Source organism: Parabacteroides sp. AF39-10AC (assembly GCF_003635405.1).
GTDB lineage: Bacteria > Bacteroidota > Bacteroidia > Bacteroidales > Tannerellaceae > Parabacteroides > Parabacteroides distasonis.
The window spans coordinates 1,359-59,029 of sequence record NZ_QTLP01000013.1 but is presented as its reverse complement, the minus strand read 5'-3'; the positions used below and the strand labels follow the sequence as shown (position 1 = coordinate 59,029).

At 45.3% G+C, this 57,671-nt stretch carries 38 protein-coding genes, 1 pseudogene and 1 riboswitch (1 of these 40 only partly in view); of the genes and pseudogenes, 30 read left to right on the top strand and 9 right to left on the bottom strand.

What is annotated here, in order from left to right; translation table 11 throughout:
- The 3 genes and pseudogenes from DW033_RS13090 to DW033_RS13085 all read left to right on the top strand — a co-directional run.
- Window positions 1-534: the 3' portion of an ABC transporter permease gene (locus DW033_RS13090; protein WP_008774279.1), read on the top strand. It extends 1,824 nt beyond the left edge of the window; 534 of the gene's 2,358 nt are visible here — the last part of the coding sequence; the start codon falls outside the window, past its left edge; its stop codon occupies window positions 532-534.
- A 199-nt stretch (window positions 535-733) separates the two neighbouring features.
- A pseudogene (locus tag DW033_RS24670) lies at window positions 734-817 on the top strand (ABC transporter ATP-binding protein); the annotation flags it as partial.
- Between the two features lie 82 nt (window positions 818-899).
- A complete protein-coding gene (locus tag DW033_RS13085) occupies window positions 900-3,266 on the top strand; it encodes an ABC transporter permease (RefSeq protein ID WP_122382818.1) in 2,367 nt (788 codons plus the stop codon).
- Here DW033_RS13085 and DW033_RS13080 read toward each other — a convergent pair.
- Window positions 3,253-4,599 (bottom strand): sodium/glutamate symporter, encoded by a 1,347-nt coding sequence (locus DW033_RS13080; RefSeq protein WP_005858025.1) that lies wholly within the window; start codon window positions 4,597-4,599, stop codon window positions 3,253-3,255. The genes DW033_RS13085 and DW033_RS13080 overlap by 14 nt on opposite strands.
- A gap of 87 nt (window positions 4,600-4,686) precedes the next feature.
- Entirely contained in the window at window positions 4,687-5,577 is an 891-nt protein-coding gene (locus DW033_RS13075) for an AraC family transcriptional regulator (protein ID WP_005866402.1), read from the bottom strand.
- A 102-nt stretch (window positions 5,578-5,679) separates the two neighbouring features.
- On the opposite strand from DW033_RS13075, the gene DW033_RS13070 reads away from it, so the two are divergent.
- The 9 genes from DW033_RS13070 to DW033_RS13030 all read left to right on the top strand — a co-directional run bounded on the left by DW033_RS13070 (window position 5,680) and on the right by DW033_RS13030 (window position 22,403).
- Window positions 5,680-6,981 (top strand): hypothetical protein, encoded by a 1,302-nt coding sequence (locus DW033_RS13070; RefSeq protein ID WP_122145319.1) that lies wholly within the window; start codon window positions 5,680-5,682, stop codon window positions 6,979-6,981.
- Window positions 6,982-7,013: 32 nt separating this feature from the next.
- The gene (locus DW033_RS13065; RefSeq protein WP_122378983.1) at window positions 7,014-8,759 is read left to right on the top strand and encodes a class I mannose-6-phosphate isomerase; all 1,746 of its coding nucleotides are present in this window, start codon (window positions 7,014-7,016) and stop codon (window positions 8,757-8,759) included.
- 146 nt (window positions 8,760-8,905) lie between these two features.
- Complete coding sequence (locus DW033_RS13060) at window positions 8,906-10,009, top strand: ROK family protein (protein ID WP_022191913.1); 1,104 nt, start codon at window positions 8,906-8,908, stop codon at window positions 10,007-10,009.
- The gene (locus DW033_RS13055; RefSeq protein ID WP_122382817.1) at window positions 10,006-12,375 is read left to right on the top strand and encodes a GH92 family glycosyl hydrolase; all 2,370 of its coding nucleotides are present in this window, start codon (window positions 10,006-10,008) and stop codon (window positions 12,373-12,375) included. The genes DW033_RS13060 and DW033_RS13055 overlap by 4 nt, the downstream gene beginning before the upstream one ends.
- Window positions 12,365-13,507 (top strand): sugar MFS transporter, encoded by a 1,143-nt coding sequence (locus DW033_RS13050; RefSeq protein WP_122145321.1) that lies wholly within the window; start codon window positions 12,365-12,367, stop codon window positions 13,505-13,507. Before DW033_RS13055 ends, DW033_RS13050 begins: the two co-directional genes overlap by 11 nt.
- Window position 13,508: 1 nt before the next feature.
- Window positions 13,509-16,397, top strand: a complete 2,889-nt coding sequence (locus tag DW033_RS13045; protein ID WP_122382816.1) for a glycosyl hydrolase family 38 — start codon at window positions 13,509-13,511, stop codon at window positions 16,395-16,397.
- Between the two features lie 726 nt (window positions 16,398-17,123).
- Window positions 17,124-20,315 (top strand): TonB-dependent receptor, encoded by a 3,192-nt coding sequence (locus DW033_RS13040; RefSeq protein WP_048927828.1) that lies wholly within the window; start codon window positions 17,124-17,126, stop codon window positions 20,313-20,315.
- Window positions 20,316-20,342: 27 nt separating this feature from the next.
- Window positions 20,343-21,950: a RagB/SusD family nutrient uptake outer membrane protein gene (locus DW033_RS13035; protein ID WP_048927827.1), complete on the top strand. Its 1,608-nt coding sequence runs from the start codon at window positions 20,343-20,345 to the stop codon at window positions 21,948-21,950.
- A 102-nt stretch (window positions 21,951-22,052) separates the two neighbouring features.
- The gene (locus DW033_RS13030) at window positions 22,053-22,403 is read left to right on the top strand and encodes a hypothetical protein (RefSeq protein WP_121961057.1); all 351 of its coding nucleotides are present in this window, start codon (window positions 22,053-22,055) and stop codon (window positions 22,401-22,403) included.
- Window positions 22,404-22,643: 240 nt separating this feature from the next.
- On the opposite strand, the gene DW033_RS25335 is transcribed toward DW033_RS13030, so the two are convergent.
- The 4 genes from DW033_RS25335 to DW033_RS13010 all read right to left on the bottom strand — a co-directional run bounded on the left by DW033_RS25335 (window position 22,644) and on the right by DW033_RS13010 (window position 28,674).
- On the bottom strand, window positions 22,644-23,168 hold the full coding sequence (locus DW033_RS25335) for a hypothetical protein (protein WP_368314963.1): 525 nt from the start codon (window positions 23,166-23,168) through the stop codon (window positions 22,644-22,646).
- Complete coding sequence (locus DW033_RS25330; protein ID WP_370453717.1) at window positions 23,150-23,479, bottom strand: AAA family ATPase; 330 nt, start codon at window positions 23,477-23,479, stop codon at window positions 23,150-23,152. Before DW033_RS25330 ends, DW033_RS25335 begins: the two co-directional genes overlap by 19 nt.
- A 446-nt stretch (window positions 23,480-23,925) precedes the next feature.
- Entirely contained in the window at window positions 23,926-25,500 is a 1,575-nt protein-coding gene (locus DW033_RS13015; protein WP_005866428.1) for a RagB/SusD family nutrient uptake outer membrane protein, read from the bottom strand.
- Window positions 25,501-25,527: 27 nt separating this feature from the next.
- Complete coding sequence (locus DW033_RS13010; protein ID WP_048927820.1) at window positions 25,528-28,674, bottom strand: TonB-dependent receptor; 3,147 nt, start codon at window positions 28,672-28,674, stop codon at window positions 25,528-25,530.
- A gap of 358 nt (window positions 28,675-29,032) precedes the next feature.
- On the opposite strand from DW033_RS13010, the gene DW033_RS13005 reads away from it, so the two are divergent.
- From DW033_RS13005 to DW033_RS12995, 3 genes are all read left to right on the top strand, one after another.
- Window positions 29,033-31,387, top strand: coding sequence for a GH92 family glycosyl hydrolase (locus DW033_RS13005; RefSeq protein WP_008779639.1), 2,355 nt, complete (start codon window positions 29,033-29,035; stop codon window positions 31,385-31,387).
- A gap of 9 nt (window positions 31,388-31,396) precedes the next feature.
- The gene (locus DW033_RS13000) at window positions 31,397-33,667 is read left to right on the top strand and encodes a GH92 family glycosyl hydrolase (RefSeq protein WP_036613973.1); all 2,271 of its coding nucleotides are present in this window, start codon (window positions 31,397-31,399) and stop codon (window positions 33,665-33,667) included.
- A 118-nt stretch (window positions 33,668-33,785) separates the two neighbouring features.
- The gene (locus tag DW033_RS12995; RefSeq protein WP_122382815.1) at window positions 33,786-36,062 is read left to right on the top strand and encodes a GH92 family glycosyl hydrolase; all 2,277 of its coding nucleotides are present in this window, start codon (window positions 33,786-33,788) and stop codon (window positions 36,060-36,062) included.
- A gap of 38 nt (window positions 36,063-36,100) precedes the next feature.
- On the opposite strand, the gene DW033_RS12990 is transcribed toward DW033_RS12995, so the two are convergent.
- A complete protein-coding gene (locus DW033_RS12990) occupies window positions 36,101-38,641 on the bottom strand; it encodes an ATP-binding protein (RefSeq protein WP_005866438.1) in 2,541 nt (846 codons plus the stop codon).
- Between the two features lie 145 nt (window positions 38,642-38,786).
- Between DW033_RS12990 and DW033_RS12985 the strand changes: the two genes are divergently transcribed.
- The 7 genes from DW033_RS12985 (at window position 38,787) to DW033_RS12955 (ending at window position 43,971) form a co-directional block, all read left to right on the top strand.
- The gene (locus DW033_RS12985) at window positions 38,787-39,434 is read left to right on the top strand and encodes an AAA family ATPase (RefSeq protein ID WP_008772507.1); all 648 of its coding nucleotides are present in this window, start codon (window positions 38,787-38,789) and stop codon (window positions 39,432-39,434) included.
- A gap of 58 nt (window positions 39,435-39,492) precedes the next feature.
- Window positions 39,493-40,101, top strand: coding sequence for a hypothetical protein (locus tag DW033_RS24905; protein WP_233554201.1), 609 nt, complete (start codon window positions 39,493-39,495; stop codon window positions 40,099-40,101).
- Complete coding sequence (locus DW033_RS12975) at window positions 40,098-40,655, top strand: glycoside hydrolase family 3 C-terminal domain-containing protein (RefSeq protein ID WP_022192398.1); 558 nt, start codon at window positions 40,098-40,100, stop codon at window positions 40,653-40,655. Before DW033_RS24905 ends, DW033_RS12975 begins: the two co-directional genes overlap by 4 nt.
- Window positions 40,656-40,740: 85 nt before the next feature.
- A complete protein-coding gene (locus tag DW033_RS12970) occupies window positions 40,741-41,145 on the top strand; it encodes a hypothetical protein (protein WP_005857959.1) in 405 nt (134 codons plus the stop codon).
- Complete coding sequence (locus DW033_RS12965; protein WP_122382814.1) at window positions 41,142-42,443, top strand: DUF3440 domain-containing protein; 1,302 nt, start codon at window positions 41,142-41,144, stop codon at window positions 42,441-42,443. Before DW033_RS12970 ends, DW033_RS12965 begins: the two co-directional genes overlap by 4 nt.
- Entirely contained in the window at window positions 42,427-42,951 is a 525-nt protein-coding gene (locus DW033_RS12960; RefSeq protein WP_005857955.1) for a ParB/RepB/Spo0J family partition protein, read from the top strand. The genes DW033_RS12965 and DW033_RS12960 overlap by 17 nt, the downstream gene beginning before the upstream one ends.
- 90 nt (window positions 42,952-43,041) lie before the next feature.
- Window positions 43,042-43,138, top strand: a riboswitch (TPP riboswitch).
- 62 nt (window positions 43,139-43,200) lie between these two features.
- The gene (locus DW033_RS12955) at window positions 43,201-43,971 is read left to right on the top strand and encodes a sulfide-dependent adenosine diphosphate thiazole synthase (RefSeq protein ID WP_005857953.1); all 771 of its coding nucleotides are present in this window, start codon (window positions 43,201-43,203) and stop codon (window positions 43,969-43,971) included.
- A 56-nt stretch (window positions 43,972-44,027) separates the two neighbouring features.
- On the opposite strand, the gene DW033_RS12950 is transcribed toward DW033_RS12955, so the two are convergent.
- Window positions 44,028-44,447 (bottom strand): hypothetical protein, encoded by a 420-nt coding sequence (locus tag DW033_RS12950; protein WP_005866452.1) that lies wholly within the window; start codon window positions 44,445-44,447, stop codon window positions 44,028-44,030.
- A gap of 70 nt (window positions 44,448-44,517) precedes the next feature.
- Between DW033_RS12950 and DW033_RS12945 the strand changes: the two genes are divergently transcribed.
- The 4 genes from DW033_RS12945 (at window position 44,518) to DW033_RS12930 (ending at window position 50,525) form a co-directional block, all read left to right on the top strand.
- Window positions 44,518-44,922 (top strand): DUF6769 family protein, encoded by a 405-nt coding sequence (locus DW033_RS12945; protein ID WP_022192395.1) that lies wholly within the window; start codon window positions 44,518-44,520, stop codon window positions 44,920-44,922.
- A gap of 78 nt (window positions 44,923-45,000) precedes the next feature.
- On the top strand, window positions 45,001-46,236 hold the full coding sequence (locus DW033_RS12940) for an efflux RND transporter periplasmic adaptor subunit (RefSeq protein WP_122377599.1): 1,236 nt from the start codon (window positions 45,001-45,003) through the stop codon (window positions 46,234-46,236).
- A gap of 15 nt (window positions 46,237-46,251) precedes the next feature.
- Window positions 46,252-49,335 carry an efflux RND transporter permease subunit gene (locus DW033_RS12935; protein WP_122382813.1) on the top strand — a complete coding sequence of 1,028 codons (3,084 nt, stop codon included), beginning with the start codon at window positions 46,252-46,254 and terminating at the stop codon, window positions 49,333-49,335.
- A 5-nt stretch (window positions 49,336-49,340) separates the two neighbouring features.
- Window positions 49,341-50,525 carry a TolC family protein gene (locus DW033_RS12930; RefSeq protein ID WP_122382812.1) on the top strand — a complete coding sequence of 395 codons (1,185 nt, stop codon included), beginning with the start codon at window positions 49,341-49,343 and terminating at the stop codon, window positions 50,523-50,525.
- A 66-nt stretch (window positions 50,526-50,591) separates the two neighbouring features.
- On the opposite strand, the gene DW033_RS12925 is transcribed toward DW033_RS12930, so the two are convergent.
- Window positions 50,592-51,539: a nitronate monooxygenase family protein gene (locus DW033_RS12925; protein ID WP_005866461.1), complete on the bottom strand. Its 948-nt coding sequence runs from the start codon at window positions 51,537-51,539 to the stop codon at window positions 50,592-50,594.
- A gap of 108 nt (window positions 51,540-51,647) precedes the next feature.
- Here DW033_RS12925 and DW033_RS12920 point away from each other — a divergent pair, with 108 nt between their 5' ends.
- The 4 genes from DW033_RS12920 to DW033_RS12905 all read left to right on the top strand — a co-directional run bounded on the left by DW033_RS12920 (window position 51,648) and on the right by DW033_RS12905 (window position 57,363).
- Complete coding sequence (locus tag DW033_RS12920; protein ID WP_005857938.1) at window positions 51,648-51,827, top strand: hypothetical protein; 180 nt, start codon at window positions 51,648-51,650, stop codon at window positions 51,825-51,827.
- A gap of 164 nt (window positions 51,828-51,991) precedes the next feature.
- Window positions 51,992-54,112 carry a M3 family metallopeptidase gene (locus tag DW033_RS12915; protein ID WP_008779650.1) on the top strand — a complete coding sequence of 707 codons (2,121 nt, stop codon included), beginning with the start codon at window positions 51,992-51,994 and terminating at the stop codon, window positions 54,110-54,112.
- Between the two features lie 41 nt (window positions 54,113-54,153).
- Window positions 54,154-56,313 carry a M3 family metallopeptidase gene (locus tag DW033_RS12910; RefSeq protein WP_005866465.1) on the top strand — a complete coding sequence of 720 codons (2,160 nt, stop codon included), beginning with the start codon at window positions 54,154-54,156 and terminating at the stop codon, window positions 56,311-56,313.
- Between the two features lie 117 nt (window positions 56,314-56,430).
- Window positions 56,431-57,363: a site-specific integrase gene (locus DW033_RS12905; protein ID WP_005857932.1), complete on the top strand. Its 933-nt coding sequence runs from the start codon at window positions 56,431-56,433 to the stop codon at window positions 57,361-57,363.
- Window positions 57,364-57,671: the final 308 nt, after the last annotated feature.

Below are 57,671 nucleotides of genomic sequence, written 5' to 3'. Positions count from 1 at the left end.
TGGGCATATATCAAGGTAAAGGCGGGATCAGACTTGCGGGCAGCCATGGATCATGTGCGATCGGCCGTGCGAACATTCGATCCGGAGTATCCCTTCAATATCCGTTTTTTCAATCAGGTGTTGAATGATTTGTATAAGAAAGAGGGGAATCTGAGTTCCTTGATTACCTTGTTCGGGCTATGCGCTATTTTCATCTCTATCGTAGGAGTCTTTGGTTTGGTAGTATTCGATAGCGAGTATCGGAAGAAAGAAATTGGTGTTCGTAAGGTGCTGGGTTCTACCACGGGCGAGATTATCGTGATGTTCAACAAGACGTATATACGTATTTTATGTGTTTGTTTCGTATTGGGCGCTCCGGTTGCGGGTTATGCGGTGAGCCGCTGGTTGGAGAATTTCGCTTATAAGACACCGATGTATTGGTGGGTGTATTTGATCGCTTTTGCTATCATAGCGGTTATCACAATATTGACTGTCACTTTCCAAAACTGGCATGCGGCGAATGAGAATCCAGTACATAGTATTAAGAATGAGTAGAAGATTTTTGTAGAATCATATTGCTGTTTTCATAGAAAAGTATGTGTCCAATAATTGTACAATGGTGTCCAATTATTGGACACTTCTGTTTTATGAATTGAGAATTAATTTATTGAATATTAGTTTGATATGTAGTTTGGCACGTTATTTGAATATTATTAGATGGATTTGAGTATAATAAATTAAAACAAATACAGCCATGATTAAGATCAAAGGTTTAAGTAAGTTTTTCCGTACGGAAGAGGTTGAGACAATTGCGTTGAACAAGGTTTCTTTGAATATCTTGAAACGAATGAATATCAGCCATCTTATTTAAGGAATACTCTTTTTGGGTCGATTTTAGTATCAATAAAATAGAGCAAGTTATGAAAACAATCATACGCAATTTCATCAATGTATTAATACGTTTCAAGGTAGCTACCTTTTTGAATGTAGCGGGATTAGCGGTTGCTTTCGCCGCTTTTATCGTGATTTTGATACAGATTAATTTTGAGCGGACTTTTGACCGTTGCCATCCTACGTCCGGGCGGATTTTTAGGGTGGACTTGACCATTCCGGGTACTTTCGGGACAATATTACCCCGTGCCTTTGTGGAGGCTGTCATCCAATCTTCCCCGCATATAGAGGCGGGTACATTGTTGACTCCTTCTTTTGGCCAGAATGGTGTTTATCTCTCGGTGGATAGAAACGGGCAACCGTTTGGGTTTAAGGAAATCGTGACAACCTGCCACGCTAGTTTACCGAAGATATTCGCGTTCCCGATCGTGGAAGGCGATATCGATTGCTTGAAAGATCCCGAGAAAGTAATGGTACCCCGAAGCTTGGCTGACAAGTTGTTTGGGGAAGATATCTCTGCGGTTGGTAAGACGTTGCGAGCGGAAGAAAATATCTGGACTAAATCGGCTAAGCTCTTTACGATTGGCGCGGTTTATAAGGATTTCCCGGAGAACACGCAGCTTCGGAACGTGGTCTATACGGCGATCGATCCGGATTATAATATCAATAATTTTAGCTCAAGTAACTGGGTTTGTTATTTATTGCTTGATAATCCTGCCATGGCAGATGAGGTTGCCGATAATTTCAACCGTAATTTTGATTTCAAGAAGATTTACCATGAAGGAGAACAGATCCGGCTCGTTCCGCTGACTGATATTTATTATATGAATGAGACGCAAGACGGTGGTACATTCCGGAGCGGAAACAAGGAAGTCACGGCCTTATTGTTCGGTATAGCTCTTCTGATCGTCATTGTCGCGGCTATTAACTTCACGAACTTTAGCACTTCTCTGACTCCGTTGCGAATCAAAAGTATCAATACGCAGAAGGTATTGGGTAGTTCGGATACTTTGTTGCGCAGATCTTTATTGATAGAGGCAGCCCTTATTAGTTTTATAGCATGGCTGGTAAGTCTCGTTATCGTTTGGGGATTGGATTGGGCGGAAGCGCTACCTTTTATCGAGGCTGATTTGAGTTTGGTCTCAAATCTTCCGATCGTTTTCTTGTGTGGCATCGTAGCGTTGGTTATCGGTTGGCTGGCGGGTATTTATCCTGCTTATTATATAACTTCTTTTCCTCCGGCCTTGGTGCTGAAGGGCAGCTTCGGGTTATCTCCTTCCGGGCGTAAGTTACGTACGACATTGATTTGTGTCCAGTTCGTTGTTTCGATCGTGTTGATTATCGGGGCTTGCTTTGTACAAATCCAGAATAGTTATATGCGGAATTTCTCTTTAGGATTCGATAAGGATCAGGTAGCTATCGTGGAGCTGAATGAGACAATGTACAATAAGCATCACGATACATATGTGAATCGCTTAAAAGAGAATCCGGGGATCGAGGATGTAGCTTTCGCTATGGAGAAAGTGGGCTCTAAGGACGGGTATAACACGAATGGCGGTAATTATAAGGGTAAGGACTTTCAGTATTTCATAATTATAGCATCTTCCAATTTCTTGCGGGTGATGGGGATTCCGGTTATAGAAGGGAGAGATTTCTCAAAGGCGGACGAACTTTCGGATCATGTGTCTTATATATTCAATCGTACGGCGATGGAGGGGTTGGATATGCAAGTGGGTGACGCGTTCGATAGCTATTCTTCCGGTCATCTTATCGGTTTCTCCGACGATGTGAAATTCACCTCGCTTCGTGGTGGAGAGGATAATATCGCTTTCTTGGTCGGAAACTTTGGTTATTCTTTGCCAATCTCTTATATCCGCTTGAAAGCCGGATCGGACATTCATGCCGTAGTAGGACACATCCAGGAGACGATGAGAGAATTAGACCCTTCCTATCCGTTCAATATCGAGTTCTATGATGAGATCTTTAATCATCTTTACCGGAAAGAGGAGAACCTGCGCGATCTGGTTACGGTCTTTAGTTTACTGGCGATTATTATCTCTTTGGTCGGGGTATTTGGCTTAGTGGTGTTCGAGACTCAATACCGCCGTAAGGAAATAGGTATCCGCAAGGTACATGGAGCTACGGTAGGGGAGATCCTGCTGATGTTTAATAAGGCCTATCTGAGGATTGTAGGTATTTGCTTCGTGATAGCGGCGCCGATCGCTTGGCAGGGCGCGAAGATGTGGCTCGAGGGTTTCGCTTATAAGACTCCGCTTCATTGGTGGGTATTCTTAATCGCCTTATTGATCGTAACCGTAATCACGTTATTGACCGTGAGTTTCCAGAACTGGAAAGCGGCGAACGAGAACCCGGTAAATAGTATCAAGAGCGAGTAATCCACCATCCCATCTTCCACGCCAGCAGCAAGATAAGTAGGGAAAGGACCAAGCAGGCTAATAGCAACCAAACTCCCAATCCGTTTACGAAAAGGATGGGGACGAAGGTGATCAATAAGATCTCTATGGGAGCGATAGGCAGGTAAGCCATCGCATAATCATCCATCGCTTTGCTGGAAAGTTTCGGATCGACGATCCGCAGCAAGGCGATGCCCATGGCCATCGTGCCGGTCCACCATCCCCAAGCGAAAATCATGCGCTCGAACCAAAAGGTCTTGGCTAATCTTCTTCCTAAGAAGAATGTTATGCACCAGACGATCGCCACGCCCGCTATGATGAGTACGATAAGCGGCAAGGCATATTTTACGATCACCCCTAGCTTGATAGACGCTACACCGCAAGCTACCAGCATATCCGTGAAGGAACTGCTCAGCCTCTGGGTCGTCTGCGGACAGATATATCTGGATATGGTTGTTGCGTCGAAGAATTTCTTTAATACTAATCCAATGATAAAGGCACAACTGAAAACAGGTAACTCCAATACCGGATAATACACCTTTACGGTTTGGCTAACCATATATCCCAAAAAAGCCACGACAAACACCAAGGCCACATGGAAAGTCAGCGTATCGATGGATATGGAGGAAGTCGTAGCCTCTCCGATGGAATCCCGCTTATCCTCCGGCAGCAACCCGCTTCTCAACTCATCCGGGAGATCGTCGAAATCCGAGATAAAAGCGGTTTGTTTATGCTTGGCCGCCCATTTGACCATCAGTAAACCTCCGATGATCGAGCAAATAACCCCCACGGTAGCGGTTGTCATGCCTAAACTGCGAGCCTCGTCCCAGCCCAATCCCTCGAACGCAGACCCGATAGCAGCGGCCGTGCCGTGTCCGCCATAAAAGCCTGTCGGCAACATAATGCCGAAAGCGTCATTCAGGTCCGGCCAGATCAGTTTGATCACGTACAATCCGAAAAGGCCTACCAATGCCCATTGCAATAACATACCCACCTGAGCGTACGCCCACATCGGCCCGACTCGTTTCGCTACTTCTTTCATGGAGACGTTCGGGGAAGATAAAGGCAACGCGCCGAACACCAAGGCGATAAGGATAGCCGCATAAGTACCTAAGTCATTGGAAAGCGGAATCCACCCCAGTCCATTAGGTCCGAACGCCAGTCCTAGCAAGCCTGCGATCAAGCTGGGTGGGATGAATAATTGTTGTATCAGTTTTACCTTGACTCGTATGAATTTGCCAACCAATAGAAGTATCGAAATGAATCCAAGATCCGTAAAGAGAGTCCAAGGGGTGAACTGTGTTAGGTCTATCATAGTAACTACTTACTTTATGTTCGTTTAAATATCTATTGTACAAATATATTTTATTCTCATGAGAAATACTAGAAATCCAAACGAATTCTATATCTCCATCTCCTTTTTACGATAAACGGAAGGAGAGCAACCCATAACTTTCGTAAACGTACGCGAGAAGTAGGCGGCATCCTCGAATCCCAGATGCGTGGCGATCTCATTCAACTTCATATTCGTTAGCTCGATATATTCACAAGCCTTCTGTATTTTCAAGCGTATGAAGTAATTCATGGGCGAGACCCCGGTCTCGCCAAAGAAGAGAGCCGAGAAGTGAGAAGGGGAATATTTGAAATAAGACGCTAATTCCTTCAAGGTAAGATTCTGCTGGATGTTCTCACGCATATAATGAATAACCCGTGCCGTGAATGGATATTCTTTTTGCGAGGGAATCATGATATGGCGGAATTGCTCCAGATAGATGAAAGAGGCCAGAAAATTGTAAAGGCACATGGAGGAATAAATCATATATTCTTTAATATATCCCATGGAGAAACTGCTATATATCTCCTCAAACAGCCGTAACCGATCTTGTAAACGGGAATATTCATTCGGCGAAATAGTGACCGGAACCGGATGCGACGGCAGGAATTGATCGCGAAGCTTCCCTTGGAAGTGTAACCAGTAAATAGTCCATGGATCTCCCTCGTCTGCCCCGAATGAGTAGGGGATACCGGGAGGGATGATGATATATTGGTATTTCTCCACGGTATATTGTTTACCGAGGATACGATACCATCCTTTTCCCTCCGTACAATAAATAAGCATGGCGTAGTCACAGCCATGTTCTTTTTGGAGAAAATGATATTTAACACGTGGGAAGAAACCGATCTTGCGTACATATAAATTATTGATGAGCGGTTCCCTCCGGTAGCTTGCCAATAGTTCCTCGGGTAAAGAAACGAGCCGTTCTCCCTTAAATCCTTCTTTTATCTTGACCATGATCTATAAATCATAAGATTGTACAAGTAAATCGGAACAAATGTAGTATTCCTTTCTGGATTATTGAAATAATTTTGCCGACATAAATCATAACATAATGCCATGAATAAAATTCTAGTTGTAGTTTCTTTTGTATTTGTATCTTTTTTGTCTTGTACGGGATTAACCGATAGACAGCGATTGGCCAATCAGATATTGTCTGATACGAATTTGTTGAAGGTCGATAGTATGGCTCGTGCTACCATCCGCAATGGTTTTAACGCGGGCAGCGGTTATTCCCAGATATGGGCTCGTGATATGAATACGTTTATAGAGATCGCTTGCGAGGAGAGTGATCCACACGAACTGCGGGAAGCTATCTTATTGTTTTTCGCTCTTCAACAGCCGAATGATGAGATGATCGATGGTTATGTGCTGAAAGAAGATTTTACATGGTATGATGATACGCCTTATTATTCGAATGCCGCCCCGAAACATGTCGCTTTTAAGAATACGGTAGAGACGGACCAAGAGTCTTCCTTGATTCAGATCGTAGGTAAATACATTCGTAAGACGGGTGACCGGGGTATTCTGGATGAGGTGGTGGCCGGAAAGACCGTCTTGGAGCGAATGAACTTGATGGTAGATTACTTGATGCGAGAACGATATAATAAGGAATATGGATTGCTATACGGGGCGATGACGGCGGACTGGGGAGACGTGCAGCCGAACGATGATTTCGGATGTGACATGAATGAGCTATCCGATCCGGCCATTGACGTATATGATAACGCTATGTTTCTTATCGCTTTAGATTATTTATTGGAGATGGCTCCCGATTCCCCGCAAGCTCCCCGTTGGAGAAGTTTACGGGAGGGAATCGCCAAGAACGTACGGACTCATTTATGGGACGAGAAGCGCCAGAAGTTCATTCCTCATATTTATCCGGAGAAATCTCCGATTCCGGAAGGTTTTGATGAACTTGCCATTCATTATCATGGTGGGACGGCTATCGCTATAGAGGCCGGCTTGTTGTCGGAAGATGAGATACGTACCGTAAATGCCCAGATGCTTGAGAATGTTCGCCTGTCGGGTATGCCAAGCATTGGTCTTACCTTATATCCCGTGTATCCGGATGGTTTTTTCCATGGAGGAATGTCAAAGGCTTATCTGTATCAGAATGGCGGGGATTGGACTTGGTTTGGCGGTCGGATGATCCAGCAGCTTGTCGTTAATGGAATGGTTGAGGAGGCTTATGCGGAGATTCATCCGATGATCGAGCGTGTGATCCAAAATGACGGATTCTACGAATGGTATGGCAAAGGCGGTGTCCCCAGTGGCTCTGGTAATTTCAAGGGGTCGGCCGGAGTGCTATCTAAGGCGATTGAATTATTAAGGGATTGGGCAGAGAAAAATAAGAGTTAAATACAAGCGTGCAATATTAAATATCAAAAGAGATGAGAAAAAGTAATTATGATAAAATGCCGGCCACCGTTGTAGACGGTACCTTGTGGAAAGGCTGGGAATCGATACGGAAGCGATTGGCGGAGGTCCATGCGGAAACGAATGGATCACAAGTTTGGGTGGTGGAATGCTACCAAGGGGTTCATCACGAGGAGTTGATGCGTGAACTGCAAGCGCTCGCGCCCGATCGTTTTATCAATACGCGAGATTTATTTAAATCGGCAGAAGATATAGAGGCGATGACCTATCCTTATCTGACGGATGACCGGTTGTTTGGCCGCCGGGCTCATTTCTCTTATACGTATTTCTTGGATGAGGAGAAGGTGAACGCCTGCCGGGAGTCCTTGCGTGATGGAAAAGGCTGGACAATCGTTTATGGCCACGCCGCCGCCGAGATCGTTCCCGCTCCGGACAAATTGATCTACGCGGATATGGCTCGTTGGGAGATCCAGATGCGTTCCCGTAGAAAAGAGGTGAACGGGCTAGGTGTGGAAAACCGGGAGGAAGCCCCGTCGTACCATTATAAGCGAGGATATTTTATTGATTGGATTGTTTGCGATAATCTGAAGAAGAAAGTCCTTCCCAAGGTCGATTATTGGTTGGATACCCATATCGTCGGAACACCTAAGATGATTTCCGGGGAGATCTTGAAAGAAGGGTTGGAGAAAACGGCGCATACTCCGTTCCGGGTAGTACCTTTCTTCGATCCGGCTCCTTGGGGCGGCCAATGGATGAAAGAGGTCTGTGATCTGGATAAAAAGCAAGATAACTTCGGCTGGTGTTTTGATTGCGTGCCCGAGGAAAATAGTTTATACCTGAAAGTTGCCGGAGAGCTGTTTGAGATCCCTTCCAATGACTTGGTATTCTATAAGACGAGAGACTTGCTGGGCGGGCCGGTCGAGGCTCGTTTCGGACAAGATTTCCCGATCCGTTTCGACTTCTTGGATACGATGGGAGGAGGAAACCTAAGTTTGCAAGTGCATCCGGTCACCCAATATATCCGGGATACGTTCGGGATTTATTATACGCAGGACGAGAGCTACTACCTGCTGGATGCCGAGGAGGACGCTACCGTTTATCTGGGATTGAAAACCGGTGTCAACCCGGACGAGATGATCGCTGCCCTAAACGAGTCCCAACAGACCGGAAAGCCTTTCGATACGGAGAAATATGTCAACAAATGGCCTGCCAAACGCCATGATCATTATCTGATCCCCGCCGGAACGGTCCATTGTTCGGGAGCCGGTGCCATGGTGCTGGAGATTAGCGCTACCCCAAGTATCTTTACCTTTAAGCTTTGGGACTGGGGCCGCTTGGGATTGGACGGACTGCCTCGACCGATTAATATCGGCCACGGCTCGAAAGTGATCCAATGGGAGCGGCAAACGGAGTTTGTCCGTCATAACTTGATCAACCAAGTGGAGATGATCGCCGAGGGAGACGGTTGGCGGGAGGAGCGGACCGGCTTGCATGAGAACGAGTTCATCGAGACCCGCCGTCATTGGTTCACGGATATCGTGCCTCACAATACGAATGGAGGGGTGCAAGTGCTGAATGTAATCAAGGGAGATGAGTTGATCGTGGAGAGTCCGACAAACGCTTTTGAACCATTCATCGTTCATTATGCGGAGACTTTTATCATTCCGGCTTGCGTGGGTGAATATACGATCCGCCCGTATGGATCGTCCGTAGGTAAATACTGCGGTACTATAAAAGCTTACGTACGATTTAGGCAATAATCACCGTGCCATAGGCATCGCACAACTGTGCCACCCTTGATGGCACGGTAGTGCCACTGCGATGGCACGCCAATGCCAACCCTATGGCACGGCTGTGCCACCACGGTGGCACTGGCGGAACATGGGTAAATAAAGAAAAGGAATATATGATGTATACAAATGACAATAGAATAGTAATGACATTGGATGCGGGAGGAACGAATTTTGTTTTCTCTGCCATCCAAGGAGGAAAAGAGATAGCCGATCCGGTAGTTCTTCCGGCATGCGCGGATTGTTTAGATAAGTGTTTAGGCAATTTGGTAGAGGGTTTTAAGGCAATTCAGGCAGGCTTGCCGGAAACTCCGGTCGCTATCAGTTTCGCTTTTCCCGGTCCGGCAGACTATCAAGCCGGTATCATAGGCGATTTACCCAACTTCCCCTCTTTCCGGGGTGGAGTAGCGTTAGGCCCGTTTCTGGAAGATATATTCGGGATACCGGTATTTATCAATAACGATGGGAATTTATTCGCATATGGAGAAGCGTTAACCGGAGCCCTTCCGGATATAAACCGCCGTTTGCGGGAGGCAGGAAGCATGAAGCAATATAAGAACCTGCTGGGAGTCACCTTGGGTACCGGTTTTGGTGCCGGGGTTGTCATTAATCAAGAGCTTCTATTGGGAGATAATGCGGCAGGAGGAGATATCTGGTGTTTTCGGAATAAGAAATATCCGGAGTATATCGTAGAGGAGAGTGTCAGCATACGTGCGGTCATGCGAGTATATGCGGAACGATCCGGTGATACGGGAGTGCATACTCCGAAAGAGATCTTTGAGATTGCCGAGGGTATTTGCCCGGGTAACCGGGAGGCTGCTATTACGGCTTTCTCCGAATTAGGGGAGCTAGCGGGGGATGCGTTGGCGTCTGCCATTACTTTAATCGATGGCATCATCGTGATCGGTGGTGGACTATCGGGGGCTTCTAAATATATTCTCCCTGCTTTGTTGAAAGAATTGAACTCATCTACCGGTATGATGGATGGAAGTCGTTTCGGCCGATTGCAAATGAAAGCTTATCTTTTGGAGGATGCGGAGAGTTTCGCTGATTTCGCTAAAGGAGGAGCTGTCGAGGTACCCATTCCGGGTACCAATCGCAAGGTAGGGTATGATCCTTGTAAACGGATAGGGGTGACCGTAAGTAAACAAGGTGCTAATCGCTCGATCGCTATGGGAGCTTATGTTTTTGCGTTAAACCATCTATCTAAAGGAATATGAGACAAAAATATAGTATAGGACCTGTATGGTTCCTGATGTTTGCGTGTGCTTTCTTCACATCCTGTGTGACACAAGGCAAGAAAGTTCAGCAAGAAGAGCTTAGCCAATATGTAGAACCTCGGATTGGTACGGCGCATTGCCGTTGGTTTCATTTTACCCCGGGAGCGATGCCTTTCGGTATGGCCAAGCCGGCTCCTTCTACGAACGGGCATATCGGGAATAAATCCGGTTGGGAGGCGACCGGTTACGATTATCGGGATCAATCGATCGAGGGTTTCCCCTGCTTGCATGAGTTTCAGATCGGTGGAATCGTACTGATGCCTACGACGGGTCCATTGAAAACAATTCCCGGGGCGGTAGACGACTCGACAGGTATAGGATACCGTTCCCGTTTTGACCGTACGGACGAGATCGCTACCGCCGGTTATTATTCCGTTCTCCTAAAAGATTACTCGATTTGTGCGGAGCTTACCGCTACCCCTCGTGTCGCTATTCAGCGTTATACATTTCCGGCCGGGGAGGATAGCCATATCTTGTTCGATATAGGAAACCGTCAAGGAGAGAGCGGAGCTGTACGGGATGCTGAAATTACTTTTACGGAAGACGGGCATATCGAGGGCTGGGTGATTACCGAGCCTGAATATGTGAGGAAATATCAACCCGGGGCATCGGTTCCTTTGTATTTCTCGGCGGTGCTGGACAAGGTTCCCGTTGGATTTGGCGCTTTCAACGGAGCGGATATCTGTCCGGATGAACGGAAAGCGACGGGCGTGGGGGCCGGACTTTATCTGATATTCCGTACCCAAGATCAAGAGTCGGTAACCGCTAAAGTAGGTCTTTCCTATACATCCGTGGAGAATGCCCGGTTAAATAGGGAGACTGAGGCCGCTACCCTTACGTTTGACGAGGCAAGGGAAATATCTCGCCAAACATGGGAAGAATATTTGGGACGTATCCGGGTAGAGACTCCAGCGCGAGAGGATAAGGTGAAATTCTATACCGGTTTGTATCACGCTTTATTGGGGCGTGGGTTAGCTAGCGATGTGAATGGCGCTTATCCGAGAAATGATGGCTCGGTAGGACAAATCCCTTTGAAAGACGGGAAACCGGTACATAACTTATACAATACCGATGCCGCTTGGGGAGCGCAATGGAATCTGACACAGGTTTGGGCTTTGGCCTATCCGGAATATTATTCGGATTATATAAGTAGCCATTTGTTGGTGTACAAGGACGCCGGCTGGCTGGCGGATGGAATCGCTAATAGCCGTTATGTCTCCGGGGTTGGTACGAATTTATTAAGTACGATTATCGCTGGCGCTTATCAATGTGGCATCCGGGATTTCGATGTGAATACGGCTTATGAGGCTTGCTTGAAGAATGAGTTGGATGGGGAGAATCGTCCGTTGGGCGCGGGAAAGATCGATACCCGTTATTTCGTGGAATATGGTTATGTACCTCATTTGGATAAAGGGGACGGGCCGGACGAGGCTTTCATGTTTTCCGCTTCCCATACCTTGGAATATGCTTATAGTGCGTGGGCCGTGGCCCAATGGGCGAAGCAACTGGGTAAGACGGACGATTATAACCGTTTGATGGACTTATCGAAAGGCTGGGAGCGTATCTATGACCCTTCCTGTAATTTTGTCCGTCCTAAAAAGAAGGATGGTACGTTTATCGAGGACTTCAATCCGATGCAAGTATGGCGCGGATTCCAAGAAGGTAACGCTTGGCAATATACATTCTATGTACCGCACGACGCGAAAGGCTTGGTCGCAAAAGTAGGTGCGGACGTGTTTAACCATCGGTTGGATAGCATCTTCACGGTGTCTCGTAAATTAATCTTTAGCGGAGGCACGGAAGTAGGGGCTTTCGCCGGTTTGCAAACCTTGTATAACCAAGGAAATCAACCTTGTTTGCACATCTCTTGGATGTTCAACGAGGCCGGTCGTCCCTCGCTTACGCAAAAATGGGTGCGGGCGATCTTGAATGAGTTCTATGGTACGGATGGCATCCACGGTTATGGCTACGGACAAGATGAGGATCAAGGCCAGCTCGGGGCTTGGTACGTGATCTCTTCCTTAGGCTTATTCGATATGAAAGGCTTGACGGATCAAGCGCCTTCTTTCGCTTTGGGTAGTCCTTTGTTCGATAAGATTACGATCCGGCTGAATGACCGCTATTATAAAGGGAAGGAATTCGTGATCGAGACTCGTAATAATAGTAAGCAAAATGATTACGTGCAATCCATGGACTTAAACGGGAAACCATTGACGGATACTCGTATTCCTTTCTCGGAGATTGTTCAAGGTGGACATTTGGTTTTAGAAATGGGTAACCAACCAAAAGATCGATATGAGAACTAAAAGTACGAACTCCGCTATATTCCCGATCCTTTTCGGCTTTTTCGTGATGGGATTCGTGGATGTCGTGGGAATTGCCACGAATTATGTGAAGATGGACTTTGGTTTGTCCGATACGTTGGCGAACCTATTGCCCATGATGGTCTTTCTTTGGTTCGCCCTGTTCTCTGTCCCTACCGGTATCTGGATGGGACGGCACGGGCGTAGGAATACGGTGGTCGTAGCCTTGGCTATCACAACCTTGGCGATGCTGATACCTCTATTCTTCTATGACTTTGCTTGTATCTTGTTTGCGTTCGCTTTGCTGGGAATTGGAAATACGATCTTGCAAGTGTCCTTGAATCCGATGGTAGCGCGGGTGGTAAATCCGGATAAAGTAACGAGCGTGCTTACTTTAGGGCAGTTTATTAAGGCGGTATCTTCCTTCTTAGGGCCGATTATTGCAGGTATAGCTTCTTCTTTCTGGGGAGATTGGAAGTTGATATTCATTGTCTATTCGGTGACTACCTTGTCATCTATCATCTGGTTGATAACGACTATTCCGGGTAAAGAGGAAGGAGAGGGGCAAGAAGCCTCGTTCGCCTCTACGTTAGCTTTATGTAAAGATGCTAGGATACGGATGCTTTTCTTGGGGATTCTGTGTATTGTCGGGATCGATGTCGGTCTGAATACGACGATCCCTAAGCTATTGATGGAAAAGTTATCCATGCCGTTGCAAGAGGCTGGATTAGGGAGTAGCCTTTATTTCGCCGCTCGTACCGGAGGTTCTTTCCTGGGGGCTATATTGCTGGCGAGGATCTCGTCACGACCCTTCTTAAGGGGAAGCATGCTTATCGCTATCCTTGCTTTCGTAGGATTGCTTATCTCGGATAGCTTGTGGGGCATGGGCGTTATGATCGTACTGGTTGGCTTGGCTTGCTCGAATGTGTTTTCGATCCTGTTCTCTTTTGCGTTGGAACATCGGCCGGAGCAATCGAACGAGGTCTCGGCCTTGATGATTATGGGTGTATCAGGAGGCGCTTTGATTACGCCTTGTATGGGAGGCATAGCCGATATGTTCGGACAGGTAGCCGGCTTGATGCTATTATTAATATGTATGTTGTATATAGGACTTATATCAATAAAAACACGATAAGATGAAAAAAAGAACTTATTTATCAGCAGGATTGGCTTTGTTGATCGGGACATTGTCGGTTCATGCGTCTCCGGGATTATCGGATGTCAAGAGCCGTGTATTACCGGCGGTTTATAAATCGAAAAACGGACTGACCCAAAAGGTCGAGATCTCCGTAAAACATGAAGGAGAACCTTCTACAGTGACGATCCATTTAGGCGAGCAAAGCCATAAAGAGAAACTGGTGTCCGGGGATAATGTATTCCGAATCGAGATACCCGAGGTTAGCACGACTCGCCAATTACCGTTGACGTTGACAAGTGGGAAAGAGAAAGAGGAAACTACGGTGACCGTAAAACCGGTTCGACATTGGCAGATGAATATGGTGCAACACACCCATACGGATATCGGTTATACCCGTTCCCAAATGGAAATCTTGGCAGAACAGCTTCGATACATTGATTATGCGTTGGATTATTGTGACGCTACGGATAATTATCCGGATTTCGCTAAGTTCCGTTGGACTTGCGAGATCGCTTGGGCGGTTAGCGAATATTTGAAATGTCGTCCTGTGGAACAGATCGCTCGCCTGAAGCAACGGGTAAAAGAGGGCCGTATTGAATTAGCTACGATGTTCTTGAATTTTGACGAATTACCGGATGAGCAGACACTTGCCGCTTCTCTTTATCCGATCAAGCAATTCAGGGAAAATGGGATGCGTGCCGAGGTAGCTATGCAAGACGACGTGAATGGTATCGGTTGGTGTTTCAGCGAGTATTTCGCAGATGCCGGCGTGAAATATGTGAATATGGGAACCCATGGTCATCGAGCGTTGATCTGCTTTGATAAACCTACGGTGTTTTGGTGGGAATCACCTTCTGGGAAGAAGGTCTTGACTTATCGTGCGGAGCATTATCACTATGGTAATTTTTTCGGGATTCATACAGATAACTTTGACCAGTTTGAGGAGCGTGTTTTAACTTATTTAGGTGAAATGGAAGCGAAAAATTATCCGTATGATATATTAGCGGTGCAGCATTCGGGATATCTTACGGATAATGCGCCCCCTTCGACTAAAAGTTGCGAGATGTTACAGAAATGGAATGAGAAGTATGAATGGCCGAAATTACGCACGGCGGTAGCCAGTGAGTTTTTTAAGACGGTAGAGAGCCAATATGCGGATCATATTCAGACTATTCGTGGAGCTTGGCCGGATTGGTGGACGGATGGTTTCGCTTCCGGTGCCCGTGAAGCCGCCATATCTCGTGTGACTCATTCGGATATTATCGCGAATCAAGCCGGATTGTCATTTGCTAAAATGCTAGGCGCTCAATTGCCGAAAGACATCAATGATCGGATTCAGGACATCAACAAAGCTCTTTTGTTCTATGATGAGCATACTTTCGGGCATAGCGAGAGCGTACGTAACGCTTATGGACTGGAAACTTGGGAACAACGCTCCTTGAAACAATCGTATGCGTGGGAAGCCTATCGCCATTCCGGTTTGCTGGGAGAGGCTACTATGGGTATATTACAATCATTCGTGCCTAAAAGCGACGTTCCGTCTATCGCTGTATTCAATACGCTCAACTGGAGTTATAGCGGTATCGCTAAAGCTTATGTCGATCATCAGATTCTTCCGAAAGACAAGGCTTTCGAGATCGTGGATGCGGCTGGCAACGTAATTCCCGCACAAGCTGGCGAAAGCCGTTCCGACGGTACCTATTGGAGCTTTTACGTGAAAGATGTCCCGGCCTTGGGATATGCGCAGTATTATATAAAAGTAAAGGATGCGCCACGTCCGGAAATACAGGGCGCAACGGAATTAAAAGAGACACATGTGGAGAATCCTTGGTATGCCATCGACTTCAATACCCGTAAAGGTACGATTCGTAAATTATATGATAAGGATTTGAACAAACAATTGGTTACGCCGGATGCGGAATGGGAGATGGGAGAGTTTATTTATGAGATTATCGATAGCCGTCATCCGATGGAACAATATCGTGCTCCCCAATTCCTCCGCTGTCGTCCCGAGAAGATGCGTTTCGAGAAATATGAGAAAGGCGATGTTTGGGATACATATCGTTTCCGGGGAGAGACAGTAGCGGGACGTGAGCCGAATAATTTGATGGTGGAATTCCGTGTATTTAACGTAACAAAGAAAATCGAGGTAGTTTATCGCTTGCGTAAAAAAGCGGTAACAGATCCGGAAGCGGTTTATATCGCTTTCCCGTTTGAGGTTGAAGGTGGAAAGATCCATTTGGATGTACCCGGTGGATCGATCGAGGCGGGTGTAGACCAAATCCCGGGTTCCTCTAACGATTGGTACACGGTGCAAAACTTCGCTACGGCTCGTAACGCAGAGTCGCAAGTCGTGATGGGTAGCCAAGAAATACCATTAATGCAATTTGGGGCGATCAATACGGGGCGGTATAAGGCCGGAGCCGTACCTCAGTCCACGAATATGTATTCATGGCCGATGAACAACTATTGGGTAACCAATTTCAATGCGGACCAAATGGGAGAGATGCAATGGAGTTACTTCATCAACTCTTCGAAAGACAACTCTATTGAGTATGCGACTAAGTTCGCTTGGGAAAACCGGATTCCGTTCTTGACCCGTGTTTTGCCTGCCGGAGATAAAAAGGTGGAGCCTCTCCAATCGGCTTCCATTTTCAAGATCGTACCGGAGAATTTGTTGTTGGTAAACATGAGGCCTGTGGAAGGCGAGAATGCTGTTATGCTTCAATTGCGTGAGATAGGCGGGAAGCCAGCTACTTTCTCCGTAACTTCAGATAAAATTAATTTTGTGAAAACTACGGTTTGTGATGTCGTAGGAGACCCAGTTTCGGGGAATCCGTTGAGTTTCGCTCCGTGGGAGAATAAGTTTATAAAATTATCTTGGTAGCATGGTAGGGGCGGGGTTTGCCCGCCCTTATCCAGTTTGTCTTATGTTTGTATATTGAATGTTTTGATAGGATTTAATCCCAAATAAATCGGTATTATTCTAAGCAGAAGACTTGTTTGTGTTAGAGTGATGGGTGGAGAGTGTTATGAGAGACTCTGTTTCGGATAATTCCTTATTGGATTTCAAGCCTTGTGGGAATAAGTCCATGGCGCTTTCTTGGTAGAAAGATTGTAGATAATGTGGTTCTTCTTTTATTTATAAAGGGGGCTAAGTTTTTTCATATTATCCAGTCTCTGAATATATTATCTGTTTTTTTCATAGAAGCCATGCTAGTGCCATTTTCGCCTAGCCTTGAATCTCAATAAATTTAACATTTGTTTGTTGTAACCAATTTAAAGTGTTTTTACTGCTAATATTTGATAGTTAATTATTTATGTGATAGAAAGACGATGATACTATTGTAAGTCCGTACGGAACAATATATTTTTAGTACATTTAAGGGTTGATATTCTTGGTTTCAAGGGATGATTTGTGATAAATGTGTCATTTTTATTAAAAAAATACTATAGATTTAAGTCTGGTTTACAAAAAAGTTATACATTTGCCCAGTTTTTCATGATATAGACCATGAATGGCGCACTAGTTCCGTACGAACTATGTCTATTCTAGAATATAATATTACATATAAATGTAATCAATCTAAACTTAATTTAAAACAAGAGCAAAATGACAAAGAATGAATCTAAGCTATTATCCATTCAGGGGATAGCTAAAGCCTCAGCGTTCTGTTTGCTGCTTTCTGCCTTCTCTGTAAACGCCGCTATGGCCGCTCCCGCTCCCGCAGGCACGGTTGATGAAGTAATGGCAGTGCAGCAAGGCAAGAAAGTAACAGGTGTGGTTGTTGACGGTACAGGTGAGCCTGTTATTGGCGCTAACGTGGTGGTGAAAGGCACTACAAACGGTACGATCACTGATTTTGATGGAAATTATACGATCGAGGGTGTGCCCGCCGACGGAATATTGGTATTTTCCTATATCGGTTACTTGTCGCAAGAGATCCCCGTAGGAAACCAGTCTGCTATCAATGTGACCTTGAAAGAGGACACGCAGACATTGGATGAGGTCGTGGTAGTAGGTTACGGTACGATGAAGAAATCTGACGTGACAGGTTCTATCTCTACGGCTAAAGGAGAGGATATGCTGAAGGCGCAGAACTTTAGCGCATTGGACAACTTGCGCGGTAAGGCTGCCGGTGTAAACATCTTCTCTAACTCTAGCCAGCCGGGTGCTTATGGTAGCCGTGTTGTTATCCGTGGTCAAGCTACGATTAACGCTTCATCCGACCCGTTGTACGTTGTGGACGGTGTCGTAATGGAGAACTTTTATTTGATGAACCCGAATGATATCGAGTCAATGGAGGTATTGAAAGACGCTTCCGCAACCGCTATCTATGGTGCTCGTGGCGCGAACGGTGTCGTAATGGTAACTACCAAACGTGGAAATAAGAAAGGGGAAGGAACGCTTATTAGCTATGCAGGATCCGTGAGTGTAGCGAGTCGTTCTCGTAAAATGGATCTAATGAACTCACAGGAGTGGTGTGACGCATTCATGACAGGTATAGAGAATGAAAATAAATGGGGATCGCATACCGTAAATGGAGTTGAGGTTCCGTTTAATTGGTCTACGGATCGTTCATATTGGTTTTCTGACAGTCGTTTCTTTGATTCCAATGGTAATCCCTTGTATGATACGGATTGGCAAGATGAGGCTATGCGTACAGCTATCTCCCATAATCATCAGTTGAATATCCAACAGGGAGGAGAGAAGTCTTCTGTGGGAGCGTTCTTGAACTACACGGATAATCAAGGCATCTTGAGGAATACTTATTCCAAACGTTTGAATGGAAAACTTACTTATGATGCGGATCCTACGAAATGGTTGTCTACATCAGTGAATTTAGCGGTTAACCATACATGGGGCAACTCTACGAAAGAGGAAGGTGGTGCCCAAGACGCTCGTCGTACGATGGTTGAGATGCTGCCTTGGCTGCCTGTATCTTATGATGGGAAATATACAAATTCCAATACGCCGAACATGCCTATGAACTTTGAGTCCATGGCGAATCCATATCATATTCTGACAACACAAAAGAATATGAACTACAACACGAAGATTTTTGGAAATGCCGCCTTGACTTTCCATATTATCGAAGGTTTGGATTTGAAGACCCAATTTGGTGTTGATGCGAACTTCCAGTCTTTACATGCTTACACTCCAAGCGACTTGAATAACTTGGGTAAAGACCAACAAGGTGTAGCGGAAAGAAGACAAGCGAATACCCTATACTGGCAGGAAGAGACTTATTTGACTTATAATAAGACTTTTGGAGAACATAGGATTAACGCTATGGCTGGTTTGTCTTGGCAGGAACGTAAGTACGACTACTCAAGAATGTATACGAAGACATTCAGTAGCGACCGTTATGAGGATTTCAATATGGGTGCCGGAACAGTTCCAGACTCTCCTACGACGTATTGGGAACGTTGGGCCATGAACTCCTATTTCTTGCGTTTCGCCTATACTTTCAAGGATCGCTACTCCGCGACGGTAACAGGTCGTTATGATGGTTCATCCAAGTTTGGTGATAATAATAAATATGCCTTCTTCCCATCCGCAGGTTTAGCTTGGAACATCACACAAGAAGATTTCATGGGTGACCAGAACACGATCAGCAATTTGAAATTACATACAAGTTATGGTTTGACCGGTAACTCTGAGATCGGTGTTTACAAATCGCTGGCTACGGTCTCTAGCGGTACATTATTGTTGAATGGGGTACGTAACGGATATTCCTATTTAGGTACTTTGCCTAACTCGGATTTGAAATGGGAGAAAACAGCTCAGTTTGATATAGGTTTTGACTTAGGATTGTTCCATAACCGTATCTCATTAGACGCTTCTTACTATAATAAGAAGACTAGCGATTTGCTGTTAGACTCTCCGGTTCCTCATACAACCGGCTTCAAGACCGTTTACCGGAATATCGGCTCTATCCGTAACCAAGGTTTGGACTTGATGGTAACCACTCGTAACATAGATACGAAGGATTTCTCTTGGACAACGTCTATCAATGCCAACTACAATAAGAACGAGGTACTTTCCTTGGGTGAGAACGATGAGGATATCCTACAGAATGGCTTCTTAAATGGTTATTCACTTTTGCGTGTAGGAGAGAGCGTCGGTAGTTTCTATGGTTTCAGACGCTTGGGCGTTTATACGACTGAGGATTTTGAGGCAGGCAAATGCGAGAAAAAGCAGATTGGTCGTGCCAAACGCTCTGAAGAAAGAGAGATCTTGGGTAAAGGTACACCGGACTGGACCGGATCAATGATCAATACTTTACGCTGGAAGAACTGGGACTTCACATTGGATTTGCAATTTGTGGCTGGCGTTCAGACAGTGCAAGAGTTCTACCACTCTACCTATGACCGTTTTGGACAAACGAATGGTTTGAGTAATATTTTGTATGATGCGTATAATGGAACGAATCCGGGAAGTATGCAGCAGGCTGTGTATTTGTTCAATACAGGTCATGCGGACCAAGATACCCAATTCGACTCTCAATGGGTAGCCAATGGCTCTTACTTGCGTGCGAACTTGATTCAGCTGGGTTATAACTTTGATTCTAACCAACTGAAGAAAACTCCATTCAGCAGTTTACGTGTTTATTTCAACGTAAACAATGCGTTCTGCATTACCTCGAAAGAGTTTAATGGATACGATCCAGAGAGTACCTCACAGATTGATAATAGCAGTGAAAGAGGTACTGTCTCAGCTGGTCAATTTGGTCAGAACATGACTTTCTTCTCATATCCAAGAGCGAGAACTTTCACTTTGGGTATAAATGTGGCATTTTAATTAAATTAAATTATCAAGAGAACAACGATGAAAAAAATATTAACAACAGCGATCTTATGCGCGGGATTGGTAGGTTTTACCTCCTGTGATAGTTTCTTGGAAGAGACTCCTAAGTCTGCATTGACCTTGGAAACTTATTACAAGACAGGCGCAGATATTATCGAGAACGTCAATTATTTATATCGTACAGGCGCTCCAGAGAAAATGGGTAGCATGACGGGTGCCTACCGTGGCTCCAGCTTGTCGGTAATGAATATGGTGACAGGGTATTTCACAAATGACTTTGAAGGCCAAGAGGTGGATTGCGCATATGCGCGTAAATTGACGCGGCAGAACTTTACGCAGTCTGTTTGTAACTATCAAACCAATGGTGTCTGGACGGATTGCTATAAAGTGATCAATATCGCTAACGCTGTATTGAAGTATGTTGATGGCGTGGAGATGGAGAACAAAGCGCAATATAAGGCTGAGGCTCGTTTCTTCCGTGCGTTGAACTATTTCTATTTGGTGAAGATGTTTGGTGATGTCCCAATGATGACAGAACCGACCGAGGACGCTACTTTGATCGAATATCCTACCCGTACGGCTAAGGCTACTATTTACGAGCAGATCATTGTTCCGGACTTAAAGGAAGCTGCAGAGAATTTACCTTCCGCTACATTCTCCGGTAATGGACACCGTGTAACAAAGTATGCGGCAGATATGTTATTGGCCAACGTCTATATGATGCTAGGTGATCATAGTAACGCCATCGCTCCGTTACGTGATGTGATCAATAGTGGGCTTTTCTCATTGACCGCTAATGAGGATTTGGCTTTAAATAGTGCGTTTAACAAGCTACGGGCTACCGACGATCTTCCCGAGGTTATCTACGCTCGCGAATTTGATGCGTCTATCTCCAATACTGGAAACTTGCCTGTCCATGCTTTTAATGGTGACGCTGAGGCATTCTTTACTGCGTCTTCTACTAAAAACAAATATTCCTTATGGGTGAACGTTTATGGCATAAGCAACCAATATTTGAATGTTTATGAAGGCAATGACTTACGTGTTCAACCGAACCAATTCTTCCAATGGGAATATACACATCCTATCGACGGAACAAAGATTACTTTTGGTACGGCCAATAATCCTGTAGCATGTAACTGGTATTGGTACGATGAGACCGCTATTTTGGAAACAGGTATCGGTACAAAGGACTGGAACTTTTACCGTTACGCAGAAACTTTATTGTCAGCGGCTGAATGTATCGCGCAATCCGGAAGTGTAACTTCTGAAGCTGCCAATTATTTAGCACAGGTAAAAGCCCGTGCGAATACTGAGGGTAAAACTGCTGCGGACATTGCTTCATCTTTACAGACTATGGGTAAACAAGCCTTCATCGAAGAGTGTTGGAAAGAGCGTTTGCGTGAATTTCCATTGGAGATGAAGATGTGGGATGACTGTCTTCGTACAAATAAATTCCCTGTGATTTCAACAACCAATAAAGGCCAAGTTACATTTGTTGACTTAGTAGGTGCTACTAATGGTAGTGGCGCTACGTTCAAGGCTACAGACTTGGTATGGCCGATCCCTGTTGAAGAGATCCAACGTAACCCGAATTTGACTCAAAACGAAGGTTATTCCGCTCAATAATATTTAAGAGGGTGCTAAATTTAAAATGCACCCTCTCTAAATAGATTTATCTATAATAAGCTTTTTTGTTACATTATTCTTAAACTTTAAATTTATACATTTATGAAAAAGTTATTCAAGATTGTATTTGTATTAGGAGCTATTTTTTTTTCATCTTACTGCATAGCAAGTGACAATTATGTAGAGGCTAACAAGATAAATAGTGTAGAGACTGTAAGTTTTCCTTCCATAAAAGGAGAGACCTATATCCCTGTCGAGTTTACTTCATACTATGAGGTTGACTTAGGTGGAACAGTAAAATGGATGGTATCACCTTCTGAAAATGCTTATTTTAACAATCGTAAAGATACAGGTAATCCTATTGGTATCCGGTTTACGAGACCGGGTGAATACACTTTATCTTGTTCAAATGGGGAAAGAGGGGCGATGATCTCAATAACAGTACATAAATAATAAATAAAGAGATCATAAATCAATTTTTGAAAAATAAAGAATAAAACTAGATATATTTTAGTTTTTTTTATAACTGATGGCGTTTAAAGGGAGGGATGATTTATCATTCTTCCCTTTTTTATAGTATTCGGCTAACCCGTAAGTTGTCATAAAATACAAACTAACCTTCTAAGAACCGATCCAAAAGACTAGATAGTGTTTTTGCTGATAGAAAAGATTCTATTCAGTATGGATTTTTCCTTAATATAAAAAAACCATCATCCACAACGGAATCTTATTGCCAAACCCTATTTCTATATCATCCGCAACGATAAAACCGTTCGGTATTCCCTCTATTTGTGAGTACCCTTTTCGCTTGCCACCGATCTCGAACGTATAAATTCCATCCACCAAAAAATCGCTGGCTTCGCTCATTGTTACTTGGTGAGACTTTTTCAATTGGTTTGCGAAGAACGTCTCTCGTATGTTGCCGATATTCGCTTCTGAAGGCGAGAGGACATACATCAGATTCGTATTTTCCAAGTAGATTTTGTCTGGTTTTTGCAGGCGGGAGATGCCAAAAGCAGATTTCAGTAGATTGTAGGTCAGCTTGCTTTCCGCTAATACGCTTAGATAAGTCAATAAAGCGTTTCTCGTGATACCAATCCTTTCGCTGAGCTTACTGATATTCGGGATAAAAGGAGCCGACTCGGATATGATTAATAATAATTGCTTTATCTTGGGCAAATAGGAGATATCCACTCCTCTCAATTGTGGTAGCTCCACCTCCAGTGGGGGTATTTATGTACCTCATCCAAGTATAAGCGTGTTCCTCCTCGTTTCACGAAACGATCCGCAAAGTCATATAATCTATTGTCAGAGAAATAGATATTATCTAGGCTGACATATAAGGTTCGTTCGTCTTGCGGAAAATTTCGCTTGATATGTTGTAGCAACAACGTAGTCTTGCCCACTCCCCGAGTACCTCTTATGCCGATCAACCGGGCATCCCAATTAATTTCGTACATCGTGCTTTTAATAAAGGCGGTAGAGGTAAATCGCAACTTCTTTCGATACATCTCTATCAATCGATCCATAATCGTACTTATATATATGCAAATATATATGAATTGTTTATAGCAGAAAGCAATTTTAGGCGTTTTTTGTTTACAGGAGAAAGCAATTGCTTATCCCCTAGCCTGTGTCAAAGTAAAAGATGCTTATGAAGTACTAGTGACTTGGCAAAGTAATATATACTGCATGGGCAAAATAAGTATATATCCTTTGAGCAAGTCAGTAGTATTGCTCAGAAAATCATTTTTTTTCTTCACCTTCCAATCGTCCTTCTAACTTAGCGGAATCTAGTACGTTATTTCTTGCTCTTTTGTTTTCATAGTTGAAAGTGAATAATAAGACAACCAAACCAAAATTCTGTATATTATACATTGTTTCATGCAACTTGCTGACTAATCAAGCTACCAAAAAGAGAGGGAAGGATGATCGCTCATTCCCTCCCTCTCTAGCCATCAGTTATTGAAATTTATTATTGAACGGCATAACCCTCATTTTGAGTCAAACTCGGGTTACGTTGCATCTCGTTCAAAGAGATCGGCCATAACAAGTCGGAAGACTTGAAGGTCGCGCCGGAAGCGTTCTTTGCGCCAACTAAGTCAACGTATGTAACCTTACCCTTCTCTGTAGAAGAGATTACAGGGAACTTACCTGTACGCAAACAGTCATCCCAAATCTTGAATTCCAACGGGAACTCACGCAAACGCTCTGTCCAGCATTCCTCGATAAAGGCCTGCTTACCTAATTTCTGAAGATCGGCAGTAATTGCGGCTACCGTCTTACCTTCCATGTTTGCACGAGCCTTAACTTGTGCCAAATAGCCGGCAGCCTCAGCTGTTACACCTTGAGACTGAGCGATAGATTCAGCAGCGTCAAGCAAAGCCTCTGCGTAACGGAAGATATCACGGTCTTTCGTAGAACGTCCTGTGTTCAACAAAGCGTCCTCATCATACCAGAACCAGCAACCACAAGCATTCTCAGGAGCCGTCCAAGTCTTGCCATTATCCGGATTTGTATAATTCCAATGGAAGAATTGATTTGGCTGGATACGTAAGTCGTTTGCCGCATACACGTTCAAGAATTGATTCGTTGGCCCATATGTACGCTCAAAGATAGAATACGTACCAAATATAGCTGTAGCCGCTGAGTTGAATGCATAAGTAGGCCACCAACCACCGTTACTGATCGTTGCGTTGTACTCATAAGAATAGATAGACTCAGCCAAACCGTCTGTCGTACGGATCTTATTATAGGCAGAACCCAATGCTAAATCATCGTTGGTTGCCAAAGCATGCGGAGAATCGATCACCGTCTTTACCGCAGAAGCAGCGTCGGCATACTTACCTTGTTGCATATAAACGGAAGTCAAAACCATAGCGGCAGCATACTTCGTGATACGGTTACTATTGTTGTAGAAAGTAGCAGCCGGCAAAGCATTAACGGCATCCTTCAAGTCGGATTCGACCTGAGCATATACTTGCTCTACAGAAGCACGCTCCAAATACATGTTCTCCATAGATTCGTACGGCTCTACTGTCAATGGAACACCACCAAAGATCTTCACCAAGTTGAAGTAGTTCCAAGCTCTAAAGAACTTTGCCTCACCGATCAAACGATTTGCCAAAGACTGATCCATTGAGATCTCGGGGATATACTTGATAGCGCCATTAGCTACGTTGATAGCCTTGTAGCAATCATCCCATATACCGTCAATAGTTACGGAAACAGTCATCGTATTCTGCTGACGAGTCAACTCGCGAGAATATTTACAAGTCAGCTCCTGACCTTCATAACTGTTTGTAAAGTAACCGGTCAATTGTCCTGTGATAGAGGCAAACGGACCTACGTAAGCACTACCCGCACCTGTGAGCTTACTTGAAGCTCCCGTACGATACAAATAGTTCACGTTAGCCTGAGCTTGAGCCTCTGTCTGGTAATAATCCGGGGCTGTCAACGATGACTTCGGTTTCTCTTCCAAGAAATCATTACATGCGCTGAACCCGGTTAAACAAGCGCATGCAATCGCTACTGTCAATATTTTTTTCATTTCTAAAAATTCTACTGATTAAATGAATTAAAATGTTACATTAACACCGAACGTGAAAGTTCTCGCTCTTGGATAAGAGAAGAATACCATGTTCTGACCGAACTTATTACTATCACCCTGCGATGTACCCTCAGGATCGTAACCTGTGAAATCGCTAGCAGTAATCAAGAATAAGTTATTCGCACTTGCGTACAAACGCAAAGCAGACAAACCGATCTTGCTAATCACGTTTGAGTCAAAAGTATAACCCAATTGCAACATGTTACAACGCAAGTAAGAACCATTGGCGATCCATTGAGAATCTACTGTCGTATCCTGACCTGCATGGCCTGAGTTACACAAGTAAACAGCCTGTTGCATCGTGTTCGGGTTCGATCCGTTATATGCGTCATATAAAATATTGCTCAAACCATTCGTGATACCGAAACGGTCGTAAGTAGAGTGGTAGAACTGTTGCATGGTCTCAACACCCCATACGAACTGCAAGTCCATCGTCAAATCGAAGTTTTTGTAAGAGAAGTTGTTGATCCAGCTTCCAGTCCAGTCCGGCATACCTTTGCCGATGATCTCTTTCTTATCCGTACGTTTCGCACGACCGATCTGGTTCTTCTCGCACAAGCCGTTATTGAAATCTTCCTCCGTATAAACACCCAAACGTCTGTAGCCATAGAAAGAACTCATGTTCTCACCTACACGCAAGATACTTTCAGAACCACCTACCCAGCTGTTCATCTCGATATCCTCATTATTGTCGCCCAACTGAAGGATCTTGTTCTTGTTGAAGTTTAAGTTAATCGTAGAACTCCAATTGAAGTCTTGTGTCTGAACTGGGCGTGCGCTGATCATTAAGTCCATACCTTGGTTTCTTACAGAACCGATATTCTTATACACTGTCGTGAAACCTGTAGTGTGAGGAATCGGGCAATCCAACAATAAGTCGGTTGTCTTCTTGTTATAGTAAGCTACATCGAAAGACAAGCGGTTCTGCCAGAATCCAATCTCGAAACCAACATCAAACTGACCAGTCTTCTCCCATTTCAAATCCGGGTTCGCCATAGAGCTGATGTAAGAATACGGAGCGCGAATATCGTTGATCAAAAGCGTACCAGAAGAAACACGAGCCAATGACCGATAAGTGTCAATCTCGGAGTTACCAGTCAAACCGTAGCTAGTGTGCAACTTCAAATTGCTGATCGTGCTTTGATCTTGCATGAAATCCTCTTGAGAGATATTCCAAGCCAAACCTGCAGATGGGAAGAACGCATACTTGTTGTTTTCACCAAACTTAGAGGAACCATCGACACGACCTGTTACGGTTGCGGAGTAACGATCTTTATATGTATAAGCGAAACGCAAGAAATAAGAGTTCATCGCCCACCGATCGTAAGAAGACTCAGGAGATGCCGGAGTTGTACCTGCGGACATATTATTGTCCTCAAAGAAATCATCCGAGAAACCTTCTGTTCGTGCCTTATTCCACTTTTGCACACGCTCTTGCCAAGACAAACCAGCCATAGCGTTGATACGATGATCACCGAATACCTTATTGTAAGTCAAGTAAGTCTCCTCCTGCCAATAAAGTGTATTCCAATTTTGGTACTCAGCCCAACCATTCGGCATGGAGATGTTGTTCAAATCGATAGAAGAATAACCTCTATACGTTTTATTATGATGGTCAAGACCTAGTTGAGTCTTCAAATCCAAACCTTCAGCCAAGTGGAATGTCAAAGCGGCGTTACCAAACACCTGCGTGTTGTAGCGCATACGTTTTTGCATATCCAAGATCATGACTGGGTTAGACATACCCTCAAAGCCTAATACATCACCAATGGAAGAAGAGGTAGAAGTGGTATATTTACCATTCTTATCGCGAATCGGCATCCAAGGAACCATCTCGATCATGGTACGACGAGCCTCTTGGCCACCACCATCCTCAGGCGTATAACGCCCCCATGTATGGTTAACCAATACATTGACTGCCGTAGACAACCACTTCGTAGGATTTGCGTCGTATGCCAACTTCGCATTAATACGCTTATTATACGTATTGTTTACAATACCCTGTTGATCCGTATAGTTCAAGAAAGCACCCATTGAAGAGCTCTTACCCGCTTGTTGGATATTCAACTGATGGTTGTGAGAAACCGCAGTACGAGTAGCCTCATCTTGCCAATTCGTATCATACAGAGGATTACCGTTTGCATCAAAGAAATCTGAATCATTAAACCAATCAGCACGGTTCAAAGACCAATTTTTACCTTGCCACTTATTCTCGTTTTCCAGACCAATCATGAATGCGTCACACCACTCTTGGGCGTTCATCGTATCCATCTTACGAGCGATATGGCTTGCGCTGACAGATCCTTGATAGCTAACCTGTACACCTTCACCATCTTTCTTACCACGCTTCGTAGTTACCATGATAACACCATTGGCACCACGAGCACCGTAGATAGCGGCAGCGGAAGCATCTTTCAAGACCTCCATAGACTCGATATCATTCGGGTTCACCAAGTCGAAGTTCTCCATAACAACACCGTCTACCACATATAGAGGGTTTGAAGAAGCGTTGATAGTAGCCATACCACGGATAACGACACGGTTAGAATAAGCACCCGGCTGGCTGGAGTTTGAGAAGATGTTTACACCAGATACCTTACCGCGCAAGTTGTCTAGCGCACTAAAGTTTTGATTCTTTGTCAAGTCGTCTCCTTTAGCCACACCGATAGAACCGGTCACGTCTGACTTACGCATCGTACCATAACCTACAACTACAACCTCGTCCAAAGTTTGAGTGTCCTCTTTTAAAGTTACTTTTATTGAAGATTGATTTCCCACCGGGATCTCTTGGGACAAATAACCGATATAGGATACCACCAAGATGTCATTTGCGGACACGCCTTCCAACGAGTAATTACCGTCGAAGTCCGTGATCGTACCATTTGTAGTGCCTTTCACCACCACGTTAGCGCCAATAACAGGCTCACCTGTACCGTCAACAACCACACCTGTTACTTTCTTGCCTTGCTGCACTGCCATTACTTCATCAACCGTGCCTGCGGGAGCGGGAGCGGCCATAGCGGCGTTTACAGAGAAGGCAGAAAGCAGCAAACAGAACGCTGAGGCTTTAGCTATCCCCTGAATGGATAATAGCTTAGATTCATTCTTTGTCATTTTGCTCTTGTTTTAAATTAAGTTTAGATTGATTACATTTATATGTAATATTATATTCTAGAATAGACATAGTTCGTACGGAACTCGCATGTGATATTTAATCTTTTTCGGGAATGATAAAAGTGCGATGAATAGGGCATGATCTAGCTCATTGGATTTCTTTTTTCTAATTCTTTTTGTTAGATTTGCACCTAGATTCGTATAATGCCAGAAATTCATAAGAAAGAAAGGGATATTTCTAAATAAATGACACGAGAATCACTTTCTATTCATGTTAATTAAATGGATATTTGTAGTCCAACTATGAATATAAAACACAAAAACGGATAAATTATATTATTAATTAAATAGCTATATCATGAAGAAAAAAAGCGTTTGGGCTTTAGCTTTAGCGGCGATGTTGATGTGGGTGGGAAAACCTGCGGTAGCGGCTGTGAATGAGGCTTTTGATCCAGTAGAGTATGTAAACCCGCTAATGGGTACGCAATCTTCTTTTGAGTTGTCTACAGGAAATACCTATCCGGCGATCGCTCGTCCGTGGGGTATGAATTTCTGGACTCCTCAGACAGGAAAGATGGGAGATGGATGGCAATATGTATATACGGCTAACAAGATCCGTGGCTTTAAACAGACCCATCAGCCAAGCCCGTGGATCAATGATTACGGACAATTTGCAATCATGCCGGTGGTTGGTAAACCGGAATTCGACCAAGATAAACGTGCGAGCTGGTTCTCGCATAAAGGAGAGATCGCCAAGGCTTATTACTATAAGGTATATCTGGCGGAGCATGACGTGGTAACGGAATTAACGCCGACAGATCGTGCCGCTATGTTCCGTTTCACTTTCCCGGAAAACGAGCATTCTTATATCGTGGTGGATGCCTTGGATAAGGGGTCTTATATCAAGGTGATTCCGGAGGAGAATAAGATCATCGGTTATTCAACGAAGAATAGCGGTGGGGTTCCCGATAATTTCAAGAATTATTTTGTGATCGAGTTTGATAAGCCTTTCACATACGAGGCTACATTTGCCGACGCTTCTTTGAAAGAGGGTGCGAAGGAGCAAACGAGTGACCATGTAGGAGCCGTAATCGGTTTCAAGACGAAGAAGGGTGAAATCGTTCATGCGAAGGTGGCTTCCTCTTTTATTAGCTTCGATCAGGCCGCTATCAACATGAAGGAATTAGGTAACGATAACTTTGATACCTTGGTTCAGAAAGGTAAGGATGTTTGGAATGAGCATTTGAGCAAGATCGAGGTTGAGGGTGGAGATTTGGATCAATATCGTACGTTCTATTCTTGTTTCTATCGTTCATTGTTGTTCCCTCGTAAGTTCTATGAGATCAACGCTCAGGGCGAGGTGGTACACTACAGTCCGTATAATGGTGAGGTATTACCGGGTTATATGTTTACCGATACCGGATTCTGGGATACGTTCCGTAGTTTGTTCCCATTCTTGAACTTGATGTTCCCGTCGGTAAACAAGGAGATGCAAGAGGGCTTGATCAATACATATAAGGAAAGCGGCTTCTTCCCGGAATGGGCAAGTCCGGGTCACCGTGGTTGCATGGTCGGTAATAACTCGGCGTCTATCTTGGTAGACGCTTATATGAAGGGTGTGAAGGTTGACGATTTGGAGACTTTATATAAAGGTTTGATTCATGGTACGGAAAACGTTCACCCGAAGGTCTCTTCTACAGGACGTCTGGGTCATGAATATTATAATAAGTTAGGATATGTTCCTTACGACGTGAAGATCAACGAGAACGCCGCCCGTACATTGGAATATGCTTACAATGACTGGTGTATCTGGCAGATCGCTAAACAACTAGGCCGTCCGAAAAAGGAATTGGAATTATATGCCCGTCGTGCGTTGAACTATAAGAACCTGTACGACAAGGAAACCAAGTTGATGCGTGGCAAGAATGAGAATGGCGAGTTTATGGCTCCGTTCTCTCCGCTGAAATGGGGTGACGCTTTCACGGAAGGTAATAGCTGGCATTATTCATGGTCTGTATTCCACGATCCTCAGGGATTGATCGACTTGATGGGCGGTAAGGATTCATTTGTGATGATGCTTGACTCCGTATTTGCTGTACCGCCTTTGTTCGATGATAGCTACTACGGTGGTGTGATCCACGAGATCCGTGAGATGACCGTGATGAATATGGGTAACTACGCTCATGGTAACCAGCCGATCCAGCATATGATTTATTTATATAACTATGCGGGTCAACCTTGGAAGGCTCAATATTGGTTACGTCAAGTAATGAATAAGATGTATACTCCGGGTCCGGATGGTTATTGCGGTGATGAGGATAATGGCCAGACTTCCGCTTGGTATGTATTCTCAGCGTTAGGATTCTATCCGGTAGCTCCGGGTACGACCCAATATGTGTTGGGCGCTCCACTGTTCAAGAAGGCTACGATCCATTTTGAGAATGGAAACAACTTGGTGATCAATGCCCCGAACAACAGCGATAAGAATATCTATATCGAATCCATGACGTTCAACGGCAAGAACTACACTAAGAATTATCTGGATCATAACGATTTGTTTAAGGGTGGCGTGATCGACTTCAAGATGGGTGACAAGCCGAATATGAATCGTGGTATTAATCCGGAGGATATGCCTTACTCATTCTCCGTAAACGAGGAAGGGATCAATAAACTTTCCCCTATTTCTGTAAAACCTAGTAAAAAGAAGAAATAAGCAATTAAGATGAATTTCATTCATAAACCATTAATGTCAGGCATAGCGATATGCCTGACATTTTTCGCATACTCCTGTGCTACACCGGAGAAAACGGAAAACAAGACAGACTTTACCGCATATGTAGATCCTTATATCGGATCGGGAGAGCACGGACACGTATTTGTCGGGGCGAACGTTCCGTTTGGAGCTGTTCAAGTAGGTCCTCAGAATATTTTTAAGGGATGGGACTGGTGTTCCGGTTACCATTACTCCGATAGTATCATTATCGGATTTAGTCATACGCATTTGAGCGGAACCGGATGTTCTGATCTGGGGGATATCCTTCTGATGCCTTATACGGGCGAGGTACGTACCGCCCGTGGCGAGCAAGATAATATAGAGGGAGCCGCTTCTTCCTATTATAAACATGCCAACGAAGCTGTAGCTCCGGGATATTACTCTTTGCTGATGGATAATGGCGTAAAAGCGGAGTTGACGGCAACCGAGCGTGTAGCCTTACATCGTTATACGTATCCGTCGGGAAGCGAGCATCGCCTCTTGATCAACTTGAAGGAAGGTATCGGTGATAAAGCGTATGACACTTATTTGAAGAAGATTGATGAGTACACGATCGAGGGGTACCGTTTTTCCAAAGGTTGGAGCCCACGTCACAAAGTATTCTTTACGTTGAAATGTGATCAGCCGATCGAGTCTTTGGCTGTATTCAACGATGATGAGGCCGCGGGTAATGATGAGTTGACAGGCGAGTCCGTAAAGGGAGTGATTACCTTTAAGGGAGATGCCCCGACCGCCTTGGTAAAGGTCGCTATCTCTTCCGTAAGTTGCGAGAATGCCTTGGCTAACTTACGTGCGGAGCTTTCTCATTGGGATTTCGACGAGGTTCGTAACGAGGCTATCGATAAATGGAATGATCAATTATCTTGTATCTCCATCGATACGAAAGATGAGCGTGCCAAGAAGGTTTTCTATACCGCCATGTACCATGCGTTTATCGCTCCGACGTTGTATTGCGACGCGAATGGCGATTTCCGTGGCCATGACGATAAGGTGTATACGAACAATACTTGGAAGAACTATTCCACTTTCTCTCTATGGGATACGTATCGTACCTTGCATCCGTTGTTCACGATTATCAAGCCTCAATATGTGTCGGATTTGGTGAACTCTATGTTAAGCATTTACGACCAGCAAGAGAAATTACCGATCTGGCCGTTGATTGGTGGTGAGACGGATCAAATGCCGGGATATAGCGCTGTGCCTATTATTGCGGATGCCTATCTGAAAGGTTTTACCGGCTTTGACGCCGACCGTGCGTATCGTTATATGGTTGCTTCCTCTGTCTATGAGAAGCAAAACGGGGTGCCGTACGTGTTGGAAAAAGGCTATATCCCTTGTGATAAGGTACGTGAGGCTACTTCTATCGCGATGGAATACGCAGCCGATGATTGGGGTATCGCCTTGATGGCGAAAAAAATGGGCAAGACGGAGGATTACCAGAATTACTTGAAACGTGGTAAATATTATACGCAGTATTTTGATAAGGATATCAACTTTATCCGTCCGAAAATGAATGATGGCAACTGGCGTACGCCGTACGATCCGATCCAGTCCATACATAGCGTAGGCGATTTCTGTGAGGGAAATGGTTGGCATTATACATTCTTCGTGCCCCAGCATCCGGAAGGCTTGATCGAGTTGATGGGTGGCGACGCTCCGTTTATCTCGAAACTGGATTCTTTGTTCTTGGTGGAAGGTGAGTTAGGAGAGAACGCCTCTCCGGATATCAGTGGCTTGATCGGCATGTACGCCCATGGAAATGAGCCGAGCCATCATGTCACTTATCTTTATCCTTACGCCGGCGAGCAATGGAAGACAGCCGAGAAAGTTCGTTACATCCAAGATGTGTTCTATACCGACCAGCCGGAGGGCATCATCGGAAACGAGGATTGTGGCCAGATGTCCGCTTGGCATATCATGTCTGCCTTGGGATTTTACCAAGTAAATCCTTCCAATGGTGTGTTCGTGTTCGGTAGCCCGTTATTTGATAAGGCTTCCGTTCATTTGCCGGAGGGTAAGACTTTCGAGGTCGTAGCCCAGAACAACAGCAAGGAGAATGTATATATCCAATCCGTGTTGTTAAATGGTAAACCTTATAACAATTCTTATATCCTGTATGATGACATCGTGAAGGGAGGGAATCTTACCTTTGTGATGGGAAGTACACCGAATAAGGAGTTCGGAGCTGCCCCGGAAAATCGTCCGAAGACGGCTGAGTAAATAGCTCCCTTACTAGTGAGCGGTTAGCTCTGTTACCCGTGAGACAACGTCTCACGGATTGCCGGGAAAGTACCCGGCTGAGAAGCAAAGAATAATTAACGAATTAATAATCGACAAAATGAAGACAAAGCTTAAAACTTCGATGGCCCTTTTGGCTTCCGCTTTCCTGTGGGTGTCATGCGCCGGTGGGGGAGGGACTTCTCCTTCGGCGATGGACCCGGTGGATTACGTGAATCCTTATATGGGAAACATCAGCCATTTATTGGTGCCTACTTTCCCGACCGTGCATTTGCCGAACAGTATGCTACGTGTATATCCGGAGCGTGCGGACTTCACGGGCGACCGTCTGGGCGGTTTGCCTATTATCGTGACAAACCATCGTGAGCGTTCCGCGTTCAATTTATGCCCTTATCAAGGTGACGAATCCGGCTTGCGACCCGTGATCGCTTATAGCTATGACCGGGAGAAGATCTTGCCGTACCGTTATCAGGTATATCTGGATAATGAGGAAATCGACGTGGATTTCGCCCCGTCCCATCAAAGTGCCGTATATTCGCTCACTTTCGAGAAAGAGGGACCGGCTTATCTGGTATTTAACAGCCGTAACGGACAGCTACAAGTAAATGGTAACGCCGTAAGCGGTTATCAATACATAGATAGGAAAACGAAAGTCTTTTTATATGCCGAGACGAACCAGAAGCCTGTGAAAGCGGGTGCATTGTCAAACGGCAGTGTCAACTATAACGAGACCTCCGTGGAAGGTACCAATGCCGCTATCGCCCTTTCCTTCGGGGAGGACGTGAAGAAACTTGGCGTTCGCTACGGTATCTCTTTTATCAGCGAGGAACAGGCGAAGAAGAATCTGGAGCGTGAGATCGCCGCTTACGACGTGGATGTGGTAGCGAAGATCGCCCGCAACGATTGGAACGACGCTTTAGGTAAAATACAAGTACAAGGCGGTACCAAGGATGAGAAGACCGTATTCTATACCTCTTTATATCGTTGCTACGAACGCCCGATTTGTTTGAGCGAGGACGGACATTATTACAGCGCTTTCGACGGAAAGATCCATGAGGATGGCGGACGGCCTTTCTATACGGACGACTGGATTTGGGATACCTACCGTGCTACGCATCCCCTGCGTGTCTTGATCGATAATGAGCGTGAGAACGATATCATCAACTCTTATCTCCTGATGGCGGAGCAGATGGGTACCGACTGGATGCCTACCTTCCCGGAGGTGACGGGAGATACACGCCGTATGAACTCAAACCATGCTGTCGCTACCGTGATCGACGCTTACCGCAAGGGCTTGCGTGGGTTTGAGCTGGAAAAGGCTTATATCGCTTGTAAGAAAGGTATCGAGGAAAAGACCTTGATCCCGTGGTCTGCCGCTCCCGCCGGTTGGTTGGACGATTTCTACAAGGAACATGGCTATATTCCTGCGTTGAGACCGGGAGAGAAAGAGACGGTGCCTAACGTATCCATTTGGGAAAAACGTCAGCCGATCGCCGTGACTTTAGGAACTTCGTATGATGAATGGTGCTTGTCCCAGATCGCTCAAGAATTGGGAAAGAAAGACGAGGCGGATTATTATTTGCGTCGCTCTTACAATTACCGGAACGTATTTAATCCGGAGACAGGTTTCTTCCATCCGAAAGATAAGGATGGCAAGTTTATCTATCCATTGGATTACCGTTATGATGGTGGTCTGGGTGCCCGTGATTATTACGATGAGAATAACGGATATATTTATCGTTGGGACGTACAGCATAATATCGGTGACTTGATCTCTTTGATCGGAGGCAATGAGGCGTTTACCTCTGCCTTGGATTCCATGTTCAATACGCCGCTGGGTATGTCTAAATGGCAATTCTATTCCACGCTTCCGGATCATACGGGTAACGTAGGTATGTTCTCTATGGCGAATGAGCCGAGCTTGCATATCCCGTACTTGTATAATTATGCGGGTAAGCCTTGGATGACGCAGAAACGTATCCGTACCTTATTGAATCAATGGTTCCGCAATGATTTGATGGGTGTACCGGGTGATGAGGACGGTGGTGGTATGTCCGCTTTCGTTGTCTTCAGTCAGATGGGATTCTATCCGGTGACTCCGGGTTCTCCTACCTATAATATCGGTAGCCCGATGTTTACCGACGTGAAAGTGGATATGGGTAACGGCAATACGTTCGAGATCCGTGCGAATAACGCGTCCGATGAGAATAAATACGTACAATCCGCTAAGTTGAACGGCGTAACCTTGAACCAGCCTTGGTTCAATCATAGCGATATCGTCGCCGGTGGTTTGTTAGAGTTAGAGATGGGGCCGAAAGCGAATAAGGAATGGGGATTGGGAACGCCTCCTCCTTCTGCCGCTCCGATGCCTAAGTAAATAAAAAAGCGTGTTGCGATTGTCGCAACACGCTTTTTTTATGCCAATACCTTAGCGATTAATTTCTTTAGTTCTTTTATATCAATGGGCTTCACTACATAATCCGTGAATTCACATTGTTTGGCGATCTCCTTTTCCCTTTCGAAAGCGAATGCCGTGAGTGCTATGATCGGAATGGTCTTGGATAAGGTGCGGATTCTGCGAGTTGCTTCGAATCCGTCCATAACCGGCATTTTTATGTCCATTAGGATTAGGTCCGGATGATATGTCTCGAACATATCGATAGCCTCTTGCCCGTTTAGCGCATGATAAAGTTGGTATTGCTTGCCAAACAAGGTTTCCAAAAGGAAATAATTCTCATAAACGTCCTCGGCGATTAAGATGGAATGATGCCTATCTGAACGGGGCGTTTCTTCGGATTGGACGAGGATGTCCGGTGAAAGCTCAATATCAGTCCGTTTTGTGTCCAAAGGCAGAGTGAACCAAAAAGTGGAACCCACCCCTTCTTCAGAGTCTACGCCGATTTTACCTCCTAATGCCTCGATAATGGTTCGGCTGATGGTTAATCCCAATCCCGTACCTTGCTGGAAAGTATCTACCTTGATGAATCGCTCGAATATACGTCTTTGGTTTTCCGCGGAGATACCGATACCTGTATCTTTCACGCAGACTCGGATAAAATCCCCTTCTATCTCATAATAAATCGTGATACTTCCTTTTGTGGTAAATTTGATAGCGTTATTCACGAAATTGGATATCACTTGCATAACCCTCCGCTCATCGGTTTTAACGATTACGGATGGGGAGTCGAGATCAAAGATCAGATCCACGTCTGAAGGCATCTTTATAGAGTCTGCCAATGCGATTTCGCCACATATATCCTTGATGTCCACTTCCTCGAAATGATAATCCATGGTTCCCGCCTCGATTTTAGAGAAATCAAGGATATCGTCGATCAGTTGCAGTAGCAAATCATTGTTTTTATGGATGATATCTAAATAAGATTGACGCTCTACCTCATCATCAATCTCGGCGATTATATTTGAGAACCCGACGATAGCGTTCAGCGGCGTGCGTATCTCATGACTCATATTCGCCAAGAACGCGGACTTCAATTTATCAGCTTCCTTTACCTTGATTAGCTCGATCTCCTTTTCCCGTTGCTGGGTTATATTGGAGGTGTAGCTTACGATCCTGTTAGGCGTTCCGTCATCGTTGAATTTATAGGAGCGTACATTGGAGTTGAACCAGAATGTTTTGCCATTGAGGATACGCCTGTAAGCCGCTACGAAGTTATTGATCTTCCCTTGCAGGAGAGGTTTGAACTGTTTATTATATACCCGGTCAAAATCATCCGGATGGATTGAAGATTTATAGTCTTCTTGATTCTTGAAGTTGTAATCATGAATTGCTTTTAGCCCCTCATTATTATTAATGTCTTCATTGAGGCCAAAATCTACGGTCAATTTATCATTCTCTACATCGTATTCCCAAAGAATGGAATCCCCGGTATCTACCGATACTTTTAGCCGGGCTAGGCTATTTTCGATTTGTTCCCGCTTGATGTGATTCTCGGTATCGTCGAATACAATATAAATATAGCCGAATATATTATCAAGAGAGTCTTTTAATGTGACTCCTTTTACCAACAGATGCTTTGTTTTAGAATCATGATGACTATCGTAATAGCCATTTTGAGAAGCAACCTTGAAATCATAATTAAGTGGAAAGAATATATCTTTTCCGTTTTTGAGGCTTTGGTTTACATATTTCGGGATATTAGGATTCTCGAACATATTCAGTCCCACGGCCTGCTCACGGGTAACACCAAAAATATCGAGATCCGCTTGGTTGATATCTACCAACACTCCATTCTCATCATAAAGTTCGGCGCCCCAAGGCATCTTGTCGAAAATGATCTTAAACTTCGTCTCGCTTTTCATGACTTGCATAGCCGTATGTTCTACTAATCCTTGAACTTCCCCTCTTTCAATGGCTATGGAAAGGATATCAGCCAACATATGTAAATTCTCTATATCTAAGGCACTCCAGTTCCGTTTCTTTTTTACAGAATCAAAGCCGATAAATCCGGATGGTTTGCCTTGCTTGAAAATAGGGATGACTAATAAGGATGAAACCTCTTGCAAAATCAGAAGATGCTGCTCACTCTTCGCCTCTTCCGGCATTTTAGAGACATCATGAATAACGATATCCATGCCCTTTTTGATACTATCGTACCACCAAGGAATCTCGTCTTGCGGGAGTTGACGCAGTAAATCCTCTCGCATAGAGATAATGCCATCACAAGTAACTTCATTCGTAAAGTCAACAGTATGAGTTTGTTCGTCAAATGTTCCGATATACACCCGATCCACATCGAAAAATTGTAAGATGCGGAATAGCGCTTGGTCAATAACCGAGTTTTCTTTGGCTCCAAGAAGAAGTGACAATACATCCGACATCGTTTTTCGCAAATCAATCATATTGGCCAAAATCAAGTCGGTCTTTTCATCTTCTACATCGGTCTTCTTGTCTATAGCCTCATTAAGAAATGTTGTATTGGAATGAATGTTATTCATGATAAATTGAGTGTACTAAATTTATTCGAAAACAAATGTAAGTATAAACTTTGATTATTTTTTGTTTTAGTGTTTATTATATTATTATCGTGGCTTTAAAAATAATTTTGTACGTTTGTAAATAGTTGAATTAAACTTGAAATCTATGGATAATAAAATCATATTGACGATAGGCCGCCAGTTCGGAAGCGGTGGCCGCGAGATCGGACAACGTTTGGCGAAGGAGTTGGGTATCGGTTACTATGATAAGGAACTGATTACCGTGGCGGCCCGTGAGAGTGGATTATGCGAGGATGTTTTCGAGAAGGCGGACGAACGTGCCTCCAGTGGTTTATCGTACGCTTTTACGATGGGGTACTCTTCTTTTATGGGAGGGATGTTTACGCCTTATAATGATATTTTGTCTAATGACGGTCTTTTTAAGATACAGAGTGACGCTATCCGTAAATTGGCGGAGACTGAGTCGTGTGTTTTGGTAGGGCGTTGCGCTGATTATATCCTCCGGGATGATCCGGCTTGTTTGAGCTTCTTTATCCATAGTTCAGTGGAGAGCCGAGTCCAAAAGACCGTGGAAAGGCATGGTGTGACAGTGGAAGAGGCGAAGAACATGATGGAGAAGACTGATAAATCCCGTGCGGCTTACTATAATTATTATACGAATAAGACATGGGGAATGGCCTCTTCTTATAATTTCTCGATCGATGTATCCGTATTAGGGATCGACGAGACCGTGGAATTTATGAAAAGCTTTATCGAGCGCAGATTGAATAAGCGTCCGTCTCATTTCGGATAAATCGTATTCTTGAGAAACCATTATTGAATAGAGATTAACCTATTAAAACTAAGAAAGTATGCGAAAACCTTTTATTACTGTTCGGCTGACCCATGGTATGTTGGGCGCCTTGTTAGTTTCCACCTGTGCTTGTTCGGGCACGAAGTGGACGGAGGTAGAGAAAGATTCTATCCGTATCGTTACCCAGCAAGAAGGAGCTGTATTAGGATATTCGGCCAATTCGGGGGTGAGACTTCTTGCCGTTGACGGATATGCCTTCAAAGATCTGAATCGGAACGGGTTGCTTGATCCGTATGAGGATTGGCGTCTTACCCCCGAGGAACGTGCCGTTGATTTGGCCGGGCAGTTATCTACAGAGGAGATCGCCGGATTGATGCTTTATAGCGCCCATCAATCTATCCCCGGTGCCTCGAAAGGGTTTGGAGCTTCTACCTACAATGGCAAATCTTTTGATGAGAGTGGAGCCCAGCCATCCGATCTTTCCGATGCGCAGCGTAAATTCCTCACCGAGGATAATGTTCGTCATGTATTGGTTACGAGAGTACAAAGTCCAGAAGTGGCGGCTCGCTGGAATAATAATGTGCAAGCTTTAGTGGAGGGCATCGGTCACGGTATCTTACGGTCGTTGATAATCCCGATGAGGCGGATTTCGCCATCGTCTTTATGACGAGCCCGAACAGTGGTACGGGGTATGATAAATCCGATCGTGAGAAAGGTGGAAACGGTTATATGCCTATCAGTTTACAGTATAATGATTATACCGCTACCTATGCCCGTAACCCAAGTTTGGCGGGGGGAGATCCGTTTGAGAATTTCACGAACCGTTCTTATAAAGGTAAGTCCGTGAAAACAGCTAATAAGCAGGATATGCTTTCTGTTTTGGAGACAAAGGCTAAAATGAAAGGTAAGCCTGTAATCGTATCTTTGGAGATGGATAAGCCCACGATTATGTCCGAGTTCGAGGGTTCGGCGGATGCCATTTTGGTGAACTTCGGTGTACAAAACCAAGCGGTCTTGGATATCATCAGTGGAAAAGCCGAGCCTTCCGCTTTGTTGCCTTTGCAGATGCCGGCAGATATGCGTATCGTGGAGGAGCAATTCGAGGATGTTCCCCGGGATATGAAATGCTATACGGATAGCGAGGGCCATCTGTATGATTTCGCTTTTGGTATGAATTGGAAAGGCGTTATCGATGATGAGCGAGTGACTAAATATAAATAGAGTAAATTACATTTTTGTGTTTTTGTGGCTACGGTATCTATATATAATGCCTAAATTTGCATGGTAATATTATTAAGTGCAGACCATGAAAATTATGACATTGCAGGGAACGGACAAATTGTTATATGAACTTGTCGCACCTTTGGTCATGAATCCAGCCATTTTGCGACAAAATAACAATTACCCTTTTAAAACATCTCGTAGCCACGTTTGGTATATAGCCTTTCATGAAACAGCTGTTGTTGGTTTTATGCCTGTAAAAAAAGGACATCTCTATTACTCTATAGACAATTATTTCGTGAGTGGTGATGATCCTTCGGTATTGAGTGAACTTCTTGAAGAAGTCATAAAGGATTTTTCATCTCAAGCTTCACTTATGGCTGTTGTGCATAAACGTCATGTAAAAGTGTTCTCACAAAAAAAGTTCCAGACATGTGTTGAGTGGAAAAATTATGATAAAATGCATTATTTACCGGAGGTAGAGTCATGATGCGAAGAATGGATGTGTACGAGGCGACAGAGAAAAGATTGAAGATCATTTTTGATTATTTCGATTACGTATACGTCTCTTTTTCCGGCGGAAAGGATAGTGGTGTACTGTTGAATTTGTGTGTAGATTATATTCGTAGATACGCTCCGGGACGAAAACTAGGTGTATTTCATATGGATTATGAGGTTCAATACAGCCAGACGACCGAATATGTGGAAAAGGTTTATGCCGCTAATTCCGATATCCTTGATATTTATCATTGTTGTGTTCCTTTTAAAGTCCAGACATGTACATCTATGTTTCAACAATATTGGAGACCTTGGAGCGAGGAGTACCGGGATATCTGGGTTCGAGAGATGCCCCATTCATGTCTCCGGGCGAAAGACTTTGACTTCTTCAAGGAGGACATGTGGGATTATGATTTTCAGAATATGTTCCCTTTTTGGTTGTATCAACGGAAAATGGGCCGGCGTATATGTTGCCTTGTTGGTATCCGTACCCAAGAGAGTTTTAATAGGTGGCGGGCCATACATAGTGATAAGAATTACAGAAAACTAGCTAATTATAAATGGACTCGCAGAATGAATTATTCTATATATAACGCATATCCTATTTATGATTGGAAAACTCAGGATATCTGGATAGCGAACGGAAAGTTCGGTTGGACATATAATCATTTGTATGATTTGTATTATCAAGCAGGGGTGCCTTTGTCCCGGCAACGTGTGGCGAGCCCATTCATATCCCAAGCGATATCCACACTGTTCATTTACAAAGTTGTCGATCCCGACATGTGGGGGAGGATGGTTGGACGTGTAAACGGTGTTGGCTTTGCCGGTATATATGGGAATACCTCCGCTATGGGATGGAGGGCTATCAAGTGCCCAGCCGGGTTCTCTTGGGAGAAATATATGTATTTTCTCCTAAATACTTTACCCAAAGAAACTCGTGAGAACTATTTGAATAAGTTAAGAGTCAGCCGTAAATTCTGGAGAGAAAAAGGAGGATGCCTCAGTGAGGAGACTATCGCTAAGTTACGGGCGGCTAATATTCCTATCATTGTGGAAGAATGTACCGCTTACCATACGGATAAGAAACCGGTACGGATGGAGTATATCGATGATATCAATATACCTGAGTTTAAAGAAATCCCTACTTACAAACGTATGTGTGTTTGTATTTTGAAAAACGATCATACATGTAAGTATATGGGTTTTTCCCAGACAAAACGAGAGAGGGATATGAGAAAAGAAGTAATGGACAAATATAATTTTTATAAGCATGGGAAACTTTGTTAGTCCGGCATATGGTGTTAGGGCTGTTCCTATAGAAAAAATTGTGGCCAACAGCTATAACCCTAATATCATGGCACCACCGGAAATGCGATTATTGGAACTTTCCATTTGGGAGGATGGCTATACGATGCCTTGCGTCTGTTATTATCTTGAAGAGGATGATTTATATGAGATAGTAGATGGTTATCATCGTTATCTGGTTATGAAGCAATCTCAAAGGATTTATGATCGTGAGAAAGGAATGTTGCCTGTAACGGTGATTGAGAAAGATATTTCAAACCGAATGGCTTCAACCATTCGCCATAACAGGGCTCGAGGGATGCACAACTTGGAACTTATGACGGAGATTGTTACGGAGTTGGTCAAATCTGGGATGTCTGATAAGTGGATCATGCGTAATATTGGAATGGATAAAAATGAGTTACTTCGGTTCAAGCAGATTTCGGGATTAGCTGAATTATTCCGGGATAAAGAATTCGGTTGGTCTGATGACTGGTCGGAAGAAGATTAAGCTTCTTACATTTTGTTTGGCTGAGCGTTTTTTGCCTTTTATGGCTCTGTTGAGTACATATATACTAATTTTTTGTACATTTGCCCCCGACTTTTCACATAGGGGTGCCCGAGTCATACGGGCTGAGATTATACCCATCGAACCTGATCCGGGTAATGCCGGCGAAGGGAAAATAAGGTAGAACTAGGAAATAAAGGGGGCGTTACCTCTATGTGCTCCCTGATGTTTAAACTTTAATTAGTTATTAAGATGGAACAGATTGTTTCAAGTGGAATCATTGACTCTTACTTCGAGAAGTTGAAGAGCAACTTGTCTGTGGATGTAGCGATCGTGGGAGGGGGACCTTCCGGTATCGTGGCCGCTTATTTCTTGGCGAAAGCCGGTAAGAAGGTGGCGTTGTTTGATCGTAAGCTGGCTCCCGGTGGAGGTATGTGGGGCGGCGCTATGATGTTCAACGATATCGTGGTGCAGGAAGAGGCTATGCCGATTATCAAGGAATTGGGCGTAAGCTATAAGGAGGGTGCTAACGGCACGTATATCATGGATTCGGTACATACCACTTCCGCTTTGATTTATCAGGCGACGAAGGCGGGCGCTACGATCTTTAACTGCTATTCGGTAGAGGACGTGGTGTTTCATAACGATGCCGTAGCCGGTGTGGTAGTGAACTGGGCTCCGGTAATCCGTGAGGGGATGCACGTGGATCCGTTGACGATCATGGCAAAGGCTGTCTTGGAAGGTACGGGGCATGATTGCGAGATTGCCCGTGTGGTAGCCCGTAAGAATGATATCCAATTGAATACACCGACCGGAGGCGTGATCGGCGAGCGTTCCTTGAATGTGGAGCTGGGTGAGCAGACGACGGTGGAGAACACGAAGGAGATCTACCCGGGATTATTCGTTTCCGGTATGGCCGCTAACGGCGTAAGCGGTAGCTTCCGTATGGGACCGATCTTTGGCGGCATGCTGATGAGCGGCAAGAAGGCTGCTGAGTTGATCTGCGAAAAACTTGGGAATTGAAAATTGAGAATTGAGAATTGAAAATTATTGATTGTTGTATCTTTAATTTTCAATTCTCAATTCCCAACGGTTTTTCCTTGTCTCAAGAATAAGAATCCCGTTATGATCAACGCCGTGGATAATCCCGTATAGAATACGGAAATGAAAGAATTCGGCAGTAAATGGAACGTGCGGATCGTGATCCCGAAAGCGATCATGAAGATCATGATAATCCAACCTTTCACGTCGAAGAAAGAGAACGGGCAATGTTTCCCGTTTTTCCGGGAGATCCGTTCGGAATGTTTATAGAAAAGCCGTTTAAAGACTAAATTGAAGAAAAGCAAGAAAACGATGGTCGCTTCCCCGATCTTGAATAACCAATAATGGGTATCGTTTAACCATGTGATGATACCGATGCGTAAGATATTGATACCGGCGAAAATCCATACGCAACCGGCGGTATATAATAATACCTTTTTATTTACTCCAAACTTCATCTATCTTTTTATTTACCGCAAACTTACAACATTCATGTAAAAAACGGAAAAATATCCTTATCTTTGTGCCATGCGTGAGAAAATGAAACAGAGGATTGTACAATACGTGGTGCTGATGGCCGGCATCTTGGCATTGCTTTCTGTGGTTATCCCTCACCATCATCACCGGGACGGGATGCCTTGTTATCAATCCTTGACCGCGGAGCAAGCGCATGGCGATAAAAGCACTGATACGCATGATTGCGGTTGCGACGGGCATAACTTGGCCTATTTCAGTACGCATATTTTTCATTTTATGGATGGAGATGTGGATATACATCTGATGCCGTTACTCGTCTTATTTGATTACATTTATCCACCTGAACCGGCGTTTTGCGGACAGCTCCTTGATCACGAGAACGCCCCCTACATTGAGTCGCTGCACGACGCTTGGATAGTGAGTGCCTCGGGACTTCGTGCCCCTCCTATGTCTTGATATCTCGTTTGTGAGAGTGGGTGAGGACAGACTTGCCCCTATCTATTTATTATTAACGATATCAAGATTTTTTACACAATGAAGAAAATATATTTGGTAGGTGCGATGTGCGCTTACCTGTTTGCCGGTTGTGCGGGAAATGCGTCGCAAGCCGGACACGATGAGCATAATCATGAATTAGAGGCTCACGACCATGAGCATGAAGGTGAGGATCACGATCACGATCATGATCATGAGGGACATGAACACGAAGGCCATGACCATGAGCATGAGTCCGGTGGTACCCATCCCGGCGAGATTGTCTTTAAGAAAGCCTTAGCCGAGGCCGTTGGTTTGCAGACCGTAACGGTTAATCCCGCTCCTTTCACGGATGTGATTAAGACGAGCGGACGAGTAATGGCGGCGCAAGGGGAGGAGTCCGTGATCGTCGCTACCGTCCCCGGCGTGATCTCGTTTGGTAGCTTGCCATTCGTGGATGGTACGGCGGTACGCAAGGGACAGGCCGTGTTGAGTATCGCTTCCAACGCCCTCTCTGATGGAGACGTGGCGGCAAAGGCTAAATTCGCTTATGAGACGGCGAAAAAGGAATACGAGCGTATGCAAGCCTTGGTAGGCGATAAGATCGTATCCGCCAAGGATTTCGAGCAGGCCCGCTTGAATTACGAGAACGCCAAGGTCGCTTATGAGGCGATAGCGGGAAAACAGACGGCGAAAGGCGTGTCTGTAGTCTCTCCCTTGAACGGTTACTTGAAGAACATCCAAGTGAAAGAGGGTGATTATGTATCCGTAGGTCAGCCTTTGGCTACGATCTCGCAAAACAATCGTTTGGTATTGCGTGCGGACGTGTCTGAGAGGTATTACAACGATCTTCCCATGATCCAAACCGCTAATTTCATGACTCCGTATGATAACGCTCTCTATAAATTGTCTGATTTGCGTGGACGGTTGTTATCGTATGGAAAGGCTTCCGATATGAACTCTTTCTATGTACCGGTGACTTTCGAGTTCGATAATAAAGGAGCGGTTATCCCCGGTTCTTTCGTGGAGATTTTTTTGTTGACAAAGCCGATGGAGAATGTCTTGAGCGTGCCTGTCTCCGCCCTTATCGAGGAGCAGGGCGTTTATTCGGTATTTATCCGTCTGGATGAGGAAGGCTATAAGAAGCAATGGGTGACGCTGGGAGCGAATAACGGCTCGGAGGTACAGATCCTTTCCGGATTGAAACCGGGCGATGAGGTCGTGACCCGTGGCGCTTACCAGATCAAGTTGTCTTCCGCTTCTAACGCGATACCGGCTCATAGCCATAGCCATTAATAGGAGGGATGTTGCATGTTAAATAAGATAATTTATTATTCATTGCACAACCGGTTGGTAATCTTGGTTTGTGCGCTATTGCTGATGATCTGGGGTACGTACACGGCGTTTAATACGGACGTGGATGTGTTCCCGGACTTGAACGCCCCAACGGTCGTGATCATGACCGAGGCGAACGGTATGGCTCCCGAGGAGGTGGAACGCTTGGTGACATTCCCTGTGGAGACTGCCGTGAACGGTGCGATGGACGTACGGCGTGTGCGTTCCTCGTCTACCACCGGATTCTCCGTGGTTTGGGTAGAGTTCGATTGGGGTACGGATATTTACCGGGCTCGTCAGATCGTGTCCGAAAAACTGGCTGTCTTGGGTGAGAGCCTTCCCGAGAACGTAGGTAAACCGACCTTAGGCCCGCAGTCATCCATCTTGGGTGAGATGATGATCCTCGGTTTGACCGCCGATTCCACGTCTTTGTTGGACTTACGTACGATCGCCGACTGGACGATCCGTCCCCGTTTGTTGTCTACGGGCGGTGTGGCGCAGGTGGCCGTGATCGGTGGCGATATTAAGGAGTACCAGATATTGTTGGACCCGGCTCGTATGAAGCACTACGGTGTAGGGTTGAACGAGGTGTTGGATGTTTGTCGGAATATGAACCGGAACGCCAATGGTGGTGTATTGTATGAGTTCTCGAACGAATACATCATCCGAGGAGTCTTATCGACTTCGAAGGCGGAGGAGATCGCTCAGGGCGTGGTGAAGACCGTGAATGAGTATCCGGTTACGCTGGGTGATATCGCTACGGTTAAGATCGGCGGTAAAAGCCCGAAGTTGGGAACCGCTTCCGAGCGGACGAAGCCGGCCGTATTGATTACCGTGACTAAACAGCCGGATACGAGTACGGAGAAGTTGACGGAGAAGCTGGACGAGATTGTTGTCGATTTGCGGAAGAACTTGCCGGCGGATGTACATGTCTCTACGGATATATTCCGCCAGAGTCATTTTATCGATAACTCTATTAATAATGTAAAGAAGAGCTTGTTTGAGGGTAGTTTCTTCGTGGTGATCGTCTTGTTCCTGTTCTTGATGAATATACGTACGACGGTGATCTCGTTGGTAGCCTTGCCGTTATCTTTACTGGTCTCTATCATCGTATTGCACTACATGGGATTAACGATTAACACGATGAGCTTGGGAGGTATGGCGATCGCTATCGGTTCCTTGGTGGATGACGCTATCGTGGACGTGGAGAACGTGTATAAACGGATCCGGGAAAACCGGCTCTTGCCTCCGGAGCAGCAACGCTCTACCTTGGAGGTGGTTTACGACGCTTCCCGTGAGGTACGTATGCCGATCTTGAACTCTACCTTGATTATCGTGGTGAGTTTCGTGCCCTTGTTCTTCTTGAGTGGTATGGAAGGCCGTATGTTGGTTCCGCTGGGTATCGCTTTTATCGTGGCGTTGTTTGCTTCTACGGTGGTGGCGCTTACCTTGACCCCGGTGCTTTGTAGCTATTTGCTGAACCGTAAAGCGACGGGAATGAAGGAACTGCGTGAGGCTTGGATAGCCCGGAAGTTGAAAGTGGTCTATAAACGGGCTTTGGAGTTTGCGTTGGCTTACCAGAAATGGGTGCTAGGTACCACGATCGCTTTGTTTGTGGTCGCCTTGGTGATCTTCTTTCATTTGGGACGTAGTTTCTTGCCCCCGTTCAATGAGGGTTCTTTTACGATCAACGTAAGCTCGCTTCCGGGAATTTCCTTGGACGAGTCGGATCAGATCGGACGCCGTGCGGAAGCGTTGCTGTTGCAAGTACCCGAGATAAAGACTGTGGCTCGGAAGACCGGTCGTGCGGAATTGGATGAGCATGCCTTGGGCGTGAATGTTTCCGAGATCGAGGCTCCTTTCGAATTGCAAGACCGTAGTCGGGATGAGGTGATGAATGATGTCCGCAAGAAGTTATCTACGATCAGCGGCGCTAATATAGAGATCGGGCAACCTATTTCCCATCGTATCGACGCTATGCTTTCCGGTACGGAGGCGAATATCGCTATCAAGCTGTTTGGTACGGACTTGAACCTGATGTTTACGGTCGGAAACCAGATCAAGGCCGCTATCCAAACGATCCCGGGTCTGGTGGACTTGAAGGTAGAGCAGCAGATCGAGCGTCCGCAGTTGACAATCACCCCGAAACGTGAGTTGCTGGCTAAATATGGTATTCCCCTGCCGGAGTTCGAGGAATATATCAATGTGATGTTGGGTGGAGAGGCCGTAAGTCAGGTGTACGACGATGGCAAGAGCTTCGACCTGACCGTGAAGACCTCCGACGCTAGCCGTGCCACGATGGATGATATTAGCAATCTGATGATCGATGCCGCCGGACAGAAAGTGCCGCTAAGCTACGTGGCCGATATCCGTTCGGTGACCGGTCCGAATACGATCAATCGTGAGAATGTGCAACGTAAGATCGTGATTAGTGCCAATGTATCGGAACGTGACTTGCGAAGTGTGGTTAATGAGATACAGGATCGGGTAGAGGCTAATATCCGTTTGCCGGAGGGATACCATATCGAATATGGTGGCCAGTTCGAGAGCGAGGCGGCGGCCAGCCGTACCTTATTGCTGACGTCATTGATGTCGTTATTGGTGATCTTCATGTTACTGTACAATGAGTTCAAGGACGTGAAGGAGAGCGGCGTGATCTTGTTGAACCTACCGTTGGCGTTGATCGGTGGCGTGATTATCCTATGGCTTACTTCCGGCGAGATCAGTATCCCGGCGATTATCGGTTTCATTTCCTTGTTCGGTATCGCTACCCGAAACGGTATGCTACTGATCAGCCACTATACGCATTTGCGTGGAGAGGGAATGGGATTGCGAGAGTCCGTGATACAAGGTTCCCTAGACCGTTTGAACCCGATCTTGATGACGGCGTTGAGTTCCGCCTTGGCGTTGATTCCATTGGCGTTGAATGGCGATCTTCCCGGAAATGAGATCCAAAGCCCGATGGCGACGGTGATCTTGGGTGGTTTATTAACCTCTACGTTCTTAAACGGATTCATCATCCCGATTGTTTATCTGATAATGAACAAGAATAAAGAATAAGTTTTATGAAATCATATATTATAGTCGCCGCCTTGTCTGTATTGACAGGCGGCCTTTCCGCCCAGACTTCTATAGAGGACGTGCTCCGGAGCGTGGAGGCGAACAATAAGGATTTACAGGCGAACAGCCAGTTGCTCCAGTCGCAGAAGCTGGAGGCGAAGTTGGATAATAATTTGCCAGACCCTTCGGTCTCTTATTCGCATTTCTGGGGGAATAAAGAAGGGATGGGATTCACGGGCGAGTTCGTGGCTTCCCAAAGCTTTGATTTCCCGTCTGTATATGTCCGGAAGCATAAGCTGACGAAGGCGAAATCCGCGGGTTTGGATCGTCAAGGGATGGCTTTTCGTCAGCAAATCTTGTTGCAGGTGAAAGAGGTTTGCCTAGATTTGGTGCTGTTGAACCAGCAGAAGAACCTATTGGATACCCGTCTTAGGAACGCCGAGCAACTTTCTGCTTTTTATGCGACTCGTTTGGAGAAAGGAAACGCGAATATCCTTGAGACAAACAAGATCGATCTGGAATTATTGAACGCCCGGACAGAGGCCCGGATGAACGAGACTTCCCGTATTGCCAAGCTGCAGGAGCTAGCTACCCTGAACGGCGGTATCGCTATCGAGTTTACGGATACGGTTTACGCCTTGCCGGATAGGGAGGTGCTTTCCTTTGATGAGCTGCGGACGGAGGCGATGCAATCCGATCCGCAATTACAGACCTTGCGTAGCGACCAGACGACAGCCCTTCGGCAGGTGAGCGTGAATAAGGCAAAAGGTCTGCCCGGCTTTGAGTTAGGGTATCGTATGAATCCCGCCTCGGGTGGAGAGCGTTTCAATGGTTTCTTGGTAGGAATCACCATCCCGTTGTTCTCGAACCGTAATAACGTGAAACAGGCGAAGGCTCAGGCCCGCTATACGGAGATGCAGTTGGAGAGCGCTTCTTTCACGGTAGAGAATGGGTTGAGGCAGCTATATGACCAGTCTGTCTCCTTAAAGAAATCTATCGATGAATATAAGGATGTGCTGAAAAGGCAGAATAGCTTGGTCTTGTTGAACAAGGCTATACAGGCCGGGCAAATCTCTATGATCGAGTATTTCGTGGATGTGACGACCTATTACCAAAGCGTGCAAAACTACCTGCAATTGCAAAACCAATACCAAAAGGTCATGGCGCAATTGTATAAGTATCGATTATGATAAGGAACACAACTGTGTTTTCTCTTGAACACAGTTGTGTTTATCCACAGATACAGTTGTGTTTTCTCACGAACACAACTGTGTTTTTACGTTCTCTAAGGATAGCTTAAAGTCACGGATCAATTCTTTCATCACCTCTTCCACGGATAATTCCTCCCAGAATAAAGACGCTACCTGTCCGATCTCTAACTCGCCTTCCTTTAGGTCGCCCTCAAAGATTCCTTTCTTGGCACGTCCTTTGCCCAATAACTCACGTAATTCTTCCACGGACGCTCCCCGGGCTTCCGCTTCTTCCACTGCCGTAGCGAAATCTCCTTTTACCAGACGGGTAGGAGACAGTTTCTTTAATAATAACTTCGTATCGCCTTCCTTAAGATTCAAGCATAGTTTCTTGAAATTCTCGTGTGCCGAGCTTTCTTTGGTTAGGGCGAAACGAGTGCCTATCTGTACGCCGTCGGCCCCTAGTGCGAGTGCCGCTAGCATCGCTTGACCGTTTCCGATACCTCCTGCCGCCAAAAGGGGGAGGGAGGTCGCTTTCCGGACAGCGGGGATCAGGCACATCGTAGTTGTTTCCTCCCGTCCGTTGTGCCCGCCGGCCTCGAAGCCTTCGGCAACGATGGCATCCACTCCGGCCTCCTCGCATTTCGTGGCGAATTTAGAGCTGCTTACCACGTGAACGACCGTCATGCCATGATCCCTCAAATACTTTGTCCATGTTTTCGGGTTGCCGGCGGAGGTAAATACGATCTTCACTTTTTCCTCCACCAATATCCGCATCAAGGTATCGATTTCCGGGTACATCAGCGGGACATTCACGCCAAAAGGCTTGTCGGTCGCCGCCTCGCATTTACGGATATGTTCCCGGAGCACTTCCGGGTGCATGGAGCCTGCCCCGATCAATCCTAATCCACCGGCGTTACTAACCGCTGAAGCTAGCCGCCAACCACTACACCAAACCATTCCCGCCTGTATGATGGGATACTGAATACCAAAAAGACTACAAATTCGATTCATATTATTTCTTGCGTTAATCTCGCTAAAATTAGTGAACTATTTTTATTGGAACAACAATTTCTTTGTCGAGGTTGTTGAATAGGCATATAACTTTAAAATATAAGAGATATGCCAGAGAATATAATGAAAACGTTATGGGATGAGAGCGATGATCTTCACGATGAGACCATGTCTACCAATTCGGTATTGTCGGATGATTACACGTCTAATGACATTCAAGATTTACAAGAAACGATCGAAAATGAAAATATCGAGGACGGTATAGAGAGCGATTCGATTGAACATTGAATGAAAGCATATTGGGTCCCCGAAGGGAAGATCTCCCTTTGGGGATCTTTTTTGTGTGAATTGTGAAAATCTTTTTCCGGATTCTAAATAATAACAATTTGAAATAGAATTGTAACGCAAAACTTCGTTATCTTTGTCCATTGTAATTCTAATATAACAATGGCATGAATAAAACGCTTATGGCCGCAGGTTTAGCGGTTATTTTGGGAGCTTGTTCCTCCTCAAAGAAAAGCGATGTAGCGGAAGGCGCTACACCCAATCCGTTTTTTGCGGAGTATACGACACCGTTCGGGGTGCCTCCGTTTGACCAAATAGAGGTGGCTCATTACAAGCCGGCTCTTTTGAAAGGCATGGAAGAGCAGTCGAAGGAGATCGAGGCGATCGTGGCAAATCCGGATGCGCCGACATTCGAGAATACGATCGTGGCCTTAGACCAAAGTGGCGAGTTGCTTACTAAAGTAATGTATGCTTTCGGTGGCCAATCCAGTGTGAATACCACGGACGAGATCCAAGAGCTCGAACGTGAGCTTTATCCCCTTTTATCCAAACATTCGGATGATATCAGCTTAAATCCCAAGCTTTTCGCCCGGGTGAAATCCGTATATGAGAATCAGGCGAGCTTCCATCTGGATAAGGAACAGAAGAAGCTGTTGGAGGAAACCTATAAAAGCTTTGTCCGGGGAGGAGCCAATCTGCCGGAGGATAAGCAGGCGAAGTTGCGTGAGCTGAACGAGAAGATATCCATGCTCCAACTTACTTTCGGACAGAATACCCTGAAAGAGACCAACGATTTCCAATTAGTGATCGATAATAAAGAGGACTTATCCGGTCTGCCGGAAGACGTGATCGTCAAGGCGGCGCAAACGGCCCAAGAGAATGGTCTGGATGGTAAGTGGGTGTTTACCCTCCATAATCCGAGCGTGATGCCTTTCCTTCAATACGCCGATAAGCGTGATTTGCGTGAGAAGATCTTCAAGGCGTATACGAATCGTGGCAACAATAATAATGAGAATGATAATAAGGAGGTCGTTAAGCAGCTGGTTGCCGCTCGTCTGGAGAAAGCCCGATTGATGGGATATGAGGATTATGCCGCTTTCGTATTGGAAGAGAATATGGCGAAGAACGAGAAGAACGTGTACGACTTGCTTGATAAAATCTGGCCATCTGCCTTGGCGAAAGCGAAAGAGGAATTGGCCGATATCAACGCCGAGATCAAGAAGGAAGGCGGTAATTACGAGGCCGAGGGCTGGGACTGGCGTTATTATTTCGAGAAAGCCAAGAAAGCGAAATATAACTTGGACGAGAACGAGATGCGTCCTTATTTTGAGTTGGGACATGTACGTGAGGGCATCTTCTATGTAGCCAATAAATTATACGGTATCACGTTTACCGAGATCAAGGACATCCCGAAACCGGACCCCGACGCTCTCGCTTTCGAGTGCAAGGATAAAGATGGTACGCATCTGGGCGTGCTGTATATGGATTTCTTTACCCGCCCGGGCAAAGGAGGTGGCGCATGGTGCGGCGGTTACCGTTCACAAACGTATAAGGATGGGAAACGGGTAGCCCCGGTGGTTACTACCGTATTTAATTTCAGCAAACCGGCGGAGGGACAACCGGCGCTTTTGACGGCCGACGAGACCGAGACCGTATTCCATGAGTTCGGTCATGCCTTGCACGGTTTATTCTGCGATGTTCATTATTATGGCGTGTCCGACGTGCCTCGTGACTTTGTGGAGCTACCTTCGCAAGTCGATGAGCATTGGGCCGTTGAGCCGGAGGTATTGAAAGTGTACGCTAAACATTACCAGACCGGCGAGGTAATACCGCAAGCCCTTGTAGACAAGATGATCAAGAGTGGCAAGTATGGACAAGGATTCGCTACGACGGAGTATCTGGCCGCCTCTTATCTGGATATGGATTATCATGTATTGAAAGAGATCCCTGCCGATTTGGATATTGAGAAATTTGAGGCGAAGGTCTTGGGCGATCGTGGTCTGATCCGTCAGATTCCGTCTCGCTATCGCTCCACTTATTTCGGACATACGATGGAAGGTGGATATACAGCCGGTTATTATAGTTATATCTGGGCGGAAGTGTTGGATTGCGACGCTTTCCAAGCTTATAAGGAGACGGGTAATATCTTCAACCCGGAGGTTGCCTCTAAATTCCGTAAATACGTACTGACCCCGGGCGGCATCGACGACGCTATGGACATGTACGTGAATTTCCGTGGCAAACAACCTAGCATCGATCCGCTGTTGGAGAACAGAGGGCTAAAATGAGCAGAACAATTTATAACTCATAAATCAAAAAATCAGTAAAGATGAAACAATTAATTATGGCAGCAGGATTAGCCGTTATGCTTACTGCCTGCGGTACTTCCGAAAAGAAGACCGTGGAGGGTGAGAACCCGTTCTTTGCGGAATATACCACCCCGTTTGGAGTTCCACCTTTTGATCAAATCAAGTTCGAGCACTACAAACCGGCCCTATTGCAAGGCATGGAAGAGGGACGCAAGGAGATCGAGGCGATCGTGAATAACCCGGAGGAGCCGACGTTCGAGAATACGATTGTCGCTTTGGATGAGCAGGGTGCGTTGCTTCGGAAGGTCCAGATCGTTTTCGGTGGACAGAATAGCGTGAATACGAATGATGAGATGCAGGCGTTAAGCCGTGAGATGTCGCCGCTATTGTCAAAATATAGTGATGATATCAACTTGAATCCGAAATTGTTCGCTCGTGTGAAGGCGGTATACGATAAGAAGGATGAGTTGGGTCTCGATAAGGAGCAAATGAAGTTATTGGAGGAGACTTATAAGGACTTCGTTCGGGGTGGCGCTAATCTTTCCGCTGAGGATCAGGCTAAATTACGTGAGTTGAATAGCAAGATCTCCATGCTACAGCTTACTTTCGGACAGAATATGCTGAAAGAGACGAACGCTTTTAAATTGGTGATCGACAAGCAGGAGGATCTTTCCGGTCTGCCCGAGACCTTGATCGCTAACGCCGCTCAAGCGGCTAAGGATGCCGGGATGGAAGGCAAATGGGTATTTACCTTGCAGAACCCGAGCGTGATGCCGTTCTTGCAATATTCCGATAAACGTGAGTTGCGTGAGAAGATGTTCAACGCTTATATCAACCGTGGTAATAATAATAATGAGAACGATAACAAGGAAGTGGTTCGTGATTTGGTTGCCGCTCGTTTGGCGAAAGCGAAGTTGATGGGCTATGATGATTACGCTTCTTTCGTGTTGGAGGATCGTATGGCGAAAAGCTCGGATAAGGTTTATCAATTGTTAGATGAGGTTTGGAAGCCTGCTTTGGCGAAAGCGAAAGAGGAATTGGCCGATATAAACGCCGAGATCAAGAAAGAAGGCGGCAATTTCGAGGCCGAGGGCTGGGATTGGCGTTATTATTTCGAGAAGGCCAAGAAGGCTAAATTCAATTTGGATGAGAATGAGGTTCGTCCTTACTTGAAGTTGGATAATGTTCGTGAGGGTGCTTTCTATGTAGCTAATAAGTTATATGGTATCACGTTCACCCCGATCCGTAATATCCCGTTGCCTTATCCGGAAGCGCAGGCTTTTGAGTGCAAAGATAAGGATGGCTCTCATTTGGGCGTTATTTATTTCGATTTCTTCCCTCGTGCCAGCAAGCGTGGTGGCGCATGGTGTGGTTCTTATCGTCCGCAGGCTTATAAGGATGGTAAGCGTGTGGCTCCGGTCGTAACGATCGTTTGTAACTTTAGCCAGCCCGCTCCGGGACAACCTGCGTTGTTGAGCGCTGATGAGGCGAATACATTGTTCCATGAGTTCGGTCATGGTTTGCACGGCTTGTTCCGTGACGTGCATTACTCCGGTGTTTCCGGTGTTCCTCGTGATTTCGTGGAGTTGCCTTCACAGGTTATGGAGCATTGGGTATTCGAGCCGGAAGTATTGAAGGTGTACGCTAAGCATTATCAGACCGGCGAGGTGATCCCGGCCGAGTTGATCGAGAAGTTGGATAAGAGCGGTAAGTACGGACAAGGTTTCGCTACGACGGAGTATCTGGCGGCTTCTTATCTGGATATGGATTTCCATGCTATCAGTGGTGACGCTGCGGATAAGAAGGTGATCAAGTTCGTTGACCAGACGAATAATGTTCCGGCCAACTTGAACGTGATGGATTTCGAGCAACAGACGTTAGGCCGTCGTGGTTTGCTGAAACAAATCCCTTCCCGTTACCGTACGACTTACTTCAACCATACGATGGGTGGCGGCTACACCGCCGGCTATTATAGCTACATCTGGGCTGAGGTATTGGATTGCGACGCTTTCGAGGCATTCAAGGAAACCGGCGACATCTTTAATCAAGAATGTGCCGATAAATTCCGTAAATATGTCTTGACCCCGGGTGGTATCGACGACGCTATGGATATGTACAAGAATTTCCGTGGCAAGGAACCGGGTACGGATCCGTTGCTGAAGAATAGAGGACTGAAATAATCTAGAAATGGAGATTTTATAAAGGCGGACCGGTTGGTTCGCCTTTTTTTGTATATGCTCAACCTCCCGGATCTGTATTACATTTGCTAAGTTTTATCACGAAAAAATAGCGATAGTATGGAGAAAAAGGATTTAGTAGAAGGGATGAGGTTGTATATCTATAAATTGCGTGTGGATGGGCGTTATTCCACGGCGAAGAGCTATCAGGATGCATTGAACTCATTCATGCGGTTTTGTGGGTTGGAGGTAATTCCCTATATTTATGTCAATAAGGAGAACCTTCGGCGTTATCAGGCCTTTTTGTTGAATAAAGGATGTACATGGAACACGGTGTCGACCTATATGCGTCGGATCCGTTGTGTGTACAACATGGCGGTGGAGGAAGGGTTGGCCCCCTATATCCCTTATTTATTTAAGGGAGTTTTCACGGGTATAGAGAGCAAACGCAAAAAGGCGTTACCACAGGATTTATTACGTTCTCTGATGACGGCCTCATTAGATGATCCGGAACTGAGAAAAACACGGCAGGCATTGTGCCTGATGTTCCAGTTTTGCGGTATGGCATTCGTGGATTTCGCTCATCTGAAAAAGGAGAATGTCCGGGGTGGGGTTTTGGAATATAAACGCCAGAAAACGGGTACTCCGATGCTTATAGAGGTACAATCTACCGCATGGGAGTCGCTGAGGGAACTGTCAAGTGATGTAGGTAAGGACTCACCCTATTTGTTTCCTTTCTTGAAAGGGATAAAAGTGGGAAAAGAAGCCTACAAGGAGTACACTTCCGCTTTGGCCCATTTTAACCGGAATTTGAAGAGGTTGGCGAGAGCCTGCGGTGTGTCTATCCCGATCACCTCATATTCGATCCGTCATTCTTTTGCGATGATTTTGAAGGAACAGGATGTCCCGATTGAGATGATCAGCGAACTATTGGGCCATAAATCGATCAAGACTACGCAAATCTATTTGAAAAGTTTCTCGTTGGAAAAGATGTCTGCGGTGAATAAAATTTGTTTTGAGAGTGTGTACAATCATGTACCGAAAGTAGGGTAAAGGGAGTAGGCTACTTGGGGAGTAGCGTATTCTTTCACGGCGCAAATGTAGTAAAAAATAACTAAAAACAAGCAAACAAATGTGCTTGTTTACTCATTGTAGGCGTTTGATCCTCTCTATTCTTTGATTTTCTTATTTTATCCTAGACGTATAGACATGGTGATGCGGGTGAAATGACCTCTTGTTCCCGGTATCATTCCACCATGCCTTATAACCTGTGTGTATTCCTGTAGAGACGGGGCACGCCCCGTCTCCCACTGTCTGATAGTAGCTTTAAGTTACCATTTGGAGGGGATGAGACGGGGCGT

Bases quoted from the DNA above. Each gene is read 5' to 3' on its own strand.
- DW033_RS13085 (WP_122382818.1), top strand. From the start codon at position 900: ATGAAAACAATCATACGCAATTTCATCAATGTATTAATACGTTTCAAG.
- DW033_RS13080 (WP_005858025.1), bottom strand. From the start codon at position 4,599: ATGATAGACCTAACACAGTTCACCCCTTGGACTCTCTTTACGGATCTT.
- DW033_RS13075 (WP_005866402.1), bottom strand. From the start codon at position 5,577: ATGGTCAAGATAAAAGAAGGATTTAAGGGAGAACGGCTCGTTTCTTTA.
- DW033_RS13070 (WP_122145319.1), top strand. From the start codon at position 5,680: ATGAATAAAATTCTAGTTGTAGTTTCTTTTGTATTTGTATCTTTTTTG.
- DW033_RS13065 (WP_122378983.1), top strand. From the start codon at position 7,014: ATGAGAAAAAGTAATTATGATAAAATGCCGGCCACCGTTGTAGACGGT.
- DW033_RS13060 (WP_022191913.1), top strand. From the start codon at position 8,906: ATGATGTATACAAATGACAATAGAATAGTAATGACATTGGATGCGGGA.
- DW033_RS13055 (WP_122382817.1), top strand. From the start codon at position 10,006: ATGAGACAAAAATATAGTATAGGACCTGTATGGTTCCTGATGTTTGCG.
- DW033_RS13050 (WP_122145321.1), top strand. From the start codon at position 12,365: ATGAGAACTAAAAGTACGAACTCCGCTATATTCCCGATCCTTTTCGGC.
- DW033_RS13045 (WP_122382816.1), top strand. From the start codon at position 13,509: ATGAAAAAAAGAACTTATTTATCAGCAGGATTGGCTTTGTTGATCGGG.
- DW033_RS13040 (WP_048927828.1), top strand. From the start codon at position 17,124: ATGACAAAGAATGAATCTAAGCTATTATCCATTCAGGGGATAGCTAAA.
- DW033_RS13035 (WP_048927827.1), top strand. From the start codon at position 20,343: ATGAAAAAAATATTAACAACAGCGATCTTATGCGCGGGATTGGTAGGT.
- DW033_RS13030 (WP_121961057.1), top strand. From the start codon at position 22,053: ATGAAAAAGTTATTCAAGATTGTATTTGTATTAGGAGCTATTTTTTTT.
- DW033_RS25330 (WP_370453717.1), bottom strand. From the start codon at position 23,479: ATGGATCGATTGATAGAGATGTATCGAAAGAAGTTGCGATTTACCTCT.
- DW033_RS13015 (WP_005866428.1), bottom strand. From the start codon at position 25,500: ATGAAAAAAATATTGACAGTAGCGATTGCATGCGCTTGTTTAACCGGG.
- DW033_RS13010 (WP_048927820.1), bottom strand. From the start codon at position 28,674: ATGACAAAGAATGAATCTAAGCTATTATCCATTCAGGGGATAGCTAAA.
- DW033_RS13005 (WP_008779639.1), top strand. From the start codon at position 29,033: ATGAAGAAAAAAAGCGTTTGGGCTTTAGCTTTAGCGGCGATGTTGATG.
- DW033_RS13000 (WP_036613973.1), top strand. From the start codon at position 31,397: ATGAATTTCATTCATAAACCATTAATGTCAGGCATAGCGATATGCCTG.
- DW033_RS12995 (WP_122382815.1), top strand. From the start codon at position 33,786: ATGAAGACAAAGCTTAAAACTTCGATGGCCCTTTTGGCTTCCGCTTTC.
- DW033_RS12990 (WP_005866438.1), bottom strand. From the start codon at position 38,641: ATGAATAACATTCATTCCAATACAACATTTCTTAATGAGGCTATAGAC.
- DW033_RS12985 (WP_008772507.1), top strand. From the start codon at position 38,787: ATGGATAATAAAATCATATTGACGATAGGCCGCCAGTTCGGAAGCGGT.
- DW033_RS24905 (WP_233554201.1), top strand. From the start codon at position 39,493: ATGCGAAAACCTTTTATTACTGTTCGGCTGACCCATGGTATGTTGGGC.
- DW033_RS12975 (WP_022192398.1), top strand. From the start codon at position 40,098: ATGACGAGCCCGAACAGTGGTACGGGGTATGATAAATCCGATCGTGAG.
- DW033_RS12970 (WP_005857959.1), top strand. From the start codon at position 40,741: ATGAAAATTATGACATTGCAGGGAACGGACAAATTGTTATATGAACTT.
- DW033_RS12965 (WP_122382814.1), top strand. From the start codon at position 41,142: ATGATGCGAAGAATGGATGTGTACGAGGCGACAGAGAAAAGATTGAAG.
- DW033_RS12960 (WP_005857955.1), top strand. From the start codon at position 42,427: ATGGGAAACTTTGTTAGTCCGGCATATGGTGTTAGGGCTGTTCCTATA.
- DW033_RS12955 (WP_005857953.1), top strand. From the start codon at position 43,201: ATGGAACAGATTGTTTCAAGTGGAATCATTGACTCTTACTTCGAGAAG.
- DW033_RS12950 (WP_005866452.1), bottom strand. From the start codon at position 44,447: ATGAAGTTTGGAGTAAATAAAAAGGTATTATTATATACCGCCGGTTGC.
- DW033_RS12945 (WP_022192395.1), top strand. From the start codon at position 44,518: ATGCGTGAGAAAATGAAACAGAGGATTGTACAATACGTGGTGCTGATG.
- DW033_RS12940 (WP_122377599.1), top strand. From the start codon at position 45,001: ATGAAGAAAATATATTTGGTAGGTGCGATGTGCGCTTACCTGTTTGCC.
- DW033_RS12935 (WP_122382813.1), top strand. From the start codon at position 46,252: ATGTTAAATAAGATAATTTATTATTCATTGCACAACCGGTTGGTAATC.
- DW033_RS12930 (WP_122382812.1), top strand. From the start codon at position 49,341: ATGAAATCATATATTATAGTCGCCGCCTTGTCTGTATTGACAGGCGGC.
- DW033_RS12925 (WP_005866461.1), bottom strand. From the start codon at position 51,539: ATGAATCGAATTTGTAGTCTTTTTGGTATTCAGTATCCCATCATACAG.
- DW033_RS12920 (WP_005857938.1), top strand. From the start codon at position 51,648: ATGCCAGAGAATATAATGAAAACGTTATGGGATGAGAGCGATGATCTT.
- DW033_RS12915 (WP_008779650.1), top strand. From the start codon at position 51,992: ATGAATAAAACGCTTATGGCCGCAGGTTTAGCGGTTATTTTGGGAGCT.
- DW033_RS12910 (WP_005866465.1), top strand. From the start codon at position 54,154: ATGAAACAATTAATTATGGCAGCAGGATTAGCCGTTATGCTTACTGCC.
- DW033_RS12905 (WP_005857932.1), top strand. From the start codon at position 56,431: ATGGAGAAAAAGGATTTAGTAGAAGGGATGAGGTTGTATATCTATAAA.